Genomic DNA, 57671 nt, shown 5'->3' on the forward strand with positions numbered 1-57671 from the left:
TTGGAATGGGGCAGATCAAAATGGAAATCCTGTGACAAGTTTTGGAGCAACTAATACGAAATTAGGAAATATAACAAAAGCTGGATCACGAACAGATCATACAGTATATGTTAATAAAGCTAATGAATCACCAGATACACTTTCACAGAAAGCTGATGCTTTTGTGGTTGAAAATATGAATTTATATTTAGCAGGTAATTTATCTAGTAATCCTGTTGTTGACAGTAGTTCACATAATCATGATGGTGTTATCGGAATACATACTGTTCGTAACGGAACAATTAGAAATGTAACAGGAAATTTATATGGACAAGCAGATTTTATTTCCATAGAAACTTGGCATTCAGGAAAATTAAAACTTGATAATGTTGATGTAAATATTACTGGTGATGATAACACTATTTTTTATATTTATCCTGCAAGTTATGAAGCTTCAAATGGATATAAAACGTATCTTCATGCTTATCATCAGAGGGGAGGGTTTACAGGATCAATTGATGCTGATATAAAATCGAATAAAAATATAATTTACAATACTTTAGGAGCTTCTGGTTCATTTGGAATAAAAAGTGAAGGAACTTATAAATTAGAGGGTTCAAATAATATTGTTTATTCAAGTACTGGGTATTCTCCTGATTTTGAGAAAATATCAGGTTCTGGTGCGATAACACATATAGCTGGTTATAGTGATAACTTGACACCATTTGTAAATCTTTTTAAACCAGTAGAATCTTATGGTGATGGTAATATTTTAATGTTTTTTGCAAATCAAACAAATAAAAAATCAAATGTTACTGGTGGAAATATAAATGTTTGGGTTCAAGCTTCTGGTGATAATCGAAGCCTTTGGGATAAATCAACTATTGGAATATATCAAGGTGAAGTAGGAGTTAATGGAATAATAGGAGAAAAACTTAATATTTCAGGTTTTTTACCTACTCAAACTGCAGATGGAAAGAAAACAGGACTTTACTCAGATTACGTTGAAGGAAATATAGGAATTTTAGGATGGTCAGGACAAAGAGTCAATATTAAACCTGATGATGATCTAGGAGCAGAAAAAAGTGTTACAAACAATGCTGATTATAAGATAAAAGACCCGATACATTCGCTTTGGGTAAATAATGCAGATATAAGTTTTGGAAAACATGCATTGTCTGGAATCATGTTTGCTTCTCAAAATGGAACAGTTATGGATGTAGCTAGATCTGCGAATAAAAATAATGCAGGAGCTGATGGTGTAGCGATAAGAAATAAAGCTATTACCGATTATGGACATTTAACATTGGCAACATCAGGAAAAGTAGTTGCTTCTGAAAGTGGTACTAATGAAGCAGCAACGGGAACAATAATTGCCTACTCTCAAGGTGTATTTGGAGATAAAATGAATAGAATGAGTTCAAGTACAAATGGTAATTTACGTGGAATGAGCAGTGAAATTAATATAGGTCCAGATGTTGAAATGTCAGGAAGATACCATAAAATAGGTACAACTGAATACTATCCAATAGCATATTTAGCAAAAGATGGAGGAAAGATAACAGCAGAAAAATCTACAAAAGCATATGGTTACGGTTCATTAGTAGCTTACGCTGAAAATTTAGGTAATGTTACTACAACAGGAGATGTTACAGCAGTTGATGCTTGGGCAGATAAAACAGACACAGATACAAAAAAATTATTGTACACTAATATAGGTGCATATGCTAAAAAAGGTGCTGGTCAGTATCAAACTCAAGATACAACATCTCTTGGTGGTAGTACTAAAGTAGATGCCAAAGATAGCTCTGGAACAACATTAACAACAACAGAAATTACTATGAATGGTAATTTAACAATTAATGGTTTAGGTGCATTAGCAGATGGAAATAATGCAGTCGTTAATTTAAAAGGCTCAGGAAATGTTATAAACACAGGAACATCAGGAGCATTGATTGCACAAAACGGTGGAACAGTAAATTTTTATGGAGGAACTATTACAAATCAGGATAATTCAGCAGCCAGAGGATTATCAGACAATGATCATAAAAATGTAACGCCATTTTATGCAAAAGCCCCGGCATTGGGTACAGATGGAACTATAATTTTTCATAATCCTGCAAGTGCAACAACATTAAATAAATCAGCAACAACAATAAAAATGTTTGATGGAGTAGTAATAGCCGATGATCCTTCAACTTACCAAAAAAATATTGGTACAGGTAAATATCAAGGATTAGGAAATGTAACAGTAGAGATAAATAATAATGATGTAATTATAGGAGTTTATGACGATAATGGAAAAGCTGCTCGTACTTGGTATAATAGTACAGATACAGGAACTCCTACATTTACTAGTGGTTTAGATGGTGTGAATCAGTTTGGAGATATAACTTACAATAATGGTGCAACATTCTATACGGTAGTATTAAAAAATGGTAAATTAGATATACAGGCACCAACAGTATCATTGGACAACATAGGTGATAAATACAACGGAATAAAAATGGCAAATGAGCTTGTAACAATAAGCAATGGAACAACAGTATCAGGAAATATAGTTGGAACAAATCTTAAAGGGCAAGGATTATCTATGGGAAATATTTCCAAAGCCACACAAGTAGCGGCTGGGATAACACCAACTAACACAACTTCAGGATTCATCAATAAAGGAACAGTAAACGTAACGGGCGGTACAACAGCGGCAGGAATAGCTGGAATAAATGTAAGCTATGGAACAATTAACAATGACAAAGCTGGAAAAGTAACAGTAGACAATGGTGCAGGACTTTATGCAACAAATGGAAGTAAAATTGTAAATGACGGTACAGTAACTGTAAGCGGAAAAGGAGTAGGAATAGCAGGACTTGGAACAGGACAGACAAAACAAGATTATGGTACTGATGTTGCGAATGGAACGACTGTGGAAATAGTAAATAACGGTACATTAAATGTATCAGGAGATGAGGCAATCGGAATTTATGCAGAAAACAATACTGGAACAGCAAGAACAAATGTAAAAATAGACAACACTTCTCCAATTACAGTTGGAACAAAAGGAGTGGGAATTGCATTAGTGTCAACAGCGCCAACAACTGTTTCTCACGGCGCAGAACAAGGTGGTACAATAACATTGACACCTGCAGGGGCGACTGACATTACAACAGGAGTTCAGGGAACAGGAATTTATGCGGAAGATTCAGACATAAATTTAGGTAGTGGAGATTATGTAGTAGAAACTAAGGAAAAAGGAGTAGGAATTTTCGCATCGGGCAACACAAAAGTAAATGGAACACTTGAGTACAAATACAATGGAAGTGCAACAGGAACAGGAATGGGAATTGTATACGACCAGGACAAGGCTTCCAATTTAACAAACTATGCCAACGTAAAACTTACAAATTCTACAAATACAACAGGCGGAATGGTCGGACTTTACACAACAGCAGCGGCAGGTAACAAGTTCATAAATAATGGAAATGTGGAAGGAAAATCGACAGCGCTTGAATTTGGAATAGTTACAAATGGAGCGGATGTGGAAAATGCTGGAAAAATAACATTGGGAGATGCGACAAAACAGGCGGAAGCAAATGTTGGTATTTATGCAAAAGCTAAAAATAAGATAAGTAACAGCGGAACAATTACAGTTGGAAACAATGCAATTGGAATTTATGGATACAATGTTGACAATAATGGCACAATTAAAGCTGGAGATAATGGAGCAGCCATTTACACTCAAGATGATGGAACTGTGAATTTGAACGGCGGTTCTACAGTTAAAGTGGGTGGAAATCAGGCAGTAGGTGTCTATGCAGTTGGAACTAATCAAAATCTTAATGCAAATGCAGGTTCCACATTTAGCATAGGAGATGACTCATTTGGATTTGTGGACGCAGGAAAAGGGAACACGATAACATCATACGCAAATCCAGTAACTCTTGGAAGCGATGCAATCTATGCTTACCAGAATGACAATACAGGAAAGATAGTAAACTACACTCCATTGACATCATCAGGGGACAGAAACTACGGACTTTATGGAAACGGGACTACTGAAAACTACGGAACAATAGACTTCTCAAATGGAAACGGTAACGTAGGAATTTATTCAACAAACGGCGGAGTAGCGACAAACTTTGGAACAATAAAAGTGGGACCTTCAAACACAAGCGCAAAAGAATACGGTGTAGGTATGGCAACAGGATACTATGATGAGGCAACAAATAAAACTTCAAATGAAGGAACAATCATAAACAGAGGGACAATAGAAGTAAGCAAGGCGAACACAATGGGAATGTATGCAGTAGGGCCTGGCTCAAAAGCAATAAACTATGGAACTATAAACCTATCGGGAAGAGATACGATAGGAATGTATCTTGACAGGGGTGCACATGGTGAAAACTGGGGAACAATCCAGACAACTGTATCAGGACTTAGAGGAGTAAAAGGAATTTATCTTTCAAACGGAAGCTACATAAAGAACTACGGGACAATAAACATAGCGGCTTCAGATATTAAGAGTGCAGGGATCTGGGCAGATACTCAGTCGTTCCCGAACGCTGAAGAAAATTCAAGCGGAAGAAACCCGATAACAGGGGCAAGCCAGACAGGAACTTCGACACCGCTAATAAAAGTGGTGACAGCGGATGACATGAAGGAAATGGGAGGAGTGACAATAAAAGTTCCGCCAAGAATGACGCCTGTGACAGTGACAGATGCGCAAGGGAATGTGATACCGATAGTAAAAGTTGACACAGACACTCCAGCACCGAATCCGGTGTCAGTAACGGTGACATCGCCATCAGGGATAACAACATTGAATCTGGCGGTAAACAATATGCAGAACTTCCCGTCAGCTTCGGAAGCGACAAGCATCGGAATGTATGTGGACACGTCAGGGGTAAACTACACAAATCCGATACAGGGGCTTAACAACTTAGTCGGGCTTGAGGATATAAGCCTGTACTTTGGACCGGAAGCTTCGAGATACACAACGTCTAAAGCCATAGAAATAGGGGACAACATTTTGAAGCCCTACAATGATGCGCTAAGAGGGCTTGTCACAGCAGGAACGACATTGTATGTAACTTCGCCGAGCCTTACTTGGATGGCGCAGCCTACGAAAGATCCGTCGACAGGACTTCTGGACAAGGTGTACCTGGTAAAAGTTCCTTATACAGCGTTTGCAAAAGACGGGGATGACCAGACATACAACTTCCTGGCAGGGCTTGAAAAGAGATACGGAGTCGAAGGACTGGGGACACAGGAGAAACTGATATTCGACAAGATAAGCAGCCTAACTGGCGGAGAAGGTCACATACTGGCACAAGCGATTGACGAGATGAAGGGTCACCAGTATTCAAATATCCAGCAGAGAACAAAGGAAACAGGGGATATTTTGAACAACGAGTTCAGCTACCTGCAGAATGAATGGGAAAACCCTACGAAAGACAGCAGCAAGATAAAAGCATTTGGTCAGAGAGGGGAATACAAGACAGACACAGCTGGAGTGGTAGACTACGCAAGCAACGCCTACGGGGTGGCCTATGTTCACGAGAAGGAAGGCGTGACGCTTGGAAACAAGACAGGATGGTATGCAGGAGCGGTAACAAACCACTTTAAATTCAAAGATTTGGGAAGATCAAGGGAAGACCAGACAATGATGAAAGCTGGAATCTTTAAGACAGTGTCGCCAGCAAAAGACCACAATGGCTCACTGCAATGGACAATATCAGGGGAAGCGTTTGCAGGAGCGAACCATATGAAGCGAAGATACTGGGTTGTAGACGACACATTTGAAGCGAAATCAGATTACGCGACATATGGAGTGGCGCTAAGAAATGAACTTGGAAAGGACATCAGAACGAGCGAGAGAACAAGCATAAGACCATACGGGGCGCTAAACTTGGAATATGGAAGATACACAGGAATAAAGGAAGATGGGCCGATGGCGCTTGAAGTGAGAGGAAACGACTACATTTCAGTGCAGCCGGAAGCGGGAGTTTCATTCAACTACAGACAGCCTGTGGGATTAAAGAGCAGCCTGAAAGCAAGTTTGGCAGCCGCCTATACAAATGAGCTTGGGGAAGTGAATGATGTCAAGAACAAAGCCAAATTGAGAGGGGCGGATGCGCCGCACTATGAACTTCGCGGAGATAAGGAAAATCGGAAAGGAAGCGGAAAGTTTGACTTGAATTTAGGATTTGAGAACACAAGATTTGGAGTGACAGTAAACGCCGGATACGATACAAAGGGAGAAAATGTAAGAGGAGGTATCGGATTCAGAGCGATTTACTAAGCTGAAGAGGCTTTGCTGAAAATGGTTTAAATTATTTGTCATAATATGAAACAAGAGAATAACTCCTTTAAATTTAAAAATTTATGGGAGTTATTTTTTTATTGAAAAAATTTAAACTAATTTATTGAAAAAAAAATCTATATATAGTAAAATCTTTAGTATAGGAGGAAAAATGAAAATCTCAGAATTTATTAGTGAAAGTGCAATCGAGATGTTAAGGCGGAAGATGAAAAGTTTGAAAGAAGATATGATTTTTCGTGGAATACCCGATGAAAATGGAATTGTTACCGATATTGAAATCATCGTAGCAAATGAAATTGATTCTATTGCGTCTGTATTAAAAAAAATGAAAAAAAATGAAGCTATAATAAGAGTGTATCCCAGAGAATTGGTACCGTCTGACACTGATGTTAAGATTGCACAAATTTATGGAGAAGCGGGCGGAGCATTTTATATTATTAATGTTGATGTCAGTGAAATAAACGCGGTTGTTTCCTTAAAAAAATTTAATAAAATAAACATAGATGAATTTTTTAGTGAAAAAGGTGTGATTGAAAAAAATATTTCAAATTTTGAACTACGACATGAGCAATATGAGATGGCAAAATGTATTGAAAAAAGTATGAATGAAAATGTAAAATTAATAGTTGAAGCAGGAACTGGAACTGGAAAAACAATAGCTTACTTACTTCCAACATTGTTGTATGCACTAGAAAATGATTTAAAAGTGATAGTTTCGACAAATACGATTAATTTGCAGGAGCAGCTTTTAAATAAAGATATTCCTTTGATAAAAAAAATTGTGGGAGCTGATTTTAATTATCAGATTGTAAAAGGACGTGGAAATTATCTTTGCAAAAGAAAATTATATAATATTGATATTTCTGAAATTGAAAACGAGCCAGAAGAAATAAAAAAAGAAAAGAAAATAATAAAAAATTTGATAGAATGGGACAAGAGCATAGCTAAAAATGGAGATAGAGGCGAATTGAAATACGAGATTTCAAGCAAAATCTGGGAAAAAGTGAACAGCGAAGCTGATATGTGCAAAGGCTCAAAATGTCCGTATTACTCAAAATGCTATTTTTTTGCAGCTAGAAAAAATATCTCAAATGCGACACTTTTAATTGTAAACCATCATATGTTTTTTGCAGATCTTGCGATACGGAATCAATCAGGATTTTATACAAATTATTCGATTCTACCAAATTACGATATAGTAGTTTTTGATGAAGCGCACAATATAGAGGATACAGCTAGAAATTATTTTACAGTAGAAACTTCAAAAATTGCTTTTGGCAGGCTTATAGGTCAAATTTTTAACAGAAAGTCTACTGGAGTGAATAATGCTGGAGTACTTCCCAAATTGTCATCATATTTAAATGAAAATTTGGATGCAAGTGAATATGAAAAAATTGATGGATTAAAAGAAGATGTCGTGTCGGAATTAAATAGTTTTTATGACAAGGGAATGGAAATTTTAAGTGCTCTTACTAAGTTTTTTTTGCGTGGAAAAGAGCAAAGTGAAGTTAAAGCTAAAATTGACAGAAAAAGTTTAATTTCTGATAAAAATTTTAAAAAAATAATAAAAATGAATGTTAGTTTTAGAGAAAAAAATGGAAATTTGAGTTTGAAAATAAATAAATTTTTAAATGCGGTTAATAAATATAAATTGGAAGATAATGAGGGCTATATATTTGAATTTACGAGATATTCTGAGAGATTGAAACAATTTTTTAAAAAGTTTGAATTTATTTTTGAAGGAGAAGAAGAAGGTTATGTCTATTGGACTGAAATTACAACGAAGCGTTCAAATATAAAATTGTATGCGACCCCTTTTGACATATCGAAAGAATTAAATGAAAATTTGATTTCAAAACTTGACAGAATGATATTTACTTCGGCAACTCTTGCTGTTGACAATAAATTTGACTACTATAAAAGAAATATTGGACTTAAAAATGAAAAAAATAAAAAAATTGAAGAAAAAATAATAAAATCGCCATTTAACTATGAAAAACAAATGAAAGTTTTTATTCCTGCTGATGCGCTTGATCCCTCAAATTTGGAATTTATGAGAGATTTGCACGATTTTATTGTGAAAAGTATAAAAGCGACAAAAGGACATTGCTTTTTGTTATTTACTTCTTATAGCACTCTAAATTATTTATTTAATAGTTTAAAAAATTATTTTCCAAAAGAAGATTATACTTTGATTAAGCAAAATGATTATCCTAGACACGAAATGATAAGACTTTTTAAAACTTCTAAAAATCCAGTATTGTTTGGAACAGACAGTTTCTGGGAAGGTGTAGATGTGCAAGGAGATCAGCTGAAAATGGTAATTATAACAAAATTGCCGTTTAAGGTGCCAAGCGATCCAGTGACTGAAGCTATTATAGAAAATATTAAGAAGAATGGTAAAAATGCATTTACTGAATATCAAGTCCCACAAGCTGTCATAAAGTTTAAACAGGGAATTGGAAGACTTATCAGGAGTAAAACTGATACTGGGAGTATAATAATCTTGGACAACAGGGTGATAAAAAAAAGATATGGACAAAATTTTTTAAAAGTTTTGCCTAAAAATATTGTTATAGATAATAGAAAAGAAATAATAAAAATAATGAAATAGTGAGAAAGGAGAGAAAATGAGAATAAAAATTTTGAGTCGGGAATTTATATTTGAAATAAAAAAGGCAAAAAGGAAAAAAAAGGAAAAAAAAAGTCACTTTGAAAAAAGATTTTTGGGATTTGTAGTACTCTTTTTCTGTTTTGGTTTTTTTATAGAATATTCAAAATTAAAAGTTGACTATAAAGTTGGAAGTGTGGCAAATTCTGACATCATTGCACCAAAAGATGTAATTTACTTGACAGATTTGGTTGACGATATACTTCAAGACAGGATACTTCAGACAACGACACCTGAATTTGACAGAATTCCAGGAATGAATAAGCAAACTTTAATTAGCATAAATAAGTTTTTTAGGGAAATTAATCTTTTGAAAACTTCTTCAGATGAGGAAATACAGAGTTATATTTACAGAAATAATTATAATTTTACTCCTGAAGATATAAGAAATTTAATAAAAAGAAATGAAGATGTCGAATATACTGGAAATCTTGCCGATTATATTTCAAAAATTTATAGCGCAGGGATATTAAAAAAAGAAGATTTAGAAAAGATTGTGAGAAAAAAAGATCTAGAAATAGATTATTTGGATATGAAATTACTCGAAAATTTTGTGAAGCCAAATTTAAGAATTAACGACAAAGAAACTGAAAAAAAAGTGGCGGATAGCATTGATTTTTTACGGAACAGGGAAATTAAAATTTATAAAGGGGATATTATTGTAAGAAAAGGTGAAGTTATAGATGCCAATACTTATTTGAAATTAAAAAAATTAAATCTTGTTAGGACGGAAGATAAAATAAAAAAAGTGATTGGTTTAACTTGTACTTTTATCATTGCAGTAAGTTTACTTTATTATGTCTTGAAAAAAAATTCTAGAAATGTGGTTGAATCAAATGTATATTTTGCGATTTGTATAACACTTATTATATTGAATTTGATATATGTTTACACATTTAATAAATTTCCGCTTATCGTGTATTTAATTCCGTTTTCAACTTTACCAATTATAGCGACAATTTTAGGGGATAGAATGTTTGCGGCAATAATTACATTTATGGATATGATAATATTATCAAGAGAAGAATTTTGGCTATTTATAATGATAGCGATGACTCTTGCCGCAATTTATAAAGCTGATAAATTGACAAATAGAAGTGATATAATAAAAATCAGTTTATTTTTAGGAATTTTTCAGTCAATAATCACATTTAGTTATGGAATGGTCAATCAGATGGAAATAACGCTTATAGGAGTTTTAATCATTGAATCTGTTGGCTCTGGAATTTTAACTGGAGTTTTAACCGTGGGGCTTCTTCCGTATTTTGAAAATACATTTGATATTCTGACTGATATGAAATTATTAGAATTGAGTGATTTTTCACACACTTTGCTAAAACAGTTGCTGCTTAAAGCTTCTGGGACATTCCATCACAGCATAATGGTTGGAGCTCTTGCAGAAAGCGCGGCGGAATCAATAGGAGCAAATGCCACATTTGCGAGAATAGCTTCATATTATCACGATATAGGAAAGATGAAAAGGCCGGAGTTTTTTGTGGAAAATCAAAGTGGTGGCTTAAATCCGCACAACAAGATAAAGCCGTCACTAAGTGCATTAATATTGACTTCTCACACAAAAGATGGATATATAATGGGAAAAGAGAATAAACTTCCAAAAGAAGTATTAAATGTGATATTGGAGCATCACGGCACAACTTTAACTCAATATTTTTATTATAAGGCGCTGGAAAGTGGAGAAGAAGTTATTGAGAGCAATTTCAGATACAGCGGACCAAAGCCATCAACAAAGGAATCAGGAATCATACTTTTGGCGGATACTGTGGAAGCGGCAACCCGAACGCTTGAAAATAAAAGCAAGGAAAGTATCGAGCGGTTTATCAGATATTTGGTAAAAACTAAAATTGAAGATAATCAGCTGTCAGACGCAAATCTTACATTGGGAGAAATTGAAAAAATAATACAGTCTTTTGTCATAACATTAAAAGGTGTGTATCACGAAAGAATTAAATATCCAAAAATGGATGAAAAAATCAAAAAATAAAGTTAATAGAGAAAGGGAAAAAATAGTGATAAAAACAAAAATAAATAAATAGAAATAAAAATTAAAAAATAAAAGAAAAGAGAGAAAAAATGTTAGATGTAGATATAAGTTATGATATACCAAAAATAGATGATTTCTTTGATGAAGATAAAATAAAGGAATTTGTAAACTATATTTTAAAAGATGAAAAAAAGGAAGAATACGATGAAAATGAATATTATTTATCCATCTTGGTTACAACAAATGAAGAAATACGGAAAATTAATTTTGAATACAGAAACAAAGATATGCCGACAGATGTGATTTCTTTTGCGTATAACGAAACAGAAAATTTTGGAGAAATAAATATGCTGGGAGATATTGTTATCTCAATTGATAGGGTAAAAGAGCAGTCAAGTGAGTATGGACACTCTGACAAAAGGGAATTTTATTATGTTTTGTGTCACGGGATGTTACATTTACTGGGATATGACCACATCGACCCAGATGATAAAGTTGTTATGAGAAAAAGAGAAGAAGAAATTTTGGCTGCATTCAATTATGAAAGAGATTAAGATCTAAAAAATAGGAAGAAGGTGCAATTTTATGGCAGACGAGAGAGAAAATAAAGCAACAAAAAATGATGAAAAAAAGGAAAAAATTTAAATAAAGAAAGTAAAGAAAATAAAAAAAAAGAAGAAAATAGAGAAAATAAAGAGAATAAAGAAATAAAAAGAGAGAATAGAGAGAATAAAGAAAAAATGGAAGAAGAAAAAATAAAAAAACAGAAAGAAAAAAAGGAATTTTTTCGTTTTTTCATAAAAAAGATAGGTATAATTTGGATATAAGAAAAGAGAGGGAGCACGACAGACGCCTTGTTGAGAGCTTTAATTATGCGATAGAAGGACTGATGTCAGCACTACAAAATGAAAAACATATGAAGTTTCATACACTTTCCGCAATTTTAATAGTAATTCTTGCAATTTTGACAAATGCGAGTAAAGTTGAAATTTTGCTAGTTTCAATATCCGTTGCTTTTGTAATTATTACAGAACTTATAAATACTGCGGTTGAAGCACTTGTAGATTTAATTTCTCCAGAGCGCCATCCACTTGCAAAATTAGCCAAGGATGTTGCTGCAGGAGCGGTTTTAGTTGCGGCAATAAATGCGGTCTGTGTTGGATATTTGCTGTTTTATGATAAACTACTTGATATTTTCGATACTCAGAATAGATTGCACATAATTGCTGGAAGAAAGGGAAATATTTCGATTTTAATTTTAATTTTGGTTTCGATTCTTGTGATAGTCATAAAGTCGTTTTATAATAAAGGGACTCCGCTTGAAGGTGGAATGCCAAGTGGACATAGTGCAATAGCTTTTGCAACTTTTGGAATTTTAATTTTTATGATAAGCGATGTGAGAGTTTTAATTTTGGTGCTATTTATGGCGGGACTTGTCGCTCAAAGCCGTGTAAAAGCTGGAATTCATAGCATAAAGGAAGTTGTCGCAGGTGGAATACTGGGATTTTTAGTCGCATTTGCAATAATGTTTATTATGATAAAATTTGGAATTTTATATAATTAAAGTTTTTTTAATTTTATCTTTTTGTAAAGAAAAAATACTTGACATAAATTGATTTTTTTTGTATAATCTTTTTAGTAAATAAAAATTTGGAGGAATATTAATGTTAAAATTAAGATTAACTAGATTAGGAAGAAAAAAAGTACCTTTTTATAGAATAGCTGCAATGGAAAATTTATCTAAAAGAGATGGAAAAGCAGTTGCTTATTTAGGAACTTATAATCCGCTTGCTGAAGATGACAAACAAGTTGTTTTAAAAGAAGAAGAAATTTTAAAATATTTAACAAATGGAGCTCAACCAACAGACACAGTAAGAAGTATTTTAACTAAAGCAGGTGTGTGGGAAAAATTCCAAGAAACTAAGAAAAAATAGTAAAAGAGCGTAAGGCTCTTTTTTTGTATAAAGGAAAAATATGAAAATAGAAAAAATTTTAGAAGAAATTTTTAGCTTGAGAAATAAAAGTCGCAGAGAAAATATTGATGATTTGAAAAAAGTTTATAAACTTTTGGGAGAACCGTGTAAAAATAGGAAAGTAATTCACATTGCTGGAACAAATGGAAAAGGCTCAACTAGCGCTTTTTTAGAAAATATATTTTTTTATTCGGGGTACAATGTGGGGAAATTTACTTCGCCACACATTTTGAAATATAACGAGAGAATTGTTTCAAATAAAAAGATGATTTCCGATGAAAAAATACAAAAATATTATGAAGTTGTAAAAAAAATATTGAGCGAATTAAAATTAAAAATTAATTTTTTTGAAATCACAACTTTTGTTGCACTTCTATTTTTTGAAGAAGAAAATCTGGAATTTATAATTTTAGAAACTGGATTAGGTGGCAGACTTGATGCGACAAATGTTGTAAATTCAGTAATCTCAGTAATAACAAATGTGAGTTTTGACCATACGGCAATACTTGGAAACACGCTGAAGGAAATTGCTTTTGAAAAGGCTGGGATTATAAAAAATGGAGAGATTTGCATTTTTTCACAAAATTTAGCTGAACTTGAGAACGAAATAAATAAAAAAACTAAAAAATCTATTAATGTTTTGAAAAAATATAAAAATATTGATATTGAACTTGATAAAAAAAATTTTACAACAACTATAAAATTTGAAGATGATAAAAAGATTAAAAAGTTTGAATTGCCACTTTTTGGGAAATTTCAAGGAAATAATTTTTTGCTCTCTTATGAAATTGCAAAACGATTTGGAATTTCTGACAAAGATATTCAAAATGGAATTAATCATTTAAAATTGTTTGGAAGATTTGAAATTTTTTCAAAAAATCCGTTTGTAATTTTGGATGTGGCGCACAACGAAGATTCTATGAAAGTTTTGTTTGAAAATTTGTCTTTTTTATATAAAAAAAATGAAGTGATTTTTATAACTTCGATGTTAAAGACAAAAGATTTTGTGCCAATTTTTGAGAAGATCCAAGAGTTTTCGGACAAAATTTTTATAACTTCGCTAAAAGATGTAACTTACGGAATGTCTTCTCACGAAATAAAAAAAGAAATCGAAAAGTTTGAAAATAAAGAGAAATTTTTTGAAAAAATTGTTTTTGAAGACGATATTTTAGCTGCTTATAAAAAGGCAAAAAAATTGGAAAAATATAAAGCAATTGTTATTTGTGGCTCATTTTATGAAATTGCAAAATTTAAAAAATTGTTTGAAAATAAAAATTAAAAGAATTTGAAAAAAGTAAAATTTTTATTTTTTAGAAATTAAAAAAAGTTAGCAAAAAAATTGATGTTGTGGTAAAATATAAAAGAAGTTTTTCAGAAAGGATAAAAGTTATGTTGATAGATAAAGTGAAAGAAGTGAAAATTACGGATAAAATAACAGTTGGTAATGGAAAAATATTTCTTATTGCAGGACCTTGCGTGATTGAATCTGAAGATCTGGTCATGGAAGTTGCAAAAAAAATGAAAGAAATTACTGACAAATTAGGTATTAACTATATTTTCAAAGCATCTTTTGACAAGGCTAACCGTTCTTCAATTTCATCTTTTCGTGGACCAGGCATAGACAAAGGATTGGAAATTTTAGCGAGAGTTAAAGAAAAATATGGCGTGGCATTGGCGACGGACATTCACGAATCTTGGCAATGTGAAAAAGCTAAAGAAGTTATTGATTTATTGCAAATTCCGGCATTTTTATGCAGACAGACGGATTTACTTGTAGCAGCGGCAGAAACTGGAAAAGCTGTAAATATAAAAAAAGGACAGTTTTTGGCACCTTGGGATATGAAAAATGTCGTAAATAAATTTTGTGAAGTTGGCAATGAAAATATAATGCTTTGTGAAAGAGGAGCGACTTTTGGCTACAACAATTTAGTTGTGGATATGCGAGGACTTTTGGAAATGAGGAAATTTGGATTTCCAGTTGTTTTTGATGCGACACATTCGGTACAAATTCCAGGCGGAAAAGGAGATAGCACAGGCGGAAACAGAGAATATGTCTATCCACTAGCTAGAGCGGCTGTTTCTGTCGGAGTTGACGGAATTTTTGCAGAAGTTCATCCAGATCCTGACAAAGGGCTTTCAGATGGACCAAATATGTTAAAATTAGAAAATGTTGAAGAAATTTTAACAAATTTATTAAAATACGATAAATTAACAAAAGAATTATAAAAAATAAAATTTAGGAGGAAAATTATTATGAGTTCAAAATTATTATTGACACCAGGACCTACAAATATACCTGAAAGATATTTAGAAATTTTTGGAAAAGATATTATTCATCATAGAACGCCTGAGTTCAGAAAATATATGAAAGAAAATAACGAATATTTGAAAAAAATTTTTAAAACAAAAAATGATGTGGCAGTTATAACTTCGTCAGGAACTGGAGTTATGGAAGCAGCAGTTGTAAACTTTTTCTCAAAAGGAGACAAAGTTTTGGCAATTAATACTGGATATTTTGGAGATAGATTTAGAAAAATTGGAGAAATTTATGGGCTTGATGTAATAAATTTACAATATGAGTTTGGAGAAAGCTATGAATTATCTGATGTAAAAAAAGTTATTTCAGAAAATCCAGATTTAAAAGGAATTCTGATGACTCACAGCGAAACTTCAGTTGGAATTTTAAACGATGTAAAAGCAGTTGGAGATTTAACTAAAAATACTGATATTATTTTGGCAGTTGACACAATTAGTGGACTTGTGGTAAATGACTTTGATTTTGATGGTTGGGGAGTTGATGTTGCAATAGCGGGAAGCCAAAAAGCCTTTTTAATACCACCAGGATTGGCGTTTGTTGCAATTAGTGACAAAGCTGAAAAAGCGATGGAAAAATCTGATTTACCAAAATATTATTTTGATTTGAAACAATATAAAAAATATTTTGACGATAACAACGAAACTCCATATACTCCAGCAATTGCTTTAGTTTTGGCACTTAATGCGTCACTAAAAGATTTGGTAAATAAAGGAATTGAAAATATTATTTCTGAAAAACGAAATTTGAGAAAATATATTGAAGAAAAAGCACAAAAATTAGGATTTAAATTACTTGTAAAAACTGAAGAAAATAGAACAAATACGCTTATTTCAATTTACAGGGAAGGTATTGTCATAAAATCAATAATTTCAGCTCTAGAAGAAAAAGGATACACAGTTACAGGTGGAAAAGGAAAATATGCACAAAGCCTTATGAGAATTGGAATTTTGGGAGAAATTTCAAAAGAACAAATTGATGACTTTTTTGTAATTTTTGAAGAAGAAGTGAAAAAACAGCTGGGAAAATAGGAAGAAAGAAGATAGGAGAGATGAATGAAGCCGTATTTATTTAAAATCGGAGAGTTTGAACTTAGAATATATAGTCTTATGTATATTTTAGCTTTTTTATGTGGGATATTTATTGGACTTTCTGATGATGTGGCAGAAAAACGGGGAATTACTGACAGAAAAATCATCGAGGATTTTGCATTTTCAACAATACTTGCAGGGCTTATTGGCGCAAGAATTTATTATGTAATCTTTAGATTTTCAGATTATGTGGGAAATCCGCTGTCTATATTTTATGTCTGGCAAGGTGGACTTGCAATTCACGGTGGAATAATAGGTGGTTTTATAGGAGCTTATCTGTTTGCCAAAAAAAGAAAAATTAATTTGTGGGTTTTAACGGATATGGCAGTTGGAGCGTTACTATTTGGTCAATTTTTAGGTCGTTTTGGAAACTTGGCGAATGGAGAAATCCATGGAGTGCCTACATTTACACCACTTAGCGTTATTTTTTCTGGAAGATTTAACGAATGGTGGGCACAGTATCAGGCGATGGGTGCTGATATGCAAGCAAAATTTAAAGAAGTTGTACCTTGGGGAATAACATTTCCGCTAGATACACCTGCAGGTTCAGAATTTCCAAATTTGCCGTTGCATCCAGCGATGTTATACGAAGGATTTTTAAATTTAATAGGATTTATAATTTTATGGTTTTATTTTAGAAAAAAAGAAAAAAATCCTGGAGTGCTGACAATGATTTACTTAATAATGTATGCATTTATTAGAATGTTTGTAAGTACATTTAGAGCTGAAGATTTGAGATTTCCAGGAACTTCGATAAGAATGCCTTATTTAATAAGCATTGTTATGATTATCGGTGCAATAATTGGAATAATATATTTTAGTAAACCTGAAAGAAAATTCGTTCCAATTGAAGAAATAAAGACAAACTCAAGTTCAAATGAAAATGAAGAAACAAAAAAAGTTGATTTGAATAGCGAACAAATTTCTGAAAATGATGCAACAAAAGATTCTGATGAAAAAGAGATTAAAATATAAAAAATAAAAACTATTTTAGAGTCATAAAAATTTAGCTTTAAAATAGTTTTTTTATTTATCATTATTTTTTTATTTAAATAGAATTTATAAAAAAACTATCAAGGGGTCGAGATAGTTTTTTAGGAATTTTATTTATTATTTATTATTTTTTTTATTACCTTTTTTTCCACTTTTTCCACGATTATCAACTAAGGCTTTAATGCCATCTTTTTCATATTTTTTTACCCAAGAGTAAATCTGCTGGTATGAAATACCAAATTTTTTTATGGTTTCATTGTAGTTGTGGTAGTTGGCAATGCAATACTCCACAATACTGACTTTTTTTTCTAAATCAATTCTTATATGTTTTTTATGACGAATAATATTTCCGTCTAAATCTCTATTTTTTCTATAATCCCGAATCCAATAATTTAATACGCTAACTGAAGAAATGTTGTAATTTTTGCAAACTTCAAATAGAGAGCTTTGACCATTTAAATATTCCAAAACAGCTTTTTCACGGATTTCTTTTGAATAATGTCTATTTTTTTCTGATGTAGAAATGCTTTTTTCCCCTAATTCAATATATTTTTTTTTCCAAGTTGTCAGGGCTGATTTTGAAATACCATATTCTTTGGTGATATTTCTAATGCTCTCATTTTCTTCTAACATTTTTTTTACAAGTTTGATTTTCAGTTCGTTGGATATTTTTGATTTTCTTCCCATTAAATAGTTCCTTTCAATTAATTTTTTGAAAAAAACAACCACTTCACTGAAAGAGTAGTCAATTTTTTAGTATAATTTACAAATAAATATATTTATATTAGATAAAATACAGAAATAAAATGGGCGATACTTCCCAGCATTACAAAAATATGCCAAATCATATGGTTAAATTTACATATTTTCCATTGATAAAAAATAGTGCCTAATGAATATAAAAGACCACCTATTACAAGGCAAATTAATGATACTTTATTTATATTTGTTATTAAACTTCCCCAAGCTATTACAATCATCCATCCCATAAAAAGATATATTAGAGTGGAAAATACCTTAAATTTCCCAGTAAAAAATACTTTAAATAAAATTCCTAAAAAACAAGTTGTCCATTGTAAAGCTAAAATAATTTTATTCGTAGGAGAATCTACAACAAGATATAGGAAAGGTGTATACGTTGCTGCAATTAAAATGTAAATTGCAGAATGATCCAATATTTCAAAAATTTTTTTTGCAATACCTGGATGTAAACCGTGATATATGGACGACATTGTATAAAGAACAGTCAATCCAAATCCAAATACCATAAATGAAACAATAGTCCCTGCATCCCTTGTCAGACTAGCTCTTATTGTAAGAACAAAAAGTGCGATAATCGAAAGTCCTGACCCAACAGTGTGACTTACAAAATTACCTATTTCTTCTCCATGTGTAAATGTTTCGGCGTCTTTAATATTTATTTTTGAAACTTGATTTTTATTAACCGTTTTTTTCATAAATTTTCCTCTCAAAATAAATATAATATTTATATATATTATATGTAATAATATCATAAAAGATTTTATTAAATATTTTTTTTCCCTTATAAAATAATTACATTTAAAATTTTATTAATCGATGTAAAAGTATTCAAAACTTTATTTGTAAGAAATTCAAAAAAGTATTAGACTTGAAGTGTATTTATAGTGTATAATACTTGCAGTAAATTTAAAATATGAAAGGAATTTAAAAATGATATTAGACAAAATTAATAGTCCAAAAGATTTAAAAAATTTAAAAAGAGAAGAATTGGTTGAATTAGCGGCTGACATAAGAAAAGCGTTATTAAATAGATTGACAAATTATCCTAAAGGAGGGCATGTGGGACCTAATTTTGGTGTGGTTGAAATGACGATTGCTTTGCATTATGTGTTTAATTCGCCAATTGATAAAATTGTGTTTGATGTGTCGCATCAGGCTTATCCGCATAAAATTTTAACAGGGAGAAAAGATGGATTTCTTTATAAGGATAAATTTAAAACTGTTAATGGGTATACTGACCAAGATGAAAGTGAACATGATTTCTTTAGGGTTGGACATACTTCAACATCTGTTAGTTTGGCGACAGGACTTGCAAAAGCTAGAGATTTAAGAGGTGCTAAAGAAAATATAATTGCATTGATTGGAGATGGTTCGTTAAGTGGAGGACTTGCTTATGAAGGATTGAGTAATGCTGCTGAACAAGGTGGAAATCTGCTAATTATTGCGAATGATAATGATCAGTCAATTGCGGAAAATCATGGTGGATTGTATAAAAATTTAAGGGAATTGAGAGAAAGTAATGGTGAGGCACCAAACAATTTCTTTAAATCGCTTGGTTTGGATTATAAATATGTGGCTGATGGACATGACATTAATAAATTAATTGAAGTGTTTAAAGAAGTGAAAGACATTGATCATCCAATAGTTTTACATATTCATACAATAAAAGGAAAAGGGTTGCCATATGCTGAAAAAGATAGAGAACCTTGGCATTATAATGCAAACTTTGATCCAAAAACAGGTGAACCAAAAACTAAACCTGAACCAAAAGAGGAATTTGGAACAATAACATTTGATTTCTTGACAGATAAAATGGAAAAAGATCCGACAGTTACATTTATTAACGCTGGTGTTCCGATGGGATTTGGATTTACAAAAGACAGAAGAGAAAAATTGGATAAATTGAGAAAACAATATGTTGATGTTGGAATTGCTGAAGAACATGCGACAACTTTTTCATCAGGAATGGCAACAAATGGTGCAAAACCAGTATTTGGGGTAATTAGTACTTTTGTTCAAAGAACTTACGATCAAATATCTCATGATATTGCAATAAATAAAGCACCAACAGTTACTTTAGTATTTGGCGGAACATTAAAAGGTATGAATGATGTAACACATTTAGGGTATTTTGACATACCGATGATTTCAAATATACCGAATATCGTGTATTTGGCACCAACTACGAAGGAAGAATATTTGGCAATGCTTGACTGGGCGATTGATCAAAATGAAAATCCAGTATTTATAAAAGTGCCTGGTGGAGCAGTTCAACATTCTGAAACTGATGTGGATAAAGATTATTCTAACTTGAATAGCTACAAAATTGTGGAAAAAGGAAATGATGTGGCGATTATTGGATTGGGAGAATTTTTTTCGTTAGGTAAAGAAGTGAAGGAACTGCTAAAAGAAAAAGCTGGAATTGATGCGACATTGATAAATCCTAGATTTATAAGTGGTGTTGATGAAAATTTGTTGAATGAATTAAAAGAAAATCACAAATTGGTGGTTACATTGGAAAGCGGACAAAAAGAAGGAGGATTTGGAACGAAAATTTCTAGTTTCTACGGAACTTCTGACATGAAAGTGCTTAATGTAGGTGCTAAAAAAGAATTTACTGATGAAGTTCCTTATGATGTATTTTTTGAGGAAAATAGACTTACGAAAGAACAAATTGTTGAGGATATTTTGAAAGTATTAAAATAAAAAATAAAAAAGAGAATAATTTTTCTATTCTCTTTTTTTATGTAAATTTTTTATAGATTTAAAATATTTTTACACTCTGCTCGTTGTCCCATTTTCAATTTTTTTTCTGTCGTTAGCTTTTAAATATTTTTTTCTAAGTCTTATTGAATTAGGTGTAATTTCTACAAGTTCGTCAGTTTCAATGTATTCAAGTGCTAATTCTAGGGTAAATTCTTTTGGCGGCGCTAATTTTACAGCATCATCACTCCCTGCAGCCCTCATATTTGTAAGTTTTTTACCTTTGCAGACATTTACGACCAAGTCATTTTCCCTTGAGTGCTCTCCAACTATCATTCCTTCGTATACTTCCACACCAGGACCGATAAATAGCGTACCTCTTGCTTGAAGATTATTTAGCGCATAACCTAAACTTGTTCCAGGTTCCATCGCTATTAAAACTCCCCGATGTCTATTTGTAACTTCCCCTTTGAAAGGTTCGTAGTCAAAGAATGAATGGTTTAAGATTCCAGTTCCTCTTGTTTCAGTCAAAAATTCGTTTGTGAATCCGATAAGTCCTCTTGACGGTACTTTGAATTCAAGTCTTGTATAACCGTCAGTTCCTTGATTCATATTTACCATTTCCCCTTTACGAAGGCCGAGTTTTTCAATAACGACTCCGACAAATTCATCAGCAACATCAATTATAGCAAGTTCAATTGGCTCCATTTTTTTCCCGTTTTCTTCTTTGTAAATAACTTCTGGTTTTGACACGGCTACCTCATAACCTTCTCTTCTCATATTTTCCAATAAAATAGATAACTGCAATTCACCTCTACCTTTTACAATAAATGCATCGGGAGAGTCAGTCATTTCAAGTCGCATACTTACATTGTGATTAACTTCTTTTTGAAGTCTCTCCAAAATATTTCTCGAAGTTACAAATTTTCCATCTTGTCCAGCAAAAGGTGAATCGTTTACTAAAAAGGTCATCGCAAGTGTTGGCTCATCAATGTCAATTAATGGAAGTGGTTTAGGATTTTCTCTATCTGCAACAGTTTCTCCTATATCAATTTTATCAATTCCCGCAATTGTAACAATATCCCCGGCTAGTGCTTCTTCCATCTCAATTTTTTTAAGTCCGTCATATCCGTAAATTTTAGAGATTTTTCCGTTTACTAAATCTCCGTTTCTTTTGATAAGAGTAACTTCTTCATTTTTAGAAATTTTTCCGTTATAAATTCTTCCAGTTCCTAGTTTTCCAACATATTCATCGTATTCCGTATTAGTGATTAACATTTGAAGCGGTTCAGAAGCATCTCCTTCAGGATCTTCAACGTGCTGCATAATCATGTCGTAAAGTGGTTTCATATCTTTATTTTCATCTTCTAACTCAATTTTAGCATACCCATTTTTGGCTGAAGCGTAAACAACAGGAAAATCTAGCTGAATATCGTTTGCTCCAAGTTCAACAAATAAATCAAATACCGAATCTACGACAGCGTCAGGCTCAGAATTTGGTCTGTCAATTTTATTTACGACTACAATTGGTCTTAATCCATGTTCTAGTGCTTGTTTTAACACATATTTAGTCTGCGGCATAACTCCTTCAAAAGCGTCAACCAAAAGCAAAACAGAATCAACCATTTTTAATATTCTCTGTACTTCTCCACCAAAATCCGCATGTCCTGGTGTATCGACGATATTTATTTTATATCCTTGATAATGAAATGAAGCGTTTTTAGAAAAAATTGTAATTCCTCTTTCTTTTTCCAAATCATCACTATCCATCACTCTTTCATCAACTTTTTCGTGTTTTCCAAATGTTCCAGCCTGTTTTAAAAGTGCATCCACAAGCGTAGTTTTCCCATGGTCGACATGGGCAATAATTGCAATATTTTTAATTTTACTCATTCTTTTTTGTGTTTTTCTCCTTCTATCATTTAATTATATTCTAGTTCATAATTATTATACCATATTATTAAACTTTTTTGTATTTTTATTGCCAAAAAATCATTCTATGACAATCAATTCTTTTTGACTTTTATTCAAAACTTCACATCCATTTTTAGTTACAACGACATCATCTTCAATTCTGGCTCCACCAAAACCATCAAAATAAAGTCCAGGCTCAACGGTCACAATCATATTTTCTTCAAGTTCTAAGTGATGAGATTTAGATAAATACGGCAATTCATGAATTTCAAGCCCAATTCCATGTCCCAATCCATGCCCAAAATATTCTCCTAAATTTTTGCTTTCAAAAAAATCTCTTACAGCTTTGTCAACTTCATCTGTATACATTCCAGCTTTAATTGTTTTAATTCCAAGAAGTTGTCCAGCTAAAACTGTGTTGTAAACTTCTCTATGTCTATTTGTAATATTTTGTCCATAATATACAGTTCTTGTGATGTCGGAAACATAGCCGTCGTAATATGCTCCAAAATCCATTGTAATAAATTCATCCTTTTGAATTTTTTTGTCACTTGCAACTCCGTGTGGCATGGCAGATCTTAGTCCACTTGCGACAATTGTGTCAAATGATCTGTCAGAAGCTCCCAATTTTCTTTGAGTGTATTCCAAATGAGCCGCTATCTCTTTTTCGGAAACTCCTTCTTTAATTATGCCAAGCACTTCAGTAAAAGCAATATCGCTTATTTCAATAGCTTTTTTAATAATTTCAATCTCTTTTTCAGATTTTTTCATTCTTTGCAAAATCAATTCATTTCCTACAGGAGTAAGTTCTGAACTGAAATTTTCTTTTATTGTTTGATAAAGTGCAAATGAAACATTGTTGTCTTCAAATCCCACGTTTTTTAAGCCCAATTTTTTCATAAATTCTCCAGCTGATGCAACCAAAGTTCTGCTTTCTACAAATTCAAATCCCATTTTTGTAACTTGCTCAGTCGCTTGTTTTTTATATCTAAAATCTGAAAAAAAATATTTTTTTTCTTTTGTAACAAGAGCTGCTCCAGTTGTTCCAGTAAATCCTGTAAAATATCTGAGATTGTACATATCTGTTAGAAAAAGTCCATCAATATTTAATTTTTTTAAAATATTTTCCAATTTTTGTGTTTTATTTTCCATATTTTTTAACCTTCTTTCATTAATTTTTTTATTATATAATTTTAGCACAAAAAAATGAAAAAAAGCAATAAATTTTTGTGAAATTCGTGATATGTTGTTGACTTTAACCTATAAATATGATAAATTTTACTTATCAAAAAATTATAAGGAGATAAAAATGGCAAAAGAAAAAGTAGTATTAGCCTATTCAGGCGGATTAGATACATCGATTATTATACCTTGGTTAAAAAATAACTATGATTTAGAAGTAATCGCTTGTTGCGTAGATGTGGGACAAAACGAAAATATGAGTTCTGTAAAGCAAAAAGCAATTGAATCAGGAGCTTCTAAAGTTTATGTGGAAGATAAAAAAGCAGAATTTGTAAAAGATTACGCATTTCGTGCACTAAGAGCAGGAGCAGTCTACGAAAATAAATATTTACTTGGAACGTCATTTGCAAGACCACTAATCTCGAAGGTACTTGTGGAAGTTGCACACAAGGAAGGAGCAAAATACATTTGTCATGGATGTACAGGAAAAGGAAATGATCAGGTAAGATTTGAAACAGGTGTATTTTCATTAGATCCAACAATTCAAATTATAGCTCCATGGAGAATTTGGGACATCTCATCAAGAGAAGATGCAATTGACTATGCTCAAAGATTTGACATAAAAATAAATGTTACAAAAGAAAAAATTTATTCAAGAGATCAAAATTTATGGCATATTTCACATGAAGGTGGAGATATTGAAGGTCTTGAAAATGAACACAAGGAAGATATTGTCTATGTGATGACAACACCGCCTGAAAAAGCACCAGATAAACCAACTTATGTAGAAATAACTTTTGAGCAAGGTTGGCCAACTAAAGTTGACGGAGAAGATTTGGAACCAGTTGACTTGCTTAGAAAATTAAATAAAATTGCAGGAGAAAATGGAGTTGGGGTAATCGACATCGTTGAAAACAGACTTGTTGGAATGAAATCCCGTGGAATTTATGAAACTCCAGGTGGAACACTTCTTATGGAAGCGCTAAAGGATTTGGAAACATTGATTTTTGACAAGGATACATTTGAATTTAAAAAATTAGTTTCAAGAAAATATGCCGACTTAACTTATGCTGGACAATGGTTTACACCGCTTCGTGAAGGACTTGACGCTTTTGTTGACGAAACTTCAAGAAATGTAAATGGAACAATAAGATTAAAATTATATAAAGGAAGCGTAAAAATTGCTGGAAGGTTTACCGACTTTGCACTTTACGACGAAGGAATTTCATCGTTTGGAGCAAGTGAGCTATACAGCCATAAAGATGCAGAAGGATTTATAAAATTATTCTCGCTTCCAAATAGAATAAGAGCTTATAAAAAACATAAATAGTCAGTAATTTTGAAAATAATTGCTAAAAAATAATATTTCACAAAATATATGATTTTATAAAAGTCTTTAGTTAAAACTAGAGGCTTTTTTTTGTAAAAAATAGGAAATTTTTGTTAAAATTTTTATAAATCTAAAATTTTATGATAAAAATATAAAAAAATTTGAAAATACTATTTGATTTTTTCAAAAATGGGGGTATACTTTAGTGTAAGATAAAAATGGAGGTAATAAATATGGAAATGTTAGCTATGATATTAGCTGGTGGAAGAGGATCTAGACTTGACATCTTATCAGAAAAAAGAGTTAAACCTAGTGTTCCATTTGCTGGAAAATTTAGAATTATAGATTTTGCACTTAGTAATTGCTCAAATTCAGGAATTTATGATGTTGCACTTCTAACTCAGTATTTGCCATTGTCATTAAATGAGCATATTGGTTCAGGAAGACCATGGGATTTTGACAGAAGAGATTCAAGTATAACAATGTTGCAACCACATGAAAAACTTAGCGGAAACTCTTGGTATAGAGGGACAGCTGACGCAATCAGACAAAATATAGAGTTTATAAAAAATAAAAATCCAAAATATGTATTAATCTTATCAGGTGATCACATTTATAAAATGAATTATAAATGGATGTTAAAAGAACACGAAGAAAATGGCGCTGAACTTACAATTGCAGTTCAACCTGTGCCAATTGAAGAAGCAAGTAGATTTGGAATTTTTGAAGTAGATAAAAATAAAAAAATTCTTAGTTTTGAAGAAAAACCTGCTGAACCAAAAAGCAATTTAGCTTCAATGGGAATTTATATTTTTAATACTGACACATTATTAGAATATCTTGAAGGTCTTCCAAATGACGATTTAGACTTTGGAATGCATGTAATTCCTGCAATGATTCAAAATGATAGAAAAGTTTATGTTCACACTTACGACAGTTACTGGAAAGATGTAGGAACTTATGATTCATACCTTGAAGCAAACTTGGATTTGATTAAAAAATCTGAAGAAGTTGGAATTAACTTATATGACAAAGAATGGAAAATTTACACTAGAAGTGAAGATTTAGCACCAGTTAGAATAGGAATAACAGGAAATGTTCAAAACTCATTAATCTGTAATGGATGTAAAATCGAAGGAAGTGTTCAAAATTCAGTATTAGGACCAGGTGTTACTGTGAGAAAAGGGGCAACAGTTAGAAACAGCATAATTTTCTCAGGAACTTATATAGATGAAAATTCTCACCTAGATACTATAATTGCTGACAAAAACACATATATCGGAAAAAATTCATTTATAGGAAATGGAAATGCTGATATTCCTAACAAAGAAAGACCTGATTTATTATCTTCAGGAATTACTGTTATAGGAAAAGGTGTTCATATACCTGATGGTTCAATCATCGGTAAAAACGTAAGAATACTTAGCGGTGTAAGAGTTGATCCACATAACAGAACTGTTGAAACTGGAGAAACAGTAAAATAAAAATGTAAAAAAGATTTCGGGGATTTCCCCGATTTCTTTATAAAAGAATACAAGGAGTGGTTTAATTTGAAAATAGTCTATTTAGCATCAGAAGTAGCTCCATTTTACAAATCTGGTGGTCTTGCAGATGTAATGGGTGCACTACCAAAAAAAATGCAGGAATTGGGACACGAGGTTTCAATAATAATGCCAAAATATGATAAAATTCCACTAAAATTTTTAGAAAAGCTGGAATGGGTGGCAAGACTTGAAAGTCACGGAGATATTTTTAATTTAGTCAGATATCCAGATGACAAAATTAACTATTATTTTATTGAAAATAAGGCTCTATACGAGCGTGGAAGAGTTTACGGGGATTATGACGAAGATATTCAATATGCGATGTTTTCTGAATTAGCACTTAGATTTTTAAAAGAAATAAATTTACAGCCAGATATTTTACATTGCAATGACTGGCAAACAGGACCTGTTCCGTATTTTTTGAACGTGAGATACAACTACGATCCATTTTATTGGGATATGAGAACAGTTTATTCAATTCATAATTTGATGTATCAAGGAAGATTTTCTAAACGGTCTTTTGAGAGAATGGGATATTATATGAATGACAGAAATGACTTGAATTTTATGGAAATAGGAATTGGATCTGGAGATGTTGTAAATACAGTTAGTCCGACTTATGCTGAAGAAATAAAATATCCTTATTTCAGCGAAGGACTTGAATGGATTACAAATCATAAAAAAATTTATGGAATTTTGAATGGAATTGATGTCAATGTATTTGATCCTAGAAATACAAAAGGAGTTATTCCTTTTGACAAAGATCATCTTGATAAGAAAAAAGAAAATAAATATAAATTGCAGGAAAAATTAGGGCTTCCAAAATCAGATGATGCAGTAATTTCAATAATTTCCAGACTTGTTGAAGGAAAAGGGCTGGATTTGGTAAGTGCAGCACTTGAAAATCTTTTACAGTACGATGCTGTTCAAATTGTGATTTTAGGTAGTGGAGATAGATTTTATGAAGATTATTACAATTATTTGGCTTGGAAATATCCTAATAAATTTAAAGTTTATTTGGGTTACAATGCAGAACTTGCTAACGAAATTTATGCGGGAAGCGATATGTTCTTGATGCCTTCAAGATATGAACCATGTGGGCTTAGCCAAATGATAGCAATGCGTTTTGGAACTGTTCCAATTGTACGTGAAACAGGTGGATTAAAAGATACAGTTAAACCTTATAATGTATTTACAGATGAAGGAAACGGCTTTTCATTTACAAATTTCAATGCAGATGATATGTTATTTACGATAAAAGTAGCTGAAGGAATATATTATGACAGACCAGATGTTTGGAAAAAATTGGTCGAAAGAAATATGGAATTAGATTTTTCTTGGGATAAATCAGCTAAAGAATATGTAAAATTATACGAAGAAGCGAAATCTCATTAATTTGAAAAAAATATAAAGGTAGCGGAATTTTTACGATTCCGTTATTTTTTTAGAAAAAATAATTGATAATCAAAATTTAATATGATATAATTAAATTTAAGAAATAAAAAATATAAATATAAAGGAAGTGTTAAAAATGAATGAAACAATAAAATTATTACAAAATAGACGTTCTGTGAGAGAATTTACAGGGGAAAAAATTAAAAATGAAGATTTAGAATTAATTTTAAAAACTGCGCAAAGAGCTGCAAGTTCAGTAAATGGACAGCAAATTTCATTGATTGTCGTAAGAGATAAGGATAAATTGAAAAAAATCTCAGAATTATCTCACAATCAAAAACATATCGAAGAATGTGATGCTTTTATATTTGTATTAGCGGACTTTTACCGTTCTACATACGCCGCAAATTCTGTTGGAAAAAGAAATGTTGGGCCTAAGACAGCGGACGGAGTTGTCGTGGGAGCTGTTGATGCGGGAATAATGGTAAATGCTATAGAAACGGCTGTAAATGCTTTGGGATATGGAATGACTGTGATTGGAGCAATAAGAAGTTCGCTAAAAGAATTTTCAGAAATGCTAGAACTTCCGCAATATGTAATTCCTATAGTTGGTGCAGCACTTGGAGTACCTAAAGATAGACCGCTTTCAAGATTAAAACCTAGAGTGCCGTTTGACTCGTTTGTATTTTTTGATAAATATGACGCTAAAAAAGTGGAAGAAGGAGTGGAGGAACACGAAAAAGATATGGTCGCTTGGAGAAACGAAAACAATACTTCACAATTGCCTTCTTACAAAGAAATGATTGTAAGAATTTATGAAAATCCACACAATAAATTGGTTGAAGCTCTAAAATCACAAGGATTTGATGTTTTAGACGAAATTGAAGAAAAGTAGATTTTTATTAAAATTATAATTAAAAAAATTTAAAATAAAAACATTATCTTAAAAATTAACTCTTTGGTCAAAAAAATTGTTGTAAATAATTTTGTTTTGTATTATAATGTGTTGTCGAATGAAAAAATGACAGAAATAAAAAGTAATAAAAAAATATTGCAAAGACAAAATAAAAAATTACAATTTTGTCAATCGGGAGGAAATTAATGTTAAATTGGAAAAAAATGGCAATGGGACTATTTGTATTGGGACAATTTGGAATTATGTCCAATTCTTTTTCAGCATCTGCAACGTCAGAGACACAAGCAGTAAAAAAATATGATTCGTTGAACACCGCAGCGCAAGATTATGCAAAAGTATTACAGGAAATTGCAAATTATAGTTCCAGAGAGATGTCAAAATCAATAAATCCAGACATAGATAAATATGTTTCAAAGTCAAATAACCCAACAATAAAAAAACAGTGGGAGGATGCTACAACAATGCTTTTAGAGCCATATGTAGTTTCTGTTTACAAAGTTAATGAAAAAGGAAATGACGGAGAAGTTGTATTTTTGATAAAAGGTTACGATGAAAATGCTTTAAACAAATATTTGGGAGATAACGCTAAAAAATATATCCTAAAAATTGATGATAGCAAAGATGAAATAGAGCTTGATATAGACGCTTACATCAAATTGGAATACGACTATTTGTCAAAAACACCAAAAGTAAATTTAGCGACTTCTACAGTTAAATTTGAAAAAGGTTCGGATAATAAGTGGCAAGTTGTAGAAGAAAAATAAAAGAAAAAAGAAAATAAAGAAACAAATAAAAAATTAAAAAATCAAGATAACAAACATCTTGATTTTTTTATTAAATTAATTATTAAAAATTTTTTTTAAAAATGATTTTCTGTGATATTTACAAGGTCCAATTTTAAGCAAAACTTCCCTGTGAGCTTTTGTCCCGTAACCTTTATGCTTTTCAAAATTATATTCAGGAAATTCTTTAGCTATTTCACACATCATTTTATCTCTTGTGACTTTGGCCACAATTGAAGCCGCAGCAATTGCTAGAGATTTTGAATCTCCTTTTATAACACATTCTTGTTCACCGCTAAATTCTCTTATTTTGTGATTTCCATCAACAAGCACAATGTCAAAATCTGCTATTTCTTTAACTTTGTCAATAGCACGACGCATAGCAAAAAATGTCGCATTTAATATATTTATTTCGTCAATTTCCATTTCTGAAGCAATTCCAACTCCGACAATACAATTTGAAATTATTGCTTCATACAGTTTTTCTCTTTTCTTTTCAGTTAACTTTTTAGAATCGTTAATTTCCACAATTTCATCAAAATCATTTTTTATAATTACTGCACTTGCCACTACAGGTCCAGCCAGAGGTCCTCTTCCAGCTTCATCAACTCCAAGAACAATTTTTCCAAAACTTTCGTCAAATTTTTTTAAATCGTGTTTTTCAAAATCTTCTTTTTTATTTTTTTCTTTTATAATTTTTTCTCTTTTTGCATTCTTTTCTTTTTTTCTTCTTTCTCTTCTGTCTTTTCTTTTTTCATAATTTAACCTTCTATAATTTTTTCAAAATCTTCAAATCCATATTTTTTAAGTGCTTTTTTAAAATCCTGTGGCAATTCCCCAAAAATCATCATTTTTTCATTTGAAGCTGGATGATTAAACTCAAGTTTATAAGAGTGTAACATCTGTCTTTTTTCAGAATCACTTCTTCCATAAGTTGAATCTCCCAAAATTGGAAATCCCAAATATTTCATATGAACTCTGATTTGATGTGTTCTTCCAGTTTCAATGTTTACTTTCACAAATGAAAATTTTTCATTTTGAGCCAAAACTTCAAAGTTTGTAATCGCATTTTTTCCATTTGTCGCATCGACAACTGCCATTTTTTTTCTATCTAATTTATTTCGTCCAATATTTGTCACAATTCGCCCACTTTTTTTATTTATTTTTCCTTTTACAATTGTGAGATATGTTTTTTTTATTTCTTTTGTAGAAAACATATTTGACAATTTTAAATGTGATTTGTCATTTTTAGCGATAATTATAAGTCCGCTTGTGTCCTTGTCAAGTCTGTGAACGATTCCAGGTCTGATTTTTCCGTTAATTCCCGATAAATCTTTAATGTGATACATAATTGCATTTACAAGTGTTCCGCTGTTATGTCCGTGAGCTGGATGAACAACCATTCCAGCACTTTTATTTATAATTGCCAAATCTTCGTCTTCGTAAACTATATTAATTTCAATATTTTCTGGTTTAATTTCAATTTCTTCCAGTTTTGGAATTTCCATTTCAATTTCATCGTTTTCTTCAATTTTATAAGATGCCTTTGTCTTTTTGCCATTTACCAAAATATTTTCATCTTTTATGAGATTTTGGATTCTTGTTCTTGTTAAATCAAATTCTTCGGCAAGAAATTTGTCAATTCGAATTCTAGCTTTTTCACTTGAAATAATTATTATTTCTTTTTGATTTTTCAAATTTTTTCCTTTCTTGAAATAATTTTTAATAATTTTTAGTAAAATTTAAAAATTTTAACTTTTATCATCGCATTTTTGAAAAATTGTCATCTTTTGTGAATAATTTTTTTTGTGATGATTTTCAATTAAAACTGATAAATTCTTATCAATATTTTCCAATTTTTTTGCTCCAATTTTTGGATGATTTTGAAGTTTTGTGAAAAATCCGAATTTGTGCAAAACTCTTTTAAAAAACGATGCTTTTCCTTTTCCGCAGTCATGTAAAAGTGCTAATTTCAGATATATTTTTTCATTTTTCAACTCAGTTTTTTTTATTTTTTTTAGAACTTCTAAAGAATGAAATTTGTCGTATTCAGACATTTCCAAAAAAATTTTTTTTTCTTTTTCGTCAAGAATTTTAATCATTTCAGCCATATATGCCTTATTAATTTTTGGGAAATAATAATCATAAAATTTTTTAAAAACATTCATTTTATTTATCACACCTTTTTTCAAAAATTTTTTAAATTTTTTTACAACGCTTTTACAACAACATTTCCAACAACTTTTTTAATTTTTTTAATATTTTTTCCCTTTTTTCCAATAAATTGCCCTTTGTCTTTATTTTTCACAAAAAACACCGTAAAATAAGCATTTTTTTCAATTTTTTGGATTTTTTCAAGTTCTTCAAATTCATTTTTTTCAAAATAATTTTTTTTGCAAAATAAATCTTCAAACTTTTCAACTTTTTCAAAAATCAGTTTTTTCATCTCATCTGCAAATTCAACTTTTTCAAGTGTCAGATATTTTCCAGAAAGAGCACTTTTTTTATCATTCAAAATAAAATTACTCATAATTCTCACCTGCTGTGGCAAAAATTTATTTCCAGAAAAATATAATTTTTTATTTTTATACGAAACAAAAATTTCTCTTATTTTTTCTTTTAATTGCTTACCTTTTTTATTCGTAAACTCTGAAAAATCTTTTTTTCCAGAAACTTTCTCACAAATCAATTCAATTTTTTTGTCGTCATTTTTAATGAGTTTTTCTGGATATTCGTAAATATAATACCTTTTTTTAACCATTTCAGGAAATTCTAAAAATGGAACAGTCCTTTTTATTTCTTTTATCTCAAGTCCATTTATCTTTTTTATTTTTAATTGCGAAAAATCCAGAACTTTTTTCAAATTCAAATACAAAACATTTTCTTTTGCACTAACAAAAGCATCTGTTCTTCCAGCCTGCTGAATTGCAGAAAAATTTTTAATTCCATTTTTAAAAAGAAGATTTTTAAATTCCAGTTTTACGCTTCTTTTATTAGGATTTTCGTCAAAAGAATCAAATTTTTTTCCATCATATTTGACAAAAAATAAATATCCAAAATATTTTGTATTTTCAAATTTTCTTAAATTTTCATAATTTTTATTTTCTAAATTTTTTATTTTTAAATCCATTTTTTATAAAATTTTTTTATTTTTAAAAATTATTCTCCTTTTATTTTTTTAATAATATCTTCAGCCAATTCAATTTTACAACTTTCATCAATTCCCATTTCTCCTTTTATAACTCCAAATCCCCATTTACAGTAGGCAATATCAATTTTTGCATTTTTTGCTGTATTTACATCGACAAGCATATCTCCCACAAACAAAATTTTTTCTTTTGGAATTCCAAATTTTTCAGAAAGCCTGTCAACATTGTATGGATTTGGCTTATTTGGGTATTTCTTCTCGTCAGAGCCAATTATTTCACAAAATTCCCACTTATCAAGTTTTTCTTTTGCCACAGAAAGTGCGGTATTGTGGTCTTTATTTGTAATAATCCCTTTTTTTATTTTATTTTTTTCCAAAAATTCAAGTATTTTAGGAATTTCTTTATAAGGCTCGACTTTGTAGTCAAAATAGATGTCGTAATATTTTCTAATTGTTTTAGAAAAAAGTTCTTTATCAATGTCATATTTTTCTTTTTCCAAAATATTTTTAGTAAGTCCAGTGACACCGCCACCTGCAAATTTAACGCAATCATTTACAGGATATGTTTTAAGTCCCAATTCTTTCATTGTGCTATTTACAGTCATTGCAATGGAATTTGAAGTATCAAGAAGAGTTCCGTCCATATCGAAAAGTACTAGTTCATATTTCATTTTTTATCCTTTCTTTTGTTTTAATTTTTTATTTTTTTTCTTTGTTTTTATATTTGAATTTTTTTATTTTAGGTTTATAAATAATTATTTATTATAATTTTTTTGGATTTATAAAAAAATATTTTTATGCGTCTGGTTCAATAACCTTCCCATCTTTGTCAATAGGATTTCCATTGTCGTCAACTCGCATAACTTTTATGCTGTCAAGATGTCCTCTCATTGAAGTTTTGAATTTTTCGATATAAAGTTTTCTATATTTTTCTCGTTCTTTTTTTTCTTCTTCAGTAAGTTCTCGTTTTCTTGCAATTTTAGTAAATTCGTTAATTTTTTTTATAATATCTTCCATTTTTTATTTTTCTCCTTTTATTTGTTATTATTTTGTAATTTTTATTTAATTTTATTATTTATTATTTTTCTTTTTTTTTTGAGCTATAACCCATTTCGTCAAGAAATTTACTATTTTTTCTCCATTTTTTCTTAACTTTTACCCAAAGTTTTAAATTCACTTTCAAATCAATGAGATGTTCAATTTCTCTTCTCGCTTCAATTCCAATTTTTTTTAGTAAAGCACCGTCTTTTCCAATGATAATCCCTTTTTGGCTATCTCTTTCGACATAAATATTCACATCATATTTTCTTATCGCCGGTTTAGTTTCAACATTTATTATTTCAACTGCCACGCTATGCGGAACTTCGTCTTTTGTATGATGAAGAATTTTTTCTCTTATTGTTTCCACAACAATTTTATTCACGGGTAAATCTGTGTAATAATCTTTAGGATAAAACCACATATCGTTGGACAAATAATTTTTTGCCACATCAAATATTTTGTGAACTCCAATTCCATATTCCGCAGTAAGTGTAATTATTTCGTCAAAATCTCCCAGTTTTTCTCTAATTTCCACTTTTTTTTCTTCAATTTCGGCATCTGTCATTTTGTCAATTTTATTGATAATCGCAACAATTGGCGTATTTACCGCTCTTATATGCTCATTTACAAACATATCTCCAGTTGAGATTTCTTTAGTCCCATCCAGCATAAACATTATTAAATCAACATTTTCCAGCGCTTCTATTGCAATATTTGTCATATGCTCTCCCAAAAGATGTTTTGGCTTGTGAATCCCTGGAGTGTCGACGAAAATAAATTGATTCTCGTTTATATTTACAATTCCTTTTATTTGATCTCTTGTCGTTCCAGCCTTATCTGAAACAATTGCCACCTTTTCATTTACAAGTTTATTTGTAAGCGTAGATTTTCCAACATTTGGTCGCCCTACAATCGTTATGAATACTGATTTCAATATTTTTGCTCCTTAATCATATTTTTAATAATTATATCATTTTTTGAAAAAATTTGCTATAAAAAAAGGTTTCATTTAAGAAACCTTCATTAAAATTAATTACATAGCCAGTCTTTTTAGCGTAACTTCAAAAAAAGTAATTACACTTATATTTGCAAAATCTATAAAAAGTGAACCAACTATTGGAATTACAAAAAACGCTATTTTTGAATAAGTGTATTTTTCTGTAATCGCTTTCATATTTGAAATTCCGTTAGGAGTAGCTCCCATTCCAAATCCGCAATGTCCAGAAACAATTACAGCTGCGTCGTAATTTGAACCCATGGTTTTGAATGTCACAAAATTTAGATATAAATAAATAAGCAGAGTTTGAGCTAGTAAAAGTATAATTACAGGACCTGCTAAATCTATTAAATCCCATAATCTAAGTGACATTAATGCCATCGCTAAAAATAAACTTAAGGAAATATCTTCCAAGATGCTAATTTCTTTTGTTGGAGCATGAAGTGATTCCACATTGTCAGAAATATTTCTAATTATTGCTGCAACAATCATAGGTCCAATATAAACTGGAAATTTCATTGCTGGAAGCAAAAAATTTATGAAAAGTGACAAATATGAACCAATTCCCATGGCAATTAAGATGTAAAAAAATGCCATTGAAAATCTTTCTCCGTCAAGATATGGTCTTTGTTTTTTTAGAACTTCTTCATCTATATCTTTTTCAGCATTTTCTTTTGTTATATGTTCAGGAAGCAATTTGTGCTTTTTAATAAGACGGCTTGCAATTGGGCCGCCTAGCATTGAACCTGCAATAAGTCCATAAGTTGCTGAAGCTATTGCTATCGCCTTTGCTCCTGTATACCCCATTTTTTCTATTTCAGGTGCAACAGCTGCAGAAGTACCGTGTCCTCCTGTCATTGCTACAGAACCTGTCATAAGTGCAAGAAGCGGTTTTAATCCAACTAATCCTGAAAGCAAAATCGGCACGACATTTTGTAGTATACAAAGTCCTATTGCCACGAATAAAAATATAAGCACCTGTTTTCCACCTTTTTTTAATAATTTTAAACTTGCGTTAAATCCTACACTTGTAAAAAACATTATCATAAAAAATTTTTGAAGCGTGTCGTCAAAACTAATTTCTACAATTCCTGTCTGACGCAAAATAAAAGAGATGATTGAAAATAAAAATCCACCAATAACCGGTGAAGGTATACAGTATTTTTCAAAAAATTTTACTTTTTTTCTCAATTTCATCCCAATAAGTAGTAAAATAACCGATAGACCTATCGTTTGAATCATATCAAGTTTCATTTAATTCCTCCTTTTTTTTCTAAATATTAAATTCACATATCTACATTATACACTAAATGTAGTAAATCTGCAAATTTTAGCTCGAAATATTTTCCCTTAAAATTTGGAAAAACAAATAAAATGTGGTAAAATATTAAATATTATTTTATTAATGAAGGCGGGAAATATTATGGATTTTAAGCAAGTGAAGGAAAATGAAGAAAAAGCTGTTTTAAAAAATAAAAATGTTGTTGACAGTGACTTTTGGCGACAAAAATATCATATTCAAGGAATTGTGGGACTTATAAATGATCCCAACGGATTTTCGCAGTTTAACGGAGAATATCATATGTTTTACCAATGGAATCCGCTTAGCACAGAGCATAAAAACAAAACTTGGGCTCACAGTAAAAGCCATGATTTACTTCATTGGGAAAGATGTGAAACTGCATTAAGACCTGATACTTGGTATTCAAAAAATGGAGTTTATTCTGGAAGTGGAATTGTGATTGATGGAAAACTTTATTTATTTTACACTGGAAATGTAAAAGATGCAGAAGGGAATAGAGAATCATACCAATGTATCGCAGTTTCAGAAGATGGAGAACATTTTGACAGATGGGAGCCAAGCATAGTAAACCATCCAGATGGATATACAAGACACATAAGAGATCCAAAAATTTGGGAAAAAGACGGAAAATATTATGCGGTTCTTGGAATTCAAAGTGAAAAATTGGAAGGAAAAGTTGTGCTTTACACTTCAGAAAATATAAAAGATTGGAAATTTGAAGGCGAAATTGCTGGAGCAAATCACGGAAAATTAAAAGACTTTGGATTTATGTGGGAATGTCCAGATTATTTTCAATTAAAAGATGAAAAAACTGGAAAAATCATCGATTTATTAGTAGCTTCGCCACAAGGATTAGAACCGCAAGGGGATTTATACAATAATAAATATCAGACAGGATATTTTTTTGGTAAATTGGATTATGAAAAACCAGAATTTGAAATTAGCTCGGAATTTGTGGAAATTGACAGAGGACACGATTTTTATGCACCACAATCAATGGAAGATAATAAAGGAAGAAGAATTGTTGTCGGATGGATGGGAGTTCCAGAAGATGAAGATTTTCCTACAGTTAAAAACGAATGGATACATTGCCTGACTTTGCCAAGAGAGTTGAAAGTGAGAGATGGAAAACTTTATCAAGAACCAATTTCTGAAATGGTTTCAATAAGAGGGGAGAAAATGGAATTTGAAGGTTTTATTAAAGGTGAAAAAGAGATTGGAAAAGGGAAAACTTATGAATTAATTGCCAAATTTAATGATATTTCTTCAGATTTTGGATTAAAATTGAGAGTTGGAAAAGATAGTGAAACTGTTGTGAAATTTGACTTTGAAGATAAAAAACTAGTTCTTGACAGAAGTTGCGGTGCACAAGCTGATAAGAGCGTAAGAAAAGTTTTTTTAGGCGACAGAAAAGATTTGGAACTTAGAATTTTTGTTGATAATTCTTCTGTTGAAATTTTTATAAATAATGGAGAAGAAGTGTTTTCTTCAAGAATTTTCCCTTCAGAAAATGCTGACAAAATCATTGTTTTTGCTGAAAATGAAACGAAAGTAAAACTTGAAAAATGGGAATGGCAATAATAAATAAAAATAAAATTATTATAATATAAAATATGAAGATAAAACATGAAAGACATAAGTTATAAATATAAAACATATAAAGATAAGGAAATAAAAAAATTGATTAATACTGAAAAAAATAATATAAAACTTGATATAATAAATCTTTTGGATGATATTTTGCATGAAAAAAAATATAGCAATATTCAGATTAATTACTATTTTTCTAAAAATAATTATTCAAAAAAAGAAAAATTATTTGTTACAAATATTGTAAATATTGTGATAAAAAATTTAATTTATATCGATTATTTAATTGAAAAATGTACTAGAAATATAAAAAAGAGAAAAATAAAACAACTTTTGAGAATTTCTGTAGCACAATTGTTTTTTATGGATTCTGACAACTCAGGAGTTGTTTTTGAGGCGGGAGAAATTGCTAAAATAATTAATTCACATCAAGTTGGATTTGTAAATGCAACTTTACAAAATGTTTTGAAAAATAAAGAAAAATTTGATCAAGAAATTCCAATGGATAAAAAAGACGGAATAGTTTATTCATATCCGCAGTGGTTTGTGAATAAACTAAAATCAGATTTTCCAGATGACTATTTAAAAATTATGAAATCTTATAAAAAAAGAAGTTTTCTTTCCGTGAGATACGATAAAAACAAATTTACAAAAGAAGAATTTGAAAATTTATTAAAAAAAATTGATACTCAAATTTTATTTTCTGTGGAAGAAGTTTATTATTTGTCCAATGCGAATATTTTTGAAACTGAAAATTTTAAAAGTGGAGAAATAGTTGTTCAAGATGCTTCTTCATATTTAGCGGTAAAAAATCTTGAAGTTTCACAAGATGATGTTGTTTTAGACGCTTGTAGTGCACCTGGTGGAAAATCACTTGCAATTTTACAGCTTTTTAATCCCCAAATTTTGATTTCTACTGATATTCATCATCATAAAATTAAGATTTTAGAAAATTTGAAAAATAAATATGGATATAAAAATTGGAAAATAGAATTGAATGATGCCACAAAAATTGAAAATTTAGACAAAAAATTTGATAAAATACTTTTGGATGTACCTTGTAGCGGACTTGGCGTACTTCGTAAAAAACCTGAAAAAATATATGAATTGGAATCGAATAATTTTAAAAGTCTTAAAAAAATTCAAAAGAAAATTTTTGAGAGCGCATTTAATTCGATAAAAAATGGTGGAGAAATTATTTACAGCACTTGTACTTTTTCAAAAAATGAAAATACTAATAATGTTAAATATTTTTTGGAAAAATATAAAAATTTGGAAATTAAAGAAGTTGCAATTCCAAAAAATATCAAGATTCTAAAAGACGAGTTTGGTGGCGTTTATATTTCTTATGAAAATGAATATTTGGATGGATTTTATATAGCAAAATTTAAAAAAGTAAAAAAATGTGATGGTGATTAATTAATAGAACAGAAAGGATACGTTAGTATGCAATTTAATTTTAGTGACGACATAAAATTTATAATGCAAAAGTTAAATGCAAATGGAAGTGGATTTCTTGTCGGAGGAGCGATACGAGATTTAATCTTGCGTCGTGATCCCGGAGATTATGATTTTGCTACTGATATTGAATATTCAACGCTAAAGGCGATTTTTTCCGATTATTCACCAAAAGAAGTTGGCGCTCACTTTGGAATTTTGATGATTCATTTAAATGGCGTAGATTATGAAATTGCAAAATTTCGTCGTGAAACTGGAGTTTACAACAGCAGATACCCAAAAGAAATTAAATTTGTAAAAAAAATTGAAGATGACTTATCTCGTCGGGATTTTACGATAAATGCAATGGCATATAGCCAAAAAACTGGGGTTATTGATCTTTTTGGAGGTTTAAAAGACTTAAAAAATAAAACTATTAAATTTGTTGGAAATCCAAAGTTACGAATTGAAGAAGATGCGTTAAGAATTTTGAGAGCTTTCAGATTTATGGCAAAACTTGGGTTTAATCTTGATAAAAAGACAGCTGAAGCGATTTGTGAAAAAAGAAAATTTTTGAATAAAATTTCGCATGAGAGAATTTTTGATGAATTTAGTAAAATTTTGATTGCACCATATGCCATAAAAGCGTTAAAAAAGATGAAATCGCTAAAAGTTTTGGAATTTATAATTCCTGAATTTCGCTATACTTATAACTTTGACCAAAATAATCCACATCATACCGATGATTTATTTCATCACATAATTAAAGTTGTAAATCTTTGCGATAAAGACTTGATTACAAAATTTGCAGCGCTTTTTCATGATTTGGGAAAAATTAACACAAAAAGTATTGATGCAAAAGGGATTTTTCACTTTTATGGACACGAAAAGGAGAGCGCACTTATTGCTGAAGAAGAACTTAGGGAACTTAGAGCGCCAAAAGAGTTTATAAATTCTGTAAAAAAACTAATTTTAAATCATATGTTAATCTATCAAGAAGTTTCTGACAAAACTTTGAAAAAATTAATAATTAATTTTGAAGAAAAAAATTTAAAGCGGCTTTTTGATTTATTTTCTGCCGACTTAAATTCTAAAAATATAAATTCTAAAGAAGAAAATCAAAAAATTTTGGATAATTTTTTGCAAAGAATTGAAAATTTGAAAAAACAGGGAAATATTCCTAGCATTAAAGATTTGGATTTGACGGGAATTGACCTGATAAATTTGAAATTTGAAAATAGAGAAATTGGAAAACTAAAAAATGAATTGTATGAATTGGTTTTATCAGATGAATTAAAAAATGAAAAAGAGGAATTGATAAAATATTTAGCAAAAAAATATGATTTGTGTCAAAATTTTAAATATGAAAATTCTTGCGGTGCGATTGTTTTTAATAATAAAATTAAAAAATTTCTGATTGTGAAGATGTTTAATGGAAATTGGGGATTTCCCAAAGGTCACATCGAAGAATATGAAACTCAAGTTGAAACAGCAAAAAGAGAAGTTTTTGAAGAAACTGGAATTGAAATTAATATTGTTTCTGACAAAAAATATGAGATAAAATATATTCCGAATGAAACAACAATCAAAAAAGTTACATTTTTTATTGGAATAACGGAAAATGAAGAAGTGACGGTTGATGAGCAGGAAATTGAAGCATATAAATGGTGCTCTTATGAAGAAGCACTAAAAACAATAACTTATCGACTGCAAAAAGAAGTTTTGGAAAATTCTTACAAAATTTTGAAACAGAAAAATTTGGAAAGTTTGGAAAATTAAATTATGAAAACTGAGAAAATATTGGGCTATGAAGTTCATAGAAAAAAAGTTAAAAATATAAATTTGAGAATAAAAGAAAATATGGAAATTTACATTTCCGCTCCAGAAAATTTGCACAGCGATTACATAAAAAACTTTTTGATTTCAAAAGAAAAATGGATAAAAAATGTCTTAAAAAAACTTGAAAAAATAAAAGAAGAACGAAAAGAAAAAGAATATATTACTGGGGAAATTCATAATTTTTTAGGTCAAAAATATATTTTAACTGTAAAAAATGGAAATTTCAATCGAGTGGCTTTAAAAAATGATAAAAAAAATGAAATTATTCTGACAGTCTACAGCGATATTTTTGACAATTCAGAAGAAAAAAAGAAAATTTTGGAAAAGTGGTATTTTGAAAATGCTAAAAAAATTTTTTTAGAATTATTGAAAAAATGGATGGAAATTTTGAACGAAGATGTAAAAAAATTTTTGATAAAGCCGCTAAATAAAAAATGGGGATTTTGCAATTATGAAAAAAAATATGTGGCTTTAAATGTGGAACTTATAAAACGAACTCCGTTTGAAATCGAATATGTAATTTTGCATGAACTTGCTCATTTAAAGTATCCCAATCACGGCAAAGGATTTTACAATTATGTTGAAAAATATATGCCAAATTATAGAAATGCTGAAAAAATGTTAAATGCAAAACATCATTATTAATTTTTTTAAAATAATAAATCTTAAATATTATAAAAAAATAAAAAATCCCGTTTAGAATTTTAAAGGGATTTTTATTTTAATTATTTATTTTTCTACTTCTCTAATTTTTCTTAAAATCAGATAAAACTTCAACTTTTCCGTCTTCATAGACAAATAAGCCAGTCACAGCTTCGTGGGGCAAATCAAAATGCATTTTTTCTGAAGCTTGAATTATGTAATTTTTTTGAGTTTCATCGTCTATTGGGCATCCTGCACAGTCACTGTGTCCAGCGATGAAGATGTGATCAGATTTATGTTTTTTGACAGAAATCAGAACGACTTTATCTTCCACAGATTTTAAGTAATCTTCGTATACAATTTTATTTACAGGTCCAGCATCTGTAATTGTATCTACATAATTATATTTATAATTATTTCTTATATATTCATTTATAATATGAATAAATCTTCCGTCCATACAGCAGATTAATGTGCAAAACATATTTTTTCTCCTTTTTTATGTTTTTTATTTAATTTTCAAATTTTTATAATTTAAGTTTAAATTATTTTACTTCTGTTGCCTGTGGATAAATATCTTTTATGTCATTTATTATTTTGTTCACTTTTCCCCATAAAACATCTTCTTTTTGTCTATTTCCTTTTACAGCAACTCTCACATGCACACATTTTTCTTTGGCATATGGTGCAACTGTTGGATTGGTCATCTGAAAATAATCTTTTAATCTATCATCAATTTTCCCTTCAGGAACGCCTTTTATCTCTAAAGTTTTCATAAGTAAAATTGAATCGGAATATTTCTTTAAAAGCGGCAATGCGTAATCGTCTAGCATAGCAGTCATTTCTTTTGGCGGACCAGGTAAAATTATTATTTTTTTTTCATTTTTTTCAAAAAAACATCCTGGCGCAAGACCGACTTCATTTTCCAGAAGAACGGATCCTTTTAAAATTGAAGCTTCTTTTTCTGCGCCGCTTGCCACTTCAAAAAAACCACGCTCGTTGTATTTTTTTATAATTAAATCATAATATTTTTGTATCATTTCTAAGTCAACATTAAAATAATTGGCGACAACTTCTTTCGTGATGTCATCAATCGTAGGTCCAAGTCCTCCAGTTGTAATGACCAAATCCACTCTGTTAAATGCAATCTTAAGACATTCTTTTAATCTTTCAAAATTATCTCCAACAGTAGTTTGGTAATATAAATCAATTCCTATATCTGTAAATTTTTTGGAAATATATTGTGAATTTGTGTTGACGATATCTCCAACAAGTAGTTCTGTTCCCACGCAAATAATTTCTGCTTTCATTATTTTCTCCCATTTTTTGTTTATATATTTTTTATATTTCAAAAATAATTATTTATTTTTTCAAAGTTATTATATCACAATAAATCGTTTGGCACAATATTTTCATTTTTTGAAAAAATTGAGTAAAATGGCGAGAAACAAATGAAAAAATGTCTGTGGACAAAAAATAAAAAATAAGTTATAATATAAACAAAATATATGATTGGAGAAGGTTTGAATGGATATACATCATTTGAAAATTTTTTTTGAAGCATGTCGGGAAAAAAGCTTTACAAAAGCAGCAAAAAAACTGTATATTAGTCAATCAGCGGTGTCTATACAAATAAAAAAATTGGAAACAAAATTAGATATACAACTTATCGAAAGAAATTCAAAAAATTTTAAGTTGACATTTGCAGGAAAAGAACTGTATCGAATGTCTAAAGATGTCTTTGATAAAATTTTGCGAATGGAAACAGAGATGCAAAGAATTGCTTATTATGGCAAAGGAAAAATTTCAATTGGAGCAACTCACAATATTGGGGAACCGGTTTTACCTAAAATAATGGTTGAGTTTAAAAAGAAATATCCTGAAATAGAGTTTGACTTATATATAAAAAATAGAGAATCTCTTATGCGTCATTTGAAAGAAGGAACAGTTGATGTAGCTTTAATGGAAGAATATTTTATTGAAGATAAGGAACTGAAAATTATTGAAACTGAAGAATATCCATTCGTGGTTGTCGCAGGGACTCAGATTTTCGATTATGAAGAGTTAAAAAATTTAAAATTGTTAAAGCGAGATACAATACTTACAAATAAGTATTTGGATTTATTTGAGAAAATTATCGGTTTTAATTTAGAAGATCGAATTGTAATTAATGGAAGTATCGAAACGATGAAAAATATGATAAAAAATGGAATTGGATTTGCAGTGCTTCCTTATTACAGCGTTTATGAAGAAATACTTCGAGGAACATTAAAAATTGTTCATAGTTTTGAGAAATGGGAAGAAAAATTTCAAATTGTGTATATAAAAGAAAATAGCGAAAAAGAAGGAATTGAGAAATTTGTAAATTTTGTGAAAGATTATAAAATTAATGGGAATTATTCTGACGAAAAAATAAATGATCTGATATTTAAAAATTTTGAATAATAATTTAATCTTATTTGTTGTTGCAGTACAGTTAAATTTCTATAAACTTTTTAAAATAAAAAATAAAAATTTTTTAGAAGTATAATATTTGAAATATAATTTTTAAGATAAGTTTTAAAATTTATTTTAAATAAATTTTTAAATCTGGAGGTAAAATAAATGTTAAAAGGAAATATAAAAAATTCATATTTAACAGCTTACAAAACTGTCAAAAATTTTGTGGAAAATGACGAGAATATTGAAAAAACGGTTAAAATTTCAGAAGAGTTGGCAGCTGCTTACAGAGATGGAAAAAAGTCGTTGATTGCTGGAAATGGTGGAAGTAATTGTGATGCCATGCATTTTGCAGAAGAATTTACAGGAAGATTTAGAAGTGATAGACGTGCTTTGCCGTCGATTAGCATAAGTGACAGTTCACACATCACCTGTGTTGGAAATGATTTTGGATTTAATTTTATTTTTGCAAAAGGAGTGGAAGCCTTTAGTCAAGAAGGAGATTTTTTCTTTGGAATCTCAACTTCAGGAAACTCTCAAAATATTATTGAAGCAATGAAAGTGGCAAAAGAAAAAGGTTTAAAAACAGTTGCACTTTTGGGAAAAGATGGCGGAAAATTAAAAGGTGTGTGTGATTATGAATTTATTATTCCAGGAGAAACTTCCGACAGAATTCAAGAAGTTCATATGATGATTTTACATATTATTATTGAAGGAGTGGAAAGAATTTTATTTCCAGAAAATTATTAATAAATTTATTTTTCAATTTAAAGCATAAATGAAATATATGTATTTATATAAAATTTATATATTTAAATTATTGAAATTTTGTGAAAAATATGGTATATTAGTGTTGTAAAATAAATTAAATGGAATGGAGTGAAATATTATGAAATTAGTTAGAAGGATAAGGGAAAGAAAAATAATGACAATTTATTTGTGCAATCCTTTATCATTGCTAATTTTTTAATATTTTTTAGGAATATAATATAAAAGTCAGTAATTTTGAGGTTGCTGGCTTTTTTTCCTTTAATTTAAAAATATTTAAAGAAAAAGGCCTAAAAAAATAGGCTTTTTTTATTTAAAATAAAAAAGTAGGAGGAGAAAGAGATGATAAAAGCAGGAATTGTAGGAGCAACAGGGTATGCAGGACAGCAGTTATTATGGATTTTAAATAATCACAAAGAAGTGAAAGTGGAATTTATTTCATCGCATTCATTTGCAGGAGAGAATATTGGAAATATTTATAAAAATTATAAAAAATATTTTGAAAAAAAATTGATTTCGTTGGAAGAAATTAAAGAAAATCTGGATAAAATAGATGTACTATTTTTAGCACTGCCTCATGGAATGTCAGAAAAGATAACAAAATCAGCGCTTGAAAATAATGTAAAAGTTATAGATTTGGGAGCAGATTTTAGATTAGATGATTCAGAAATTTATGAAAAATGGTATAAAGTGAAACATAATTATCCAGAAATCAATAAAAATGCGGTTTATGGTCTTCCAGAACTTTATAAGGAAAAAATTAAAAATACGAAAGTTGTGGCTTCACCTGGATGTTATCCCACTTCTGCTATTTTAGGCGTGGCACCGTTATTAAAAAATGGAATTATTGATACGAAAAAAATTGTTGTTGACTCAAAGTCAGGAGTTTCAGGGGCTGGAAGAAGTGCTAAATTGGATTTGATTTATGCTGAAGTAAATGAAAATTTTAAGGCTTATAATGTTTTGAAGCATAGACATACACCTGAAATAAAGCAAGAGATGGATAAATTAGCGAATGGGAATATTAATTTAGTATTTACTCCGCATTTGTTGCCGATAAATAGAGGGATTCTTTCGACAATTTATTTAGATGTGAAGGATGAATTTAAGGAAAGTTTGACGGAAGAAAAAATTTATGAAATTTATAATGAATTTTATAAAAATGAGTATTTTGTGAGAGTTACTGAAAATTTGCCAGAGATAAAAAATGTGAAAAATAGTAATATTTGTGAGATTGGGGTTCGATATGACAAGGAATTTGGGAACATCGTTGTAGTATCAGCAATTGATAATTTGATAAAAGGGGCTGGTGGACAGGCGGTTCAGAGTATGAACATTTTATTTGGATTTGAAGAAAATGAAGGATTGGAATTTTTGTCGATGTATTTATAAAAATATTTTGTTAATAAGATTTTATTAATAGGATTTTACAGATAAAAAAGAAAGGAGCGTGTGATTTATAATTTTTAGAAAATAATTGAAAATTATTTATCATACAAAAGTTATATGAAAATAATAGAGAATGGTACGATTACTGACGTTAAAGGGATTAAAGCAACTGGAATATCGGCAAAATTGAAAAAGAGCGGGAAAAAAGATATGGCTTTGATTTATAGTGAAGAAAAGGCGGTTTCGGCTGCAGTTTTTACAAAAAATTTAGCAAAAGCTGCACCAATTATTTTGGATATCAAACATATAAAAAATGAGAATACACAGGCGATCGTGGTAAATAGTGGGAATGCAAATTCTTGCACGGGGGATACTGGACTTGCAAATGCTAAAAAGATGACTGAGCTGGTTGCGAATAAATTGGGACTTAAAGCTGAGGAAGTTTTGGTTCAGTCGACTGGGATTATTGGAGTTCAGCTTGATATGGAAAAAATTGAGAATGGGATTGAGAAAGTTGTGGAAAACTTGTCGGAAGATGGCGGAATTGATGCGGCTACTGCGATTATGACGACTGACACTTTTGTTAAGCAGATTTGCTTGGAAATTGAGATTGCTGGGAAAAAGGCGAAAGTGGCTGGAATGTGTAAAGGTTCTGGAATGATTCATCCAAATATGGCGACAATGCTTTCATTTACTGTAACTGATGTGAATATTGAAAAATCACTGTTGCAAAAAATGTTTTCTGAAATTGCTGACAATACTTTCAATATGATTTCAGTCGATGGAGATACGAGCACAAACGATATGGCTTGTGTTTTGGCGAACGGACTTGCAGGGAATGAAAAAATTGTTGATAAAAATTCAGCTGGATATGATGAGTTTAAAAAGGCGTTATATAAAGTGAATGAAGAATTGGCAAAATTAATTGCGAAAGACGGAGAAGGTGCGACAAAGTTGATTCAAGTTACAACAAATGGGGCGAAAACGCTGGAAGATGCGAAAAAAGTTTCAAAATCAGTTATCACTTCAAGTCTTTTCAAAGCGGCAGTTTTTGGTGGCGACCCAAATTGGGGAAGAATTTTGTGTGCGGTTGGATATTCAGAAGCTGATTTGATGATTGATAAAGTTAATATTTTCTTAAAAGCTGGAAATGATATGGTTCAAGTTGCAAAAAATGGGATGGCACAGGAGTTTGATGTTCCAAAAGCTGAGAAAATTTTGAAGGCTGAAACCGTTGAAATAATTATTGAATTAAATGATGGGGAGTTTGAAGCGACTGCTTGGGGATGTGATTTGAGTTATGATTATGTGAAAATTAATGCGGAGTATCATACTTAATAATTTTTAAAATAAAATTTATGATTTTAAGAATTTTTTATTAGTAAACTTTTCAAGATAAATTTTGAAAAAAATTATTTTTAAAATTAAATTTTTGAAAAATTCAAAAAATGAGAAAAATTCTAATAATAAGGAAAGGAAAAATATGATTTCAAATTTAGATAAAGCAAAAATTTTGGTAAAGGCGTTGCCGCTTATAAAAAAGTATCATAATAAAACGATTGTGATTAAATATGGTGGAAGTGCGATGGTCAATCCTGTTGCACGAGAGCAGTTTATTCAAGATGTAGTTCTTATGAAGTATGTTGGGATAAATCCTGTGATTGTGCACGGTGGAGGGCCTGAGATAAACGAGATGCTTCAAAAAATTGGGAAAGAGAGCAAATTTGTTGCAGGAAATCGTGTGACTGATGAAGAAACGATGGAAATTGTGGAAATGGTGTTATCTGGGAAAGTCAATAAAGGAATTGTGTCGGACATCAATAAATATGGTGGGAAAGCTGTTGGTCTAAGTGGAAAAGACGGAAATATGGTGTTTGTTGAGAAGAAGTTTGTTGAAGTTGATGGAGAAAAGATTGATATTGGGTTTGTCGGAGAGATTAAGGAAATTAATACGGAAGTTATAAAATTGTTGGAGATGAATGATGCAATTCCTGTGATTTCATCGATTGGAGTAGACAAAAATGGTCAGACATACAATATTAATGCGGATTATGTGGCAGGTGCGATTGCTGGGAAATTACAGGCGGATAGATTGATATTTTTGACAGATGTTGATGGAATCTTGCTTGACTACAATGATAAACAGACACTTATTGATGAAATTGATGTGGAAAATGTGAACGATTTAATCGAGCGAGGAATTATTAGTGGCGGAATGTTGCCAAAAGTTACGACTTGCTTGAATGCAATTAAAAATGGCGTGGAAAATGTTGTTATTCTAAATGGAAAATTGGAACATTCTGTGATTCTTGAGTTGTTTACAGTCGAAGGAGCTGGAACATTGATTAAGAAAGATGAAAATTTAGAGAGTTAAAATTATTTGAGAAAGTAAAAATATCTCAAAAGATTTTGAAGTTGAAAATTAGAAAATTATCGAATATTTTCCAAAAAAATTAAGAGGGAAGTGATTAAATGTTATTAAATGTGTATAGCCGTTATAATAAAATATTTGAAAAAGGAAAAGGGACGTATATTTACGACAATGAAGGGAATGAATATTTAGATTTTGTATCAGGAATTTCAGTAAATTGCTTGGGACACGCAAGTCCTGTGATTACAAAGGCTTTGACGGAGCAGAGTCAAAAACTGGTGCATATTTCTAATTTGTATTACAGTCAGCCACAATTGGATTTGGCGAATAAACTTACTGAAAATAGTGAAATGGAGAGTGTTTTTTTTACAAATAGTGGAACTGAAGCGATTGAGTTGGCTTTAAAAATTGCTCGAAAATATGGGAATAATTTGTCGTACGATGAAAATGGAAATAAAATTGCTGATAAAACGGAAATAATTTATATGAAAAATTCATTTCATGGAAGAAGTACTGGAGCCTTGGCAGTCACTGGTCAGCCAAAGTATCAAAAACCGTTTGAGCCGTTGATGAAAAATGTTACAGAATGTAATTTTAATAATGTTAAAGATTTAAAAGCAAAAGTAAGTGAGAAAACTGCCGCCATTATTTTAGAGCCAATTCAAGGAGAAAGCGGACTTGAGAGTGCTACTCCTGAATTTATGGAAGCTATAAAAGAATTGAGCAAAAAATATGATACACTTGTGATTTTCGACGAAATTCAATGCGGAATGGGAAGAACTGGGAAACTATTTGCCTATGAAAATTTTGATTTGGTGCCAGATATAGTTACAATCGCAAAATCGCTTGGTGGCGGAGTTCCAATTGGAGCTTGTCTGACAAAAGGGAAAGCAAATGATGTGCTAGTTCCTGGCGACCACGGTTCTACTTATGGTGGAAATCCTTTGGTTTGTGCCGTTGCAAATGCTGTTTTACACGAATTAATTGACAACAAATTAATTGAAAAAAATGTTGTGGAAAAGGGTCAATATTCTGTGGAAAAATTGGAAAAATTAAAGGAAAAATTCGATTTTATCGAAGAAATTCGTGGAAAAGGACTTCTTTTGGGAATAAAATTTGATGAGAAAAAAGTTTTGGCAAAAGATGTTGTTTCAAAAGCACTAGAAAATGGGTTGTTGCTAGTTGGAGCTGGAAATAATGTTGTGAGATTTTTTCCGCCGTTTAATGTGACAGATGGGGAAATTGACAAAGCTGTTTCAATTTTGGAAAAAGTTTTGGAAATATTTTAATTTTTTAGAAATTTTTGATAACTCAATTTTTGATTTTGTTACGATTCAAGTTCCATTTTTTTATAATATTGTTGCATTAAATTTTTAATTTTTAAAACAATAGTAATTTCTGAATGATTCTATTTCAAAAGACAAAAGTTTTCGAAAAAATTTCTTTTTAGTAATTGCAAATTATAATTGTAAATTAAAAATTATTAAGGTAAAATTATATTGAAAGAATGAAAAAATTTAGAGTTAAAGGGGAGATTTTTATGAAAATCTTTAGAAAAATTGCAATACTTTTTCTTTTGGTAAGTTTGGTGAATTTTGGTGTGTCAAATATCGAAGGGAAAATCGCTCAGATTAGGAAGGATTTTACGAATACTAATGCTGTGAAAAATTATGTTATTAAGGAAGTTGAAGATTTAGAGCAAAGTACAGATGGCGGCGTTGTGAAGTATTATTTTCAAAATGGAGTTGTTAAAAAAATTGTGGCTGAACATTTTGGAGAAAGTTGGAATAGTTTGACAGAATATTATGTAAAAAATGGAAAAGTTTATTTTATTTTTGATAAGGCTGAAAAATATAATGTGCCATACTATGTGGATTCTAAGTGGTATAAAGAAAATGAGATAAAAAATGGAGAAGTCTTTGATAAAAGAAAGTCGAAATTTTCTGAACAACGATACTATTTTGATGAAAATGAAAAATTGATTCGGTATATTGGTGAGAATAAAAAAATTGTTGAAAATGGACAAAAATTGAAGGAAATTGAGAAAGATATATTGAAAGAATATTATAGAATAAAAAATTAATATCAAGTTATAAAAATAAAAATTGGAAAAATTAAACAATAGCAAGGGACAGAATCTCTTGTCATAATATGATAAAAATAAAAATTAAGGAGAAATTATGTTAAGAGGAAAATCATTTTTAAAATTATTAGATTTTACAACGGAGGAATTACAGTATTTGCTGGATTTGGCGAAAAAATTGAAGATAGATAAGAAAAATGGGACTGAGAAAAAAACAATGATTGGAAAAAATATTGCTTTGATTTTTGAGAAAACTTCTACTAGAACGAGATGTGCGTTTGAAGTGGGAGCTTATGACCAAGGAGCAAATGTCACTTACATTGGGCCTTCTGCATCACAAATTGGAGATAAGGAATCTATGGAAGATACGGCGAAAGTTTTGGGAAGATTTTATGATGGAATCGAATATCGAGGATACGGTCAGGAATTGGTCGAAACTTTGGCTGAACATTCGGGAGTGCCGGTTTGGAATGGACTTACAACTGAGTTTCATCCGACACAGGTTTTAGCGGATTTTTTGACTATTTTGGAAAAAAAGGGAACTTTGAAAGGAATTAAGTTTGCATATCTTGGGGATGGGAAAAATAATATGGCAAGTTCACTTATGATTGGTGCAGTAAAATTTGGGATGGATTTTACGATTGTTGCTCCAAAAGAATATTTTCCAGATAAGGAACTGGCTGAAACTGCTTTGAAACTGGCTGAGGAAAATGGGGGACATGTTTCATTTACGGATGATAGGATTGGCGGAGTGAAGGATGCGGATGTTATTTATACGGATGTGTGGGTGTCGATGGGAGAATCTTATAATGTATGGGAAGAAAGAATAAATAGACTTTCATATTATCAGGTAAATAGCGAGCTTATAAAACATGCAAAGGATGATTACTTGTTTATGCACTGTCTGCCTGCATTTCATGACTTGAATACAAAAGTTGCAAAGGAAATTGAGAAGAAGTACGGAATTAAGGAAATGGAAGTTACCGATGAAGTTTTTAGAAGTAAAAATTCTGTTGTATTTGATGAGGCGGAAAATCGGATGCATACAATAAAGGCTGTGATGGTGGCGACATTGGGAGATAGAGAATATCCGATGTAATTTAAGAAAAAATGTATCTGATATATCGAAAAAATGCAGTGGTTATTTTATATTGAACTTAAATAAAATGGAATTTAAGAGTCAAATGAATAAATCGGAGTTTTATTTAGAACTACAAAAAAAGGACTATTAAAAGAAAAAATTCCTTTTTCAAAACTTATAAAAAAATATGGTAAGAGACTCAATTGTTCCAAAGTTATGTGCAGTTTTAGTAATTGGGTATATAACACCATATGTAGAATTAGGAAATAAAGGGCAAGGATTAGTTTCTGTTCCAACTTACTAATGCTGTTAACAATAATTACACTATTACTGTGGATAAAGGTAGTATTTTTTATTATAGAGGTCATAGTGCTTCAATGAAACCAAAAATTGTTTTTGAAAAAGATATTTTACCGAAAGGGAAACACGATGATTTGTCTAAACATATTCGTGGACAGAGAGAAAATTTTGCGTCTACTTCTTCAGATTTTGATATTAGTGATAGTTTTGCTGGAAAAAATGGGTATAACTACATAATAGACACTGATAGAGGAATAAATACTGTAAAATTTTTTGGAGAAAGACATCCTTTTCCAGAACAAAAAGAATTTTCTATTCCTAATGGAATAAAAATACGGAAATAAAAGATGCTTATCAATATAAGGATAATCAAACTATTAAATATATAGAAAATCCTAATTATAAACAAAAAAATAATTAAAATTAATATTTTAAAAGGTGATTATAATGGAAAATTTTTGGAAAAAAGAAGAAAGTAATATAGAAATACAAAATATTGAAATTTTAAACAATGGAAAAGTAGAAAAAAGTAAACTATTTTTATTAGAAATTGAAGATGAAATTAATTTGAAAATAGAAATTGAAAATATGGTATATTTTTCAAAAAGTGATAATATCTTTGATTCTGTTGTAGAATTACGAAAAAAATTAGAATTAAAAAACATTTATTTACTTTGTAATGCTTCGGTTATTAATGTTTATCCTTCTGGAATGCAAAAAGAATTTGGAGGGACAAAGGCGTATAAATTACAAATGGGAAAACAAGCAACTTTATCTGATGTAGTAGATATTTTTGATTACGATAGTGAATTAAAAATTGGCAGTGTTAAGGAACAAGAAGAATTTTTTGAAAGTTGGATAGAAAGTTTTTAATGAGAAATTGTTATTTTGCGTTAAGACATATTACCAAATATGAACAAAAATAACAATACATTGTCAATACAACGAAACCATAGAGAAAGTTTAAAATGAAATTTACCAAAATAATAAAGAAATATACTTAATCCAAATAAAATATTTCAAACTAAGAAGGAAATAATAAAAAATGGAGAAAAATAGTCTTGAAGAATTGAAAAAATTAATGTTGAAAAAATATAGAAAAGAAATAAGCTTTCAACAATTACAAAAGGAATTTTTAAAAAATGATGATGAAAGAATAGAGTATATAAAAACAGAGTTGGAAAAAGCATATTATGAAAAAAATGGAAAAAGTATAAATACTCTGATTTTAGCAATATATATGTTTGAATTATATAGTGAAAAATTTGTTGATATTTTATGTAAATTAACAAAAGAAGAATGGCACGAAAAACATGAAGATATAGTGTTTTATCTTCAGCAAATGGAATTACCTTCTACGATAGATTGCATTTATGAATTAGCAATTTCGAATTTTGAAAAATACCGTTGGGATGATAATTTTGCACTGGTCAGAAAATGCTGTTTTGCTTTAGGAGATATAAATACTCCTAAGGCGAAAGAAAAACTGGAACTATTGTTGCAAAGTGATGAAGAAATGATAAGAAAACATGCAATGGAGCAGTTGAAGAGATGTGATTTCACAAATAAAGATGTTGAATGAAAGGATTAATTATGAAAAAAGAAGAGGAAAGAAATATTTATGCTGTATTTGATGATAAAACAATAAGAGTTTATCAGGCGTATAACAATGAAATAGCGGATGAGACTTTAAAATTAGGAAGGTTTGGAAGCAAGTTCAGTTTAAACAGAATGACTTGGATAAAACCGTCGTTTCTCTGGATGATGTATCGTTTAAATTTTATTTACAGTTTAAATACTTGTTTTTGTTTGTTTCTATTTTATCAAAAAAAGTCAAAACTTTAAATTTTTGAATATTTTCATAAAAAAACAGTACCTTTTTAGTACTGTTTCTATAAGCTATTTAGTATATCTTTTATCAAATCATCGTCTTCTTTTAGAACATGTGAATATATATCTAAAGTAGTAGATACTCTTTCATGTCCTAATCTTCTTGAAAGCGATACTATATTAACACCTTTTGATAATAAAAAAGTTGCATGAGAATGTCTTAAGTCATGAACTCTAATTTTTTTCAAATTGGCTTTTTTAGAATAGACATTTACATCATTTTGAAATTTAAACTTTGTAAATCCTTCAAATAGTCTAGTTTTTGGAGTGGGTTTATACAATACTTTGATATACTCTTGTATAATGTCTATAACAAATTTAGGGCAATCAATGGTTCTTTTGGACTTAGGAGTTTTTGGAGTTGATATGACATCAGTTCTTTTTATTCTTTGAAAAGTTTTATTTATTCTTATTTTACATTTCTCAAAATCTATATCTGAAATCGTTAGTGCTAACATCTCCCCTATTCTCATACCTGTATAGAACAGTATATTGAATCCAACCACGGCTTCTTTTTTATGTTTGATTGCTTCTATAAATTGTTTAAATTCGTCTAACGTCCATATGTTCATTTCTCCAGCGTTCTTTTTTCCAATTCTCCCAGCCGCTGAACAAGGATTTTTATTTAAATTATAAAATTTAACTGCATAATTTAATATAGCAACAAGTTGTTCGTGAATAGCCCTTAGATACGTTTGAGCAAGATTCCCTTTTATTAGTTCATTTTGCCATTTTCTAACCAGTAAGGGAGTTATTTCTTTTATCTTATATTTTTTAAAAAACGGCAATATCTTTTTATCAAAAATATATGTTTTACTTTCTATCGTGCTTGGTTTTAATCTATTTTTTTGATCATCCATATAAGATTTATATAGATTTTCAAATGTTATCTCAGTATCGGACACAAAAGAATTTATGTAATTTCTTTCATATTCCATTGCTTCTTGTTTTTTGCTAAATCCCATTTTTTTAACTTTTTTAGAAATTCCATTTTCTTTTACATAAAAAGAAACATACCATTTTTTGCTTTTTTTATCTTTATATGCTGGCATAAAAATCACTTTCCTATATTGTAACGTTCATTGAAGTATTTGGCATTTACTTTTCCTTGTTGTGTTAAAAATCCTTTTTCTCTCAACTCTCCGTTCAATTTTCTTATAATCTTATATGCCTTACCCTCTTTAACACCAATTATTTTCATAATATCTTGACATTCATAAAACCATTTTTTCATCATTCCTCCATTCTGTCATATCAAAGTAATTCGATATGACACAATCTTTCAAAATGTGTTTAGCAGTTTCTTCAAATGTTGAACTGCTAAAACTTTCATCTTCTATTTCTTCTCTGTCAATATAAATTGAATCTTATTTCATTTTCAATTTTGATTTTGTGTATTTTAGCATATTTTATCAATTGTTTTCCTCCAACAAGTTTTTGTTTTCATAAATGTTTCCAACAATCCACCAACCATCCATTATCGTATTTTCAGGTTGTAAAATCGGAATATTACGTGCTTTTATCAATTCTTGTGTAAATTCTTTGCATTCATCTATTTCATAATCGTCATCTTCCAAAATGTGACCATCTACTATTTTGAAACCATTTAATATGCCACCGCATTCTCTATCATCATTTCCAAAACCTATTAATTGCAGAAAAATTCCGTTTTCGTTCGATGATAATAAAATATCCCCTTCATAAATTTCTTTGCCATTTTTATCTTTTACCCCTGTATATTGCATTAAGTCTTGCATTCTGAAAAGGTGAAATGTTCCGTTCTCTTTAATTGATATTTCTTTATTTTCCAAGTGCAACGATGAAACTTTCATCATTTTTTCGTTTTCTTTATCCCAAGCTCTAAATTTTATTTCTCTCATTGTGCGTCCTCCCACTTCTCTAAATTCATTTCGGGATCATAAAATCTCATTTCCGAGCCGTCTTTAAATTCGAGGAATAGAATAGGATTTAAAATTGTCCATCCGCCCGTCATTAGTTTTCTTGCTTCAACTCTGAAGCCTTTTAAGTTTTCTTTTAAATATTTTTCTACATTTTCTCTTTCCATTTTTATCCTCCTTTTTCTCTCAATTAACCCTCTTTTTTATATTAAAATGGATTTCCATCATCTTCATTTTCTGATATAACTTCAACAGCCTCTTCTATGTTATCATTAGAGTAAGATTCGGCTACTTGAACTGGCGTATTGTCTAGTTCGCTTTCATTCACTCCTATTTCCTCAGCTTCATACATTCCGTCAAGGTCTTCAATAAATGCTTCTCTTAATGCTTGAGCCTTTGCTACCTTAGTTATCATTGTAACTGGTTTATTTTCCCAGTTTGTATTAGGTTTTCCGTCACTTTTTCTTTGTACATATTCGTCAAAATTGACTTCTACTGTTACAGGATTTTCCCAATTTTTACGATAAACTGTACACCAGGCACCAATTATTTCCTCTTTGCTTTTTACATAAATTGTTCCATCTCTTTTTTCTAGTTCTCCAGTATCTTTTTTTAAAATCCATAACCCTGTTTTTTTACCATTGTAATCTTTATGCTTGATTGCTCTTTTTTCTAATGCATCTCTTGATACAACCATTGCGGCAGGTTGAGTTCCGTATTTTATTAAGTATACTTCTTTTACAAAAGGATTCAATTTTCTTGCTCTACACAAGTGCATGAAATAATTAATTTCTTGATCCGTAATATTTCCATTTCCATTTACTAAGTAATTTTTTACGATTGCAGGACTTAACTTTACTTCTTCATTTCCTACTGTAAATGTCATTAATTGGTTTTGTCTTCTGTTATTTTCATTTCCTAGTCTTCCCATTTTTATATCCTCCTAAATTTGTTTGCTTGATATTTTTTCAGTTTCAATTCCTAGTCTGTCCGCTTCTTTTTTCAACATTATTAGAAAACTTAACGGAGCATTCATAAATCTTATTGTTGTATCATAATATTTTTCTTTTTTAGTAGTTTCCATGTTCTGCAGTTCGATTTGAACAATTTGTTGCTTTTTGATTTCTTCAATTTCTTTTTGTTTTTGAATTTCAGCTTCTTCTATTGCTCTTTGTTTTTCTTCCTCAGCTTTTTGTCTTAAATTTGCCTCTGTCTGCTTGATTTCGTTCTTCTTGCTTTCAATTTTTTCAGTAATAACGTTATAATCCTCAGTCATTAAAAATTTCATTGATTCAAAAGTTATCATAAATTCAATTTCTGAATTTGCCTTTGCAATTTGTGAATTTATGAAGTCTTGTTTTTTCTCAAGCTCATCATATTGTTTTTGTACTTCGTTCTCAATTTTCTTGAAAGTAAATGATTTATCTAGCCATTTGTCATTCCATTCCAGGAAAATTTTTAATCCTGGGTTTCTTGTGAAGATGTTATTTATTTTCTTCTGTACTTCAACTTTCTTTTCTTCCCTTATTTTTTCATCATATCCTTTAAGTTGTTCGCCAATAAAGTTTGATATTCCCTTTACTTC

At 30.2% G+C, this 57671-nt stretch carries 51 protein-coding genes and 1 pseudogene (2 of these 52 running past the window's edge); 32 read left to right on the forward strand and 20 right to left on the reverse strand.

The features are described from left to right. The 10 genes from BCB68_RS06885 to lgt all read left to right on the forward strand — a co-directional run. A protein-coding gene (locus BCB68_RS06885; RefSeq protein WP_094080101.1) for an autotransporter-associated N-terminal domain-containing protein crosses the window boundary here: on the forward strand, positions 1-6277 show its 3' portion. Its footprint begins 776 nt before the window's first position; the window shows 6277 of its 7053 coding nt (coding positions 777-7053); its start codon lies off the left edge, out of view; its stop codon occupies positions 6275-6277. A gap of 172 nt (positions 6278-6449) precedes the next feature. Continuing rightward, positions 6450-8912 (forward strand): ATP-dependent DNA helicase, encoded by a 2463-nt coding sequence (locus BCB68_RS06890; RefSeq protein WP_094080102.1) that lies wholly within the window; start codon positions 6450-6452, stop codon positions 8910-8912. Positions 8913-8928: 16 nt separating this feature from the next. Continuing rightward, positions 8929-10971, forward strand: a complete 2043-nt coding sequence (locus BCB68_RS06895; RefSeq protein WP_094080103.1) for an HD family phosphohydrolase — start codon at positions 8929-8931, stop codon at positions 10969-10971. 89 nt (positions 10972-11060) lie between these two features. Next, positions 11061-11525 (forward strand): rRNA maturation RNase YbeY, encoded by a 465-nt coding sequence (ybeY, locus tag BCB68_RS06900; protein ID WP_094080104.1) that lies wholly within the window; start codon positions 11061-11063, stop codon positions 11523-11525. A 263-nt stretch (positions 11526-11788) separates the two neighbouring features. Continuing rightward, a complete protein-coding gene (locus tag BCB68_RS06905; protein WP_237048589.1) occupies positions 11789-12535 on the forward strand; it encodes a diacylglycerol kinase in 747 nt (248 codons plus the stop codon). A 100-nt stretch (positions 12536-12635) separates the two neighbouring features. Next, positions 12636-12905, forward strand: coding sequence for a 30S ribosomal protein S16 (gene rpsP / locus BCB68_RS06910; protein WP_094080106.1), 270 nt, complete (start codon positions 12636-12638; stop codon positions 12903-12905). 40 nt (positions 12906-12945) lie between these two features. Beyond that, positions 12946-14223: a bifunctional folylpolyglutamate synthase/dihydrofolate synthase gene (locus BCB68_RS06915; RefSeq protein WP_094080107.1), complete on the forward strand. Its 1278-nt coding sequence runs from the start codon at positions 12946-12948 to the stop codon at positions 14221-14223. A gap of 110 nt (positions 14224-14333) precedes the next feature. Then, positions 14334-15170: a 3-deoxy-8-phosphooctulonate synthase gene (kdsA, locus tag BCB68_RS06920; protein WP_094080108.1), complete on the forward strand. Its 837-nt coding sequence runs from the start codon at positions 14334-14336 to the stop codon at positions 15168-15170. A gap of 27 nt (positions 15171-15197) precedes the next feature. Next, a complete protein-coding gene (locus tag BCB68_RS06925) occupies positions 15198-16289 on the forward strand; it encodes a pyridoxal-phosphate-dependent aminotransferase family protein (RefSeq protein ID WP_094080109.1) in 1092 nt (363 codons plus the stop codon). A 24-nt stretch (positions 16290-16313) separates the two neighbouring features. Continuing rightward, complete coding sequence (gene lgt, locus BCB68_RS06930) at positions 16314-17324, forward strand: prolipoprotein diacylglyceryl transferase (protein WP_094080110.1); 1011 nt, start codon at positions 16314-16316, stop codon at positions 17322-17324. A 135-nt stretch (positions 17325-17459) separates the two neighbouring features. Here the strand turns inward: lgt and BCB68_RS06935 are convergent, their stop codons facing one another. Together BCB68_RS06935 and trhA are read right to left on the reverse strand one after the other, a co-directional pair. Beyond that, positions 17460-18029, reverse strand: a complete 570-nt coding sequence (locus BCB68_RS06935; RefSeq protein ID WP_094080111.1) for a helix-turn-helix domain-containing protein — start codon at positions 18027-18029, stop codon at positions 17460-17462. A 92-nt stretch (positions 18030-18121) separates the two neighbouring features. Further along, on the reverse strand, positions 18122-18799 hold the full coding sequence (gene trhA, locus BCB68_RS06940) for a PAQR family membrane homeostasis protein TrhA (RefSeq protein WP_094080112.1): 678 nt from the start codon (positions 18797-18799) through the stop codon (positions 18122-18124). Positions 18800-19034: 235 nt separating this feature from the next. On the opposite strand from trhA, the gene BCB68_RS06945 reads away from it, so the two are divergent. After that, entirely contained in the window at positions 19035-20810 is a 1776-nt protein-coding gene (locus BCB68_RS06945) for a 1-deoxy-D-xylulose-5-phosphate synthase (RefSeq protein ID WP_094080113.1), read from the forward strand. Between the two features lie 69 nt (positions 20811-20879). Here BCB68_RS06945 and typA read toward each other — a convergent pair whose 3' ends face one another. Both typA and BCB68_RS06955 read right to left on the reverse strand, forming a co-directional pair. Continuing rightward, a complete protein-coding gene (typA, locus tag BCB68_RS06950) occupies positions 20880-22700 on the reverse strand; it encodes a translational GTPase TypA (protein WP_094080114.1) in 1821 nt (606 codons plus the stop codon). Between the two features lie 99 nt (positions 22701-22799). Next, on the reverse strand, positions 22800-23873 hold the full coding sequence (locus BCB68_RS06955) for a M24 family metallopeptidase (protein WP_094080115.1): 1074 nt from the start codon (positions 23871-23873) through the stop codon (positions 22800-22802). Between the two features lie 157 nt (positions 23874-24030). Here BCB68_RS06955 and BCB68_RS06960 point away from each other — a divergent pair, with 157 nt between their 5' ends. From BCB68_RS06960 to BCB68_RS06980, 5 genes are all read left to right on the forward strand, one after another. Beyond that, entirely contained in the window at positions 24031-25233 is a 1203-nt protein-coding gene (locus BCB68_RS06960; RefSeq protein ID WP_094080116.1) for an argininosuccinate synthase, read from the forward strand. Positions 25234-25466: 233 nt separating this feature from the next. Next, positions 25467-26717, forward strand: coding sequence for a glucose-1-phosphate adenylyltransferase (locus BCB68_RS06965; protein WP_094080117.1), 1251 nt, complete (start codon positions 25467-25469; stop codon positions 26715-26717). 66 nt (positions 26718-26783) lie between these two features. After that, on the forward strand, positions 26784-28172 hold the full coding sequence (locus tag BCB68_RS06970; RefSeq protein ID WP_094080118.1) for a glycogen synthase: 1389 nt from the start codon (positions 26784-26786) through the stop codon (positions 28170-28172). Between the two features lie 136 nt (positions 28173-28308). Continuing rightward, a complete protein-coding gene (locus BCB68_RS06975) occupies positions 28309-29067 on the forward strand; it encodes a nitroreductase family protein (protein WP_094080119.1) in 759 nt (252 codons plus the stop codon). 206 nt (positions 29068-29273) lie between these two features. Beyond that, a complete protein-coding gene (locus tag BCB68_RS06980) occupies positions 29274-29852 on the forward strand; it encodes a hypothetical protein (protein ID WP_094080120.1) in 579 nt (192 codons plus the stop codon). A 75-nt stretch (positions 29853-29927) separates the two neighbouring features. Here BCB68_RS06980 and BCB68_RS06985 read toward each other — a convergent pair whose 3' ends face one another. From BCB68_RS06985 to gltS, 8 genes are all read right to left on the reverse strand, one after another. After that, a complete protein-coding gene (locus BCB68_RS06985; RefSeq protein WP_335621994.1) occupies positions 29928-30566 on the reverse strand; it encodes a ribonuclease HII in 639 nt (212 codons plus the stop codon). A 65-nt stretch (positions 30567-30631) separates the two neighbouring features. Beyond that, positions 30632-31567 carry an RluA family pseudouridine synthase gene (locus BCB68_RS06990; protein WP_094080121.1) on the reverse strand — a complete coding sequence of 312 codons (936 nt, stop codon included), beginning with the start codon at positions 31565-31567 and terminating at the stop codon, positions 30632-30634. A 54-nt stretch (positions 31568-31621) separates the two neighbouring features. Then, positions 31622-32038 carry an HD domain-containing protein gene (locus BCB68_RS06995; protein ID WP_094080122.1) on the reverse strand — a complete coding sequence of 139 codons (417 nt, stop codon included), beginning with the start codon at positions 32036-32038 and terminating at the stop codon, positions 31622-31624. A 41-nt stretch (positions 32039-32079) separates the two neighbouring features. Continuing rightward, positions 32080-33000, reverse strand: a complete 921-nt coding sequence (locus BCB68_RS07000; protein WP_094080123.1) for a pseudouridylate synthase — start codon at positions 32998-33000, stop codon at positions 32080-32082. A gap of 29 nt (positions 33001-33029) precedes the next feature. After that, positions 33030-33689, reverse strand: a complete 660-nt coding sequence (locus BCB68_RS07005; protein WP_094080124.1) for an HAD family hydrolase — start codon at positions 33687-33689, stop codon at positions 33030-33032. A 124-nt stretch (positions 33690-33813) separates the two neighbouring features. Next, positions 33814-34035 carry a DUF896 domain-containing protein gene (locus BCB68_RS07010; protein ID WP_094080125.1) on the reverse strand — a complete coding sequence of 74 codons (222 nt, stop codon included), beginning with the start codon at positions 34033-34035 and terminating at the stop codon, positions 33814-33816. Between the two features lie 61 nt (positions 34036-34096). Then, a complete protein-coding gene (era, locus tag BCB68_RS07015) occupies positions 34097-34993 on the reverse strand; it encodes a GTPase Era (RefSeq protein ID WP_094080126.1) in 897 nt (298 codons plus the stop codon). Positions 34994-35092: 99 nt separating this feature from the next. Further along, entirely contained in the window at positions 35093-36310 is a 1218-nt protein-coding gene (gene gltS / locus BCB68_RS07020) for a sodium/glutamate symporter (protein ID WP_094080127.1), read from the reverse strand. 169 nt (positions 36311-36479) lie between these two features. Between gltS and BCB68_RS07025 the strand changes: the two genes are divergently transcribed. The 4 genes from BCB68_RS07025 to BCB68_RS07040 are packed head-to-tail and all read left to right on the forward strand — an operon-like array spanning position 36480 to position 41870. Next, entirely contained in the window at positions 36480-37940 is a 1461-nt protein-coding gene (locus BCB68_RS07025; RefSeq protein WP_094080128.1) for a glycoside hydrolase family 32 protein, read from the forward strand. Positions 37941-37985: 45 nt separating this feature from the next. Further along, on the forward strand, positions 37986-39368 hold the full coding sequence (rsmB, locus tag BCB68_RS07030; protein ID WP_094080129.1) for a 16S rRNA (cytosine(967)-C(5))-methyltransferase RsmB: 1383 nt from the start codon (positions 37986-37988) through the stop codon (positions 39366-39368). Between the two features lie 27 nt (positions 39369-39395). After that, entirely contained in the window at positions 39396-41165 is a 1770-nt protein-coding gene (locus BCB68_RS07035; RefSeq protein ID WP_094080130.1) for an NUDIX domain-containing protein, read from the forward strand. Between the two features lie 3 nt (positions 41166-41168). Next, the gene (locus tag BCB68_RS07040; protein WP_094080131.1) at positions 41169-41870 is read left to right on the forward strand and encodes a M48 family metallopeptidase; all 702 of its coding nucleotides are present in this window, start codon (positions 41169-41171) and stop codon (positions 41868-41870) included. 100 nt (positions 41871-41970) lie between these two features. Here BCB68_RS07040 and BCB68_RS07045 read toward each other — a convergent pair whose 3' ends face one another. Both BCB68_RS07045 and BCB68_RS07050 read right to left on the reverse strand, forming a co-directional pair. Beyond that, complete coding sequence (locus BCB68_RS07045) at positions 41971-42351, reverse strand: carbonic anhydrase (protein WP_237048590.1); 381 nt, start codon at positions 42349-42351, stop codon at positions 41971-41973. A gap of 61 nt (positions 42352-42412) precedes the next feature. Continuing rightward, the gene (locus BCB68_RS07050; RefSeq protein ID WP_094080132.1) at positions 42413-43177 is read right to left on the reverse strand and encodes a molybdopterin-binding protein; all 765 of its coding nucleotides are present in this window, start codon (positions 43175-43177) and stop codon (positions 42413-42415) included. A 217-nt stretch (positions 43178-43394) separates the two neighbouring features. On the opposite strand from BCB68_RS07050, the gene BCB68_RS07055 reads away from it, so the two are divergent. The 12 genes and pseudogenes from BCB68_RS07055 to BCB68_RS07110 form a co-directional block, all read left to right on the forward strand. Further along, positions 43395-44312: a LysR family transcriptional regulator gene (locus BCB68_RS07055; RefSeq protein WP_094080133.1), complete on the forward strand. Its 918-nt coding sequence runs from the start codon at positions 43395-43397 to the stop codon at positions 44310-44312. A gap of 159 nt (positions 44313-44471) precedes the next feature. Continuing rightward, positions 44472-45056 carry a D-sedoheptulose 7-phosphate isomerase gene (gene gmhA / locus BCB68_RS07060; RefSeq protein WP_094080134.1) on the forward strand — a complete coding sequence of 195 codons (585 nt, stop codon included), beginning with the start codon at positions 44472-44474 and terminating at the stop codon, positions 45054-45056. Positions 45057-45416: 360 nt separating this feature from the next. Beyond that, positions 45417-46466, forward strand: a complete 1050-nt coding sequence (argC, locus tag BCB68_RS07065; RefSeq protein ID WP_094080135.1) for an N-acetyl-gamma-glutamyl-phosphate reductase — start codon at positions 45417-45419, stop codon at positions 46464-46466. A 114-nt stretch (positions 46467-46580) separates the two neighbouring features. Further along, positions 46581-47801 (forward strand): bifunctional glutamate N-acetyltransferase/amino-acid acetyltransferase ArgJ, encoded by a 1221-nt coding sequence (gene argJ / locus BCB68_RS07070; RefSeq protein WP_094080136.1) that lies wholly within the window; start codon positions 46581-46583, stop codon positions 47799-47801. A gap of 145 nt (positions 47802-47946) precedes the next feature. Then, a complete protein-coding gene (gene argB, locus BCB68_RS07075; protein WP_094080797.1) occupies positions 47947-48837 on the forward strand; it encodes an acetylglutamate kinase in 891 nt (296 codons plus the stop codon). A 98-nt stretch (positions 48838-48935) separates the two neighbouring features. Then, positions 48936-50123: an aspartate aminotransferase family protein gene (locus BCB68_RS07080; RefSeq protein WP_094080137.1), complete on the forward strand. Its 1188-nt coding sequence runs from the start codon at positions 48936-48938 to the stop codon at positions 50121-50123. Between the two features lie 251 nt (positions 50124-50374). Beyond that, on the forward strand, positions 50375-50917 hold the full coding sequence (locus BCB68_RS07085) for a hypothetical protein (RefSeq protein ID WP_094080138.1): 543 nt from the start codon (positions 50375-50377) through the stop codon (positions 50915-50917). Positions 50918-51014: 97 nt separating this feature from the next. Continuing rightward, positions 51015-52016, forward strand: a complete 1002-nt coding sequence (gene argF / locus BCB68_RS07090) for an ornithine carbamoyltransferase (protein WP_094080139.1) — start codon at positions 51015-51017, stop codon at positions 52014-52016. A gap of 359 nt (positions 52017-52375) precedes the next feature. Continuing rightward, complete coding sequence (locus tag BCB68_RS07095; RefSeq protein ID WP_094080140.1) at positions 52376-52642, forward strand: scabin-related ADP-ribosyltransferase; 267 nt, start codon at positions 52376-52378, stop codon at positions 52640-52642. 103 nt (positions 52643-52745) lie between these two features. After that, positions 52746-53171: a hypothetical protein gene (locus tag BCB68_RS07100; protein ID WP_094080141.1), complete on the forward strand. Its 426-nt coding sequence runs from the start codon at positions 52746-52748 to the stop codon at positions 53169-53171. Positions 53172-53343: 172 nt separating this feature from the next. Next, positions 53344-53880 (forward strand): HEAT repeat domain-containing protein, encoded by a 537-nt coding sequence (locus BCB68_RS07105; protein ID WP_094080142.1) that lies wholly within the window; start codon positions 53344-53346, stop codon positions 53878-53880. Beyond that, positions 53877-54071: pseudogene (locus BCB68_RS07110) on the forward strand (DUF4291 family protein); the annotation flags it as partial. The gene BCB68_RS07105 and the pseudogene BCB68_RS07110, both read left to right, overlap by 4 nt. Before the next feature lie 119 nt (positions 54072-54190). On the opposite strand, the gene BCB68_RS07115 reads toward BCB68_RS07110, so the two are convergent. From BCB68_RS07115 to BCB68_RS07140, 6 genes are all read right to left on the reverse strand, one after another. Next, positions 54191-55240, reverse strand: coding sequence for a tyrosine-type recombinase/integrase (locus tag BCB68_RS07115; protein WP_094080143.1), 1050 nt, complete (start codon positions 55238-55240; stop codon positions 54191-54193). A gap of 5 nt (positions 55241-55245) precedes the next feature. Beyond that, positions 55246-55422, reverse strand: coding sequence for a transcriptional regulator (locus BCB68_RS07120; protein WP_094080144.1), 177 nt, complete (start codon positions 55420-55422; stop codon positions 55246-55248). 178 nt (positions 55423-55600) lie between these two features. After that, positions 55601-56068 carry a YopX family protein gene (locus tag BCB68_RS07125; protein ID WP_094080145.1) on the reverse strand — a complete coding sequence of 156 codons (468 nt, stop codon included), beginning with the start codon at positions 56066-56068 and terminating at the stop codon, positions 55601-55603. Then, positions 56065-56253 (reverse strand): hypothetical protein, encoded by a 189-nt coding sequence (locus tag BCB68_RS07130; RefSeq protein ID WP_094080146.1) that lies wholly within the window; start codon positions 56251-56253, stop codon positions 56065-56067. Before BCB68_RS07130 ends, BCB68_RS07125 begins: the two co-directional genes overlap by 4 nt. 41 nt (positions 56254-56294) lie before the next feature. Continuing rightward, positions 56295-57017: a phage recombination protein Bet gene (gene bet, locus BCB68_RS07135; RefSeq protein WP_094080147.1), complete on the reverse strand. Its 723-nt coding sequence runs from the start codon at positions 57015-57017 to the stop codon at positions 56295-56297. Positions 57018-57029: 12 nt separating this feature from the next. Then, positions 57030-57671 carry the 3' portion of a DUF1351 domain-containing protein gene (locus BCB68_RS07140; protein WP_094080148.1) on the reverse strand. The gene runs 279 nt beyond the window's last position, so the window shows 642 of its 921 coding nt (coding positions 280-921); its start codon lies off the right edge, out of view; its stop codon occupies positions 57030-57032.

Source organism: Leptotrichia sp. oral taxon 498 (genome assembly GCF_002240055.1).
Lineage (GTDB): Bacteria > Fusobacteriota > Fusobacteriia > Fusobacteriales > Leptotrichiaceae > Leptotrichia > Leptotrichia rugosa.

Bases quoted from the DNA above. Each gene is read 5' to 3' on its own strand.
- BCB68_RS06890 (WP_094080102.1), top strand. From the start codon at position 6,450: ATGAAAATCTCAGAATTTATTAGTGAAAGTGCAATCGAGATGTTAAGG.
- BCB68_RS06895 (WP_094080103.1), top strand. From the start codon at position 8,929: ATGAGAATAAAAATTTTGAGTCGGGAATTTATATTTGAAATAAAAAAG.
- ybeY (WP_094080104.1), top strand. From the start codon at position 11,061: ATGTTAGATGTAGATATAAGTTATGATATACCAAAAATAGATGATTTC.
- rpsP (WP_094080106.1), top strand. From the start codon at position 12,636: ATGTTAAAATTAAGATTAACTAGATTAGGAAGAAAAAAAGTACCTTTT.
- BCB68_RS06915 (WP_094080107.1), top strand. From the start codon at position 12,946: ATGAAAATAGAAAAAATTTTAGAAGAAATTTTTAGCTTGAGAAATAAA.
- kdsA (WP_094080108.1), top strand. From the start codon at position 14,334: ATGTTGATAGATAAAGTGAAAGAAGTGAAAATTACGGATAAAATAACA.
- BCB68_RS06925 (WP_094080109.1), top strand. From the start codon at position 15,198: ATGAGTTCAAAATTATTATTGACACCAGGACCTACAAATATACCTGAA.
- lgt (WP_094080110.1), top strand. From the start codon at position 16,314: ATGAAGCCGTATTTATTTAAAATCGGAGAGTTTGAACTTAGAATATAT.
- BCB68_RS06935 (WP_094080111.1), bottom strand. From the start codon at position 18,029: ATGGGAAGAAAATCAAAAATATCCAACGAACTGAAAATCAAACTTGTA.
- trhA (WP_094080112.1), bottom strand. From the start codon at position 18,799: ATGAAAAAAACGGTTAATAAAAATCAAGTTTCAAAAATAAATATTAAA.
- BCB68_RS06945 (WP_094080113.1), top strand. From the start codon at position 19,035: ATGATATTAGACAAAATTAATAGTCCAAAAGATTTAAAAAATTTAAAA.
- typA (WP_094080114.1), bottom strand. From the start codon at position 22,700: ATGAGTAAAATTAAAAATATTGCAATTATTGCCCATGTCGACCATGGG.
- BCB68_RS06955 (WP_094080115.1), bottom strand. From the start codon at position 23,873: ATGGAAAATAAAACACAAAAATTGGAAAATATTTTAAAAAAATTAAAT.
- BCB68_RS06960 (WP_094080116.1), top strand. From the start codon at position 24,031: ATGGCAAAAGAAAAAGTAGTATTAGCCTATTCAGGCGGATTAGATACA.
- BCB68_RS06965 (WP_094080117.1), top strand. From the start codon at position 25,467: ATGGAAATGTTAGCTATGATATTAGCTGGTGGAAGAGGATCTAGACTT.
- BCB68_RS06975 (WP_094080119.1), top strand. From the start codon at position 28,309: ATGAATGAAACAATAAAATTATTACAAAATAGACGTTCTGTGAGAGAA.
- BCB68_RS06980 (WP_094080120.1), top strand. From the start codon at position 29,274: ATGTTAAATTGGAAAAAAATGGCAATGGGACTATTTGTATTGGGACAA.
- BCB68_RS06995 (WP_094080122.1), bottom strand. From the start codon at position 32,038: ATGAATGTTTTTAAAAAATTTTATGATTATTATTTCCCAAAAATTAAT.
- BCB68_RS07000 (WP_094080123.1), bottom strand. From the start codon at position 33,000: ATGGATTTAAAAATAAAAAATTTAGAAAATAAAAATTATGAAAATTTA.
- BCB68_RS07005 (WP_094080124.1), bottom strand. From the start codon at position 33,689: ATGAAATATGAACTAGTACTTTTCGATATGGACGGAACTCTTCTTGAT.
- BCB68_RS07010 (WP_094080125.1), bottom strand. From the start codon at position 34,035: ATGGAAGATATTATAAAAAAAATTAACGAATTTACTAAAATTGCAAGA.
- gltS (WP_094080127.1), bottom strand. From the start codon at position 36,310: ATGAAACTTGATATGATTCAAACGATAGGTCTATCGGTTATTTTACTA.
- BCB68_RS07025 (WP_094080128.1), top strand. From the start codon at position 36,480: ATGGATTTTAAGCAAGTGAAGGAAAATGAAGAAAAAGCTGTTTTAAAA.
- rsmB (WP_094080129.1), top strand. From the start codon at position 37,986: ATGAAAGACATAAGTTATAAATATAAAACATATAAAGATAAGGAAATA.
- BCB68_RS07035 (WP_094080130.1), top strand. From the start codon at position 39,396: ATGCAATTTAATTTTAGTGACGACATAAAATTTATAATGCAAAAGTTA.
- BCB68_RS07040 (WP_094080131.1), top strand. From the start codon at position 41,169: ATGAAAACTGAGAAAATATTGGGCTATGAAGTTCATAGAAAAAAAGTT.
- BCB68_RS07045 (WP_237048590.1), bottom strand. From the start codon at position 42,351: ATGTTTTGCACATTAATCTGCTGTATGGACGGAAGATTTATTCATATT.
- BCB68_RS07050 (WP_094080132.1), bottom strand. From the start codon at position 43,177: ATGAAAGCAGAAATTATTTGCGTGGGAACAGAACTACTTGTTGGAGAT.
- BCB68_RS07055 (WP_094080133.1), top strand. From the start codon at position 43,395: ATGGATATACATCATTTGAAAATTTTTTTTGAAGCATGTCGGGAAAAA.
- gmhA (WP_094080134.1), top strand. From the start codon at position 44,472: ATGTTAAAAGGAAATATAAAAAATTCATATTTAACAGCTTACAAAACT.
- argC (WP_094080135.1), top strand. From the start codon at position 45,417: ATGATAAAAGCAGGAATTGTAGGAGCAACAGGGTATGCAGGACAGCAG.
- argJ (WP_094080136.1), top strand. From the start codon at position 46,581: ATGAAAATAATAGAGAATGGTACGATTACTGACGTTAAAGGGATTAAA.
- argB (WP_094080797.1), top strand. From the start codon at position 47,947: ATGATTTCAAATTTAGATAAAGCAAAAATTTTGGTAAAGGCGTTGCCG.
- BCB68_RS07080 (WP_094080137.1), top strand. From the start codon at position 48,936: ATGTTATTAAATGTGTATAGCCGTTATAATAAAATATTTGAAAAAGGA.
- BCB68_RS07085 (WP_094080138.1), top strand. From the start codon at position 50,375: ATGAAAATCTTTAGAAAAATTGCAATACTTTTTCTTTTGGTAAGTTTG.
- argF (WP_094080139.1), top strand. From the start codon at position 51,015: ATGTTAAGAGGAAAATCATTTTTAAAATTATTAGATTTTACAACGGAG.
- BCB68_RS07095 (WP_094080140.1), top strand. From the start codon at position 52,376: ATGAAACCAAAAATTGTTTTTGAAAAAGATATTTTACCGAAAGGGAAA.
- BCB68_RS07100 (WP_094080141.1), top strand. From the start codon at position 52,746: ATGGAAAATTTTTGGAAAAAAGAAGAAAGTAATATAGAAATACAAAAT.
- BCB68_RS07105 (WP_094080142.1), top strand. From the start codon at position 53,344: ATGGAGAAAAATAGTCTTGAAGAATTGAAAAAATTAATGTTGAAAAAA.
- BCB68_RS07115 (WP_094080143.1), bottom strand. From the start codon at position 55,240: ATGCCAGCATATAAAGATAAAAAAAGCAAAAAATGGTATGTTTCTTTT.
- BCB68_RS07120 (WP_094080144.1), bottom strand. From the start codon at position 55,422: ATGAAAAAATGGTTTTATGAATGTCAAGATATTATGAAAATAATTGGT.
- BCB68_RS07125 (WP_094080145.1), bottom strand. From the start codon at position 56,068: ATGAGAGAAATAAAATTTAGAGCTTGGGATAAAGAAAACGAAAAAATG.
- BCB68_RS07130 (WP_094080146.1), bottom strand. From the start codon at position 56,253: ATGGAAAGAGAAAATGTAGAAAAATATTTAAAAGAAAACTTAAAAGGC.
- bet (WP_094080147.1), bottom strand. From the start codon at position 57,017: ATGGGAAGACTAGGAAATGAAAATAACAGAAGACAAAACCAATTAATG.